The sequence below is a fragment of the Nocardia sp. NPDC057663 genome, from assembly GCF_042799895.1.
In the GTDB taxonomy this organism is placed as follows: Bacteria; Actinomycetota; Actinomycetes; order Mycobacteriales; family Mycobacteriaceae; genus Nocardia.
Window position 1 is genome coordinate 74050 of sequence record NZ_JBHVHX010000016.1, and the last position, 57671, is coordinate 131720.

At 69.6% G+C, this 57671-nt stretch carries 47 protein-coding genes (2 of these 47 only partly in view); 28 read left to right on the forward strand and 19 right to left on the reverse strand.

Going from position 1 to position 57671, the window contains the following annotated elements:
• The 6 genes from ACFVAV_RS26695 to ACFVAV_RS26720 form a co-directional block, all read left to right on the forward strand.
• Positions 1-574, forward strand: the final stretch of a protein-coding gene (locus ACFVAV_RS26695) for a nitrate/nitrite transporter (RefSeq protein ID WP_379038101.1). The gene continues 887 nt to the left of window position 1, outside the view; 574 of the gene's 1461 nt are visible here — the last part of the coding sequence; its start codon lies off the left edge, out of view; it ends in the stop codon at positions 572-574.
• Between the two features lie 31 nt (positions 575-605).
• Complete coding sequence (gene nirB / locus ACFVAV_RS26700) at positions 606-3155, forward strand: nitrite reductase large subunit NirB (RefSeq protein WP_379038103.1); 2550 nt, start codon at positions 606-608, stop codon at positions 3153-3155.
• Positions 3156-3221: 66 nt separating this feature from the next.
• Positions 3222-3623 carry a nitrite reductase small subunit NirD gene (gene nirD / locus ACFVAV_RS26705; RefSeq protein ID WP_379038105.1) on the forward strand — a complete coding sequence of 134 codons (402 nt, stop codon included), beginning with the start codon at positions 3222-3224 and terminating at the stop codon, positions 3621-3623.
• A gap of 4 nt (positions 3624-3627) precedes the next feature.
• Positions 3628-4869, forward strand: coding sequence for a uroporphyrinogen-III synthase (locus ACFVAV_RS26710; protein WP_379038107.1), 1242 nt, complete (start codon positions 3628-3630; stop codon positions 4867-4869).
• 71 nt (positions 4870-4940) lie between these two features.
• Positions 4941-5630, forward strand: a complete 690-nt coding sequence (locus ACFVAV_RS26715; protein WP_379038195.1) for a sirohydrochlorin chelatase — start codon at positions 4941-4943, stop codon at positions 5628-5630.
• Between the two features lie 393 nt (positions 5631-6023).
• Positions 6024-6701 (forward strand): DUF3824 domain-containing protein, encoded by a 678-nt coding sequence (locus ACFVAV_RS26720; protein WP_379038109.1) that lies wholly within the window; start codon positions 6024-6026, stop codon positions 6699-6701.
• On the opposite strand, the gene ACFVAV_RS26725 is transcribed toward ACFVAV_RS26720, so the two are convergent.
• Positions 6685-7632: a GlxA family transcriptional regulator gene (locus ACFVAV_RS26725; protein ID WP_379038111.1), complete on the reverse strand. Its 948-nt coding sequence runs from the start codon at positions 7630-7632 to the stop codon at positions 6685-6687. The two genes, ACFVAV_RS26720 and ACFVAV_RS26725, sit on opposite strands and share 17 nt — an antisense overlap.
• Before the next feature lie 129 nt (positions 7633-7761).
• Between ACFVAV_RS26725 and ACFVAV_RS26730 the strand changes: the two genes are divergently transcribed.
• Positions 7762-8673: an NAD-dependent epimerase gene (locus tag ACFVAV_RS26730; protein ID WP_379038112.1), complete on the forward strand. Its 912-nt coding sequence runs from the start codon at positions 7762-7764 to the stop codon at positions 8671-8673.
• A gap of 31 nt (positions 8674-8704) precedes the next feature.
• Positions 8705-9040, forward strand: coding sequence for a TfoX/Sxy family protein (locus ACFVAV_RS26735; protein ID WP_379038114.1), 336 nt, complete (start codon positions 8705-8707; stop codon positions 9038-9040).
• A gap of 64 nt (positions 9041-9104) precedes the next feature.
• Here the strand turns inward: ACFVAV_RS26735 and ACFVAV_RS26740 are convergent, their stop codons facing one another.
• Complete coding sequence (locus ACFVAV_RS26740) at positions 9105-9527, reverse strand: Ig-like domain repeat protein (RefSeq protein WP_379038115.1); 423 nt, start codon at positions 9525-9527, stop codon at positions 9105-9107.
• A gap of 191 nt (positions 9528-9718) precedes the next feature.
• Here ACFVAV_RS26740 and ACFVAV_RS26745 point away from each other — a divergent pair, with 191 nt between their 5' ends.
• The 4 genes from ACFVAV_RS26745 (at position 9719) to ACFVAV_RS26760 (ending at position 15404) form a co-directional block, all read left to right on the forward strand.
• On the forward strand, positions 9719-9940 hold the full coding sequence (locus tag ACFVAV_RS26745) for a hypothetical protein (protein WP_379038117.1): 222 nt from the start codon (positions 9719-9721) through the stop codon (positions 9938-9940).
• A gap of 175 nt (positions 9941-10115) precedes the next feature.
• The gene (locus ACFVAV_RS26750; RefSeq protein ID WP_379038118.1) at positions 10116-12719 is read left to right on the forward strand and encodes a LuxR C-terminal-related transcriptional regulator; all 2604 of its coding nucleotides are present in this window, start codon (positions 10116-10118) and stop codon (positions 12717-12719) included.
• A 104-nt stretch (positions 12720-12823) separates the two neighbouring features.
• The gene (locus ACFVAV_RS26755; protein ID WP_379038120.1) at positions 12824-14647 is read left to right on the forward strand and encodes an alkyl/aryl-sulfatase; all 1824 of its coding nucleotides are present in this window, start codon (positions 12824-12826) and stop codon (positions 14645-14647) included.
• Between the two features lie 130 nt (positions 14648-14777).
• Positions 14778-15404: a DUF4203 domain-containing protein gene (locus ACFVAV_RS26760; protein WP_379038121.1), complete on the forward strand. Its 627-nt coding sequence runs from the start codon at positions 14778-14780 to the stop codon at positions 15402-15404.
• Here the strand turns inward: ACFVAV_RS26760 and ACFVAV_RS26765 are convergent.
• A complete protein-coding gene (locus ACFVAV_RS26765) occupies positions 15401-16021 on the reverse strand; it encodes a TetR/AcrR family transcriptional regulator (protein WP_379038122.1) in 621 nt (206 codons plus the stop codon). The two genes, ACFVAV_RS26760 and ACFVAV_RS26765, sit on opposite strands and share 4 nt — an antisense overlap.
• A gap of 116 nt (positions 16022-16137) precedes the next feature.
• Between ACFVAV_RS26765 and ACFVAV_RS26770 the strand changes: the two genes are divergently transcribed.
• From ACFVAV_RS26770 to ACFVAV_RS26795, 6 genes are all read left to right on the forward strand, one after another.
• Complete coding sequence (locus ACFVAV_RS26770) at positions 16138-17508, forward strand: flavin-containing monooxygenase (RefSeq protein WP_379038124.1); 1371 nt, start codon at positions 16138-16140, stop codon at positions 17506-17508.
• A complete protein-coding gene (locus ACFVAV_RS26775; protein ID WP_379038126.1) occupies positions 17508-18653 on the forward strand; it encodes a serine hydrolase domain-containing protein in 1146 nt (381 codons plus the stop codon). Before ACFVAV_RS26770 ends, ACFVAV_RS26775 begins: the two co-directional genes overlap by 1 nt.
• Positions 18654-18655: 2 nt before the next feature.
• Complete coding sequence (locus tag ACFVAV_RS26780; RefSeq protein WP_379038197.1) at positions 18656-19696, forward strand: NAD(P)-dependent alcohol dehydrogenase; 1041 nt, start codon at positions 18656-18658, stop codon at positions 19694-19696.
• Between the two features lie 11 nt (positions 19697-19707).
• Entirely contained in the window at positions 19708-21360 is a 1653-nt protein-coding gene (locus tag ACFVAV_RS26785) for a class I adenylate-forming enzyme family protein (RefSeq protein ID WP_379038127.1), read from the forward strand.
• An 11-nt stretch (positions 21361-21371) separates the two neighbouring features.
• Complete coding sequence (locus tag ACFVAV_RS26790) at positions 21372-23111, forward strand: amidohydrolase family protein (RefSeq protein ID WP_379038128.1); 1740 nt, start codon at positions 21372-21374, stop codon at positions 23109-23111.
• Positions 23112-23217: 106 nt separating this feature from the next.
• A complete protein-coding gene (locus tag ACFVAV_RS26795; RefSeq protein WP_379038130.1) occupies positions 23218-23556 on the forward strand; it encodes a hypothetical protein in 339 nt (112 codons plus the stop codon).
• 78 nt (positions 23557-23634) lie between these two features.
• Here ACFVAV_RS26795 and ACFVAV_RS26800 read toward each other — a convergent pair whose 3' ends face one another.
• The 5 genes from ACFVAV_RS26800 to ACFVAV_RS26820 form a co-directional block, all read right to left on the reverse strand.
• Complete coding sequence (locus ACFVAV_RS26800) at positions 23635-24807, reverse strand: NADH:flavin oxidoreductase (protein ID WP_379038132.1); 1173 nt, start codon at positions 24805-24807, stop codon at positions 23635-23637.
• Between the two features lie 128 nt (positions 24808-24935).
• The gene (narI, locus tag ACFVAV_RS26805; protein WP_379038134.1) at positions 24936-25691 is read right to left on the reverse strand and encodes a respiratory nitrate reductase subunit gamma; all 756 of its coding nucleotides are present in this window, start codon (positions 25689-25691) and stop codon (positions 24936-24938) included.
• On the reverse strand, positions 25688-26368 hold the full coding sequence (gene narJ / locus ACFVAV_RS26810; protein ID WP_379038136.1) for a nitrate reductase molybdenum cofactor assembly chaperone: 681 nt from the start codon (positions 26366-26368) through the stop codon (positions 25688-25690). The genes narI and narJ overlap by 4 nt, the downstream gene beginning before the upstream one ends.
• On the reverse strand, positions 26365-28059 hold the full coding sequence (gene narH, locus ACFVAV_RS26815; protein ID WP_379038198.1) for a nitrate reductase subunit beta: 1695 nt from the start codon (positions 28057-28059) through the stop codon (positions 26365-26367). The genes narJ and narH overlap by 4 nt, the downstream gene beginning before the upstream one ends.
• 11 nt (positions 28060-28070) lie before the next feature.
• Positions 28071-31781 carry a nitrate reductase subunit alpha gene (locus tag ACFVAV_RS26820; RefSeq protein WP_379038137.1) on the reverse strand — a complete coding sequence of 1237 codons (3711 nt, stop codon included), beginning with the start codon at positions 31779-31781 and terminating at the stop codon, positions 28071-28073.
• 601 nt (positions 31782-32382) lie between these two features.
• Between ACFVAV_RS26820 and ACFVAV_RS26825 the strand changes: the two genes are divergently transcribed.
• Positions 32383-33126 (forward strand): helix-turn-helix transcriptional regulator, encoded by a 744-nt coding sequence (locus ACFVAV_RS26825; protein ID WP_379038138.1) that lies wholly within the window; start codon positions 32383-32385, stop codon positions 33124-33126.
• Here the strand turns inward: ACFVAV_RS26825 and ACFVAV_RS26830 are convergent.
• Positions 33123-33953 (reverse strand): alpha/beta fold hydrolase, encoded by an 831-nt coding sequence (locus ACFVAV_RS26830; protein WP_379038139.1) that lies wholly within the window; start codon positions 33951-33953, stop codon positions 33123-33125. The genes ACFVAV_RS26825 and ACFVAV_RS26830 overlap by 4 nt on opposite strands.
• Positions 33954-34172: 219 nt before the next feature.
• Between ACFVAV_RS26830 and ACFVAV_RS26835 the strand changes: the two genes are divergently transcribed.
• Positions 34173-35072 (forward strand): hypothetical protein, encoded by a 900-nt coding sequence (locus ACFVAV_RS26835; protein WP_379038142.1) that lies wholly within the window; start codon positions 34173-34175, stop codon positions 35070-35072.
• Positions 35073-35081: 9 nt separating this feature from the next.
• On the opposite strand, the gene ACFVAV_RS26840 is transcribed toward ACFVAV_RS26835, so the two are convergent.
• The 4 genes from ACFVAV_RS26840 to mtnA are packed head-to-tail and all read right to left on the reverse strand — an operon-like array spanning position 35082 to position 39358.
• Entirely contained in the window at positions 35082-36203 is a 1122-nt protein-coding gene (locus tag ACFVAV_RS26840) for a hypothetical protein (RefSeq protein WP_379038143.1), read from the reverse strand.
• Between the two features lie 46 nt (positions 36204-36249).
• Entirely contained in the window at positions 36250-36942 is a 693-nt protein-coding gene (mtnC, locus tag ACFVAV_RS26845) for an acireductone synthase (protein ID WP_379038144.1), read from the reverse strand.
• Positions 36939-37514: an acireductone dioxygenase gene (locus ACFVAV_RS26850; RefSeq protein WP_379038146.1), complete on the reverse strand. Its 576-nt coding sequence runs from the start codon at positions 37512-37514 to the stop codon at positions 36939-36941. Before ACFVAV_RS26850 ends, mtnC begins: the two co-directional genes overlap by 4 nt.
• Positions 37515-37516: 2 nt before the next feature.
• Positions 37517-39358, reverse strand: coding sequence for an S-methyl-5-thioribose-1-phosphate isomerase (mtnA, locus tag ACFVAV_RS26855; protein ID WP_379038147.1), 1842 nt, complete (start codon positions 39356-39358; stop codon positions 37517-37519).
• Between the two features lie 415 nt (positions 39359-39773).
• On the opposite strand from mtnA, the gene ACFVAV_RS26860 reads away from it, so the two are divergent.
• On the forward strand, positions 39774-39971 hold the full coding sequence (locus tag ACFVAV_RS26860; protein WP_379038149.1) for a hypothetical protein: 198 nt from the start codon (positions 39774-39776) through the stop codon (positions 39969-39971).
• 50 nt (positions 39972-40021) lie between these two features.
• Here ACFVAV_RS26860 and ACFVAV_RS26865 read toward each other — a convergent pair whose 3' ends face one another.
• The 5 genes from ACFVAV_RS26865 to ACFVAV_RS26885 form a co-directional block, all read right to left on the reverse strand.
• Complete coding sequence (locus ACFVAV_RS26865) at positions 40022-40336, reverse strand: hypothetical protein (RefSeq protein ID WP_379038150.1); 315 nt, start codon at positions 40334-40336, stop codon at positions 40022-40024.
• A 38-nt stretch (positions 40337-40374) separates the two neighbouring features.
• Entirely contained in the window at positions 40375-41814 is a 1440-nt protein-coding gene (locus tag ACFVAV_RS26870) for an ATP-binding protein (RefSeq protein ID WP_379038152.1), read from the reverse strand.
• Between the two features lie 55 nt (positions 41815-41869).
• Entirely contained in the window at positions 41870-43612 is a 1743-nt protein-coding gene (locus tag ACFVAV_RS26875; RefSeq protein WP_379038153.1) for an NTP transferase domain-containing protein, read from the reverse strand.
• A 141-nt stretch (positions 43613-43753) separates the two neighbouring features.
• Positions 43754-44044 carry an MGMT family protein gene (locus tag ACFVAV_RS26880; protein WP_379038154.1) on the reverse strand — a complete coding sequence of 97 codons (291 nt, stop codon included), beginning with the start codon at positions 44042-44044 and terminating at the stop codon, positions 43754-43756.
• Between the two features lie 6 nt (positions 44045-44050).
• Positions 44051-44842: an alpha/beta fold hydrolase gene (locus ACFVAV_RS26885; RefSeq protein WP_379038157.1), complete on the reverse strand. Its 792-nt coding sequence runs from the start codon at positions 44840-44842 to the stop codon at positions 44051-44053.
• Between the two features lie 88 nt (positions 44843-44930).
• Here ACFVAV_RS26885 and ACFVAV_RS26890 point away from each other — a divergent pair, with 88 nt between their 5' ends.
• From ACFVAV_RS26890 to nudC, 4 genes are all read left to right on the forward strand, one after another.
• Positions 44931-48692 (forward strand): ATP-dependent helicase, encoded by a 3762-nt coding sequence (locus ACFVAV_RS26890; RefSeq protein WP_379038200.1) that lies wholly within the window; start codon positions 44931-44933, stop codon positions 48690-48692.
• On the forward strand, positions 48689-52210 hold the full coding sequence (locus ACFVAV_RS26895) for an ATP-dependent helicase (protein ID WP_379038158.1): 3522 nt from the start codon (positions 48689-48691) through the stop codon (positions 52208-52210). Before ACFVAV_RS26890 ends, ACFVAV_RS26895 begins: the two co-directional genes overlap by 4 nt.
• A gap of 85 nt (positions 52211-52295) precedes the next feature.
• Positions 52296-53351: a potassium channel family protein gene (locus ACFVAV_RS26900; RefSeq protein WP_379038160.1), complete on the forward strand. Its 1056-nt coding sequence runs from the start codon at positions 52296-52298 to the stop codon at positions 53349-53351.
• Between the two features lie 29 nt (positions 53352-53380).
• Positions 53381-54274, forward strand: coding sequence for an NAD(+) diphosphatase (nudC, locus tag ACFVAV_RS26905; protein WP_379038201.1), 894 nt, complete (start codon positions 53381-53383; stop codon positions 54272-54274).
• Positions 54275-54433: 159 nt separating this feature from the next.
• On the opposite strand, the gene ACFVAV_RS26910 is transcribed toward nudC, so the two are convergent.
• The gene (locus ACFVAV_RS26910; RefSeq protein WP_189027531.1) at positions 54434-54664 is read right to left on the reverse strand and encodes a mycoredoxin; all 231 of its coding nucleotides are present in this window, start codon (positions 54662-54664) and stop codon (positions 54434-54436) included.
• A 141-nt stretch (positions 54665-54805) separates the two neighbouring features.
• On the opposite strand from ACFVAV_RS26910, the gene ACFVAV_RS26915 reads away from it, so the two are divergent.
• The 3 genes from ACFVAV_RS26915 to ACFVAV_RS26925 all read left to right on the forward strand — a co-directional run.
• Positions 54806-56962 (forward strand): ATP-dependent DNA helicase UvrD2, encoded by a 2157-nt coding sequence (locus ACFVAV_RS26915; RefSeq protein ID WP_379038161.1) that lies wholly within the window; start codon positions 54806-54808, stop codon positions 56960-56962.
• A gap of 109 nt (positions 56963-57071) precedes the next feature.
• Complete coding sequence (locus tag ACFVAV_RS26920; RefSeq protein ID WP_379038163.1) at positions 57072-57398, forward strand: hypothetical protein; 327 nt, start codon at positions 57072-57074, stop codon at positions 57396-57398.
• 176 nt (positions 57399-57574) lie between these two features.
• Positions 57575-57671, forward strand: partial view of a WhiB family transcriptional regulator gene (locus tag ACFVAV_RS26925; RefSeq protein WP_189027533.1) — the beginning only. It continues 158 nt past the right edge of the window; only the first 97 of its 255 coding nucleotides appear in the window; its start codon is at positions 57575-57577; the stop codon falls past the right edge of the window.

The window sequence follows — 57671 nt, forward strand, 5'->3', positions numbered from 1 at the left end:
CGGCGGCAAGATGGCCGACCGGATCGGCGGCAGCAGGGTCGCGCTCGGCACCTTCGGCGCCATGATGGCCGCCGCGCTGATCGTGATCGCCGCCTCGACGATGGCCGACCGCAACAACGGGGTCGCCTCCGGCGCCACCATGGCCTTGCTGGTCATCGGCTTCATCGCGCTGTTCATCCTGTCCGGGTTCGGCAACGGCGCGGTCACCAAGATCATTCCGTCGGTGTTCGAGGCCAAGTCCAAGAGCCTGCCGCTCCCGCGGGCCGAGCAGGCCGCCTGGTCGCAGAACACCGGTGGTGCGCTGATCGGTTTCGTCGGTGCGATCGGCTCCCTGGGTGGCGTCGGCATCAACATGGTGCTGCGCAGCTCCTACGCCAGCACCGCCTCCGCCACCACCGCGTTCTGGGTGTTCCTCGCCTTCTACGTGGTCTGCGCGGCCGTCACCTGGACGGTGTTCCTGCGCCGTCCCCGCCTGTCCACCGTGCCTGCCGACTCCGATGTCGTGGTCGAGGCCGAGTCCCTGGTCCTCGAGGCCGAAACCAACGCTTCGTCGGCCAATACGTCGGCTCGCTGACTACCCGACCACTACCAAGGAGGTCACTCTCATGAACAGCACTCGCAAGACAGTGGTCGTGGTCGGCCACGGCATGGTCGGTCACCGCTTCGTCGAGGCCCTGCGCTCGCGCGACGAGGCAGGCGAATGGCAGATCGTCATCCTCTCCGAGGAGAAGCTGCCCGCCTACGACCGCGTCGGCCTGTCCTACTACGTCGGCAGCTGGAAGGCCGAGGAGCTCGCGTTGCCCGGCAACACCTACGACGGCGACGACCTGGTCGACCTGCGGCTGGGCCAGCGCGGCGAGTCCATCGACACCGCGGCCAAGACCGTCACCAGCTCCACCGGTGACGTCATCGCCTACGACGCGCTCGTCATGGCCACCGGCTCGTACCCGTTCGTCCCGCCGGTGCCCGGCCACGATCTGCCCGAGTGCTTCGTCTACCGCACCATCGACGACCTCGACGGCATCCGTGCCGCCGCCGACGCGGCCGGTCCCGGCGCGCACGGCGTCGTCGTCGGTGGTGGTCTGCTCGGCCTGGAAGCCGCCAACGCGCTGCGGCTGCTGGGCATGACCCCGCACGTCATCGAGTACAACGACCGCCTGATGCCCGCCCAGGTCGACGCCGGTGGTGGCGCGATCCTGGAGAAGCTGGTCACCGACATCGGCCTCAACGTGCACACCGGCGTCGGCACCGCCAAGATCGTCTCGATCGAGGAGGAGGGGGCGAACAACGTCACCCTGCACCTGTCGGACGAGTCCGAGATCCACGCCTCGCTGGTGGTGTTCTCGGCCGGTATCCGCCCGCACGACGCGCTGGCCAAGGCGGCGGGCCTGGAGATCGGCGCCCGCGGCGGCATCCTGACCGATGTCACCCTGCAGACCTCGGACCCCAGCGTCTACGCGATCGGTGAGTGCGCCGCGATCGAGGGCGTCTGCTACGGCCTGGTCGCCCCCGGTTACACCACCGCCGAGATCGTCGCCGATCGCCTGCTCGGCGGCGCGGGCGAGTTCCCCGGCGCCGACATGTCCACCAAGCTGAAGCTGATGGGCGTCGACGTGGCGTCCTTCGGTGACGCGCACGGCACCACCGAGGGCGCGCTCGAGGTCGTGCTGCACGACGCGGCCAAGGGCACCTACGCCAAGCTGGTCGTCTCCGACGACGCGCAGACCCTGCTCGGCGGCATCCTGGTCGGTGACGCCAGCCAGTACGCGGCCCTGCGCCCGCTGGTCGGTCGCCCGCTGCCCGCCGACGCCGCCGCGCTGATCTCGCCGGCCGGCGCCGAGCTCGGCGCCGACGCGCTGCCCGACGATGCCCAGATCTGCTCCTGCAACAACGTCAGCAAGGGCGCGATCTGTGGCGCGATCGCCGAGGGCGCCTGCGACATCCCCGGCATCAAGAGCTGCACCAACGCCGGTACCTCCTGCGGTGGCTGTGTGCCGATGATCAAGAAGCTGCTCGAGCAGTCCGGCGTGGCGATGTCCAAGGCGCTCTGCGAGCACTTCGAGCAGTCGCGCGCCGAGCTGTTCGACGTCGTCGCCGTGACCGGCATCCGCACCTTCTCCGAGCTGATCGCCAAGCACGGCAAGGGCACCGGCTGCGATATCTGCAAGCCGACCGTCGCCTCGATCCTGGCCTCGACCTCGAGCGACCACATCCTCGACGGCGAGCAGGCGGCCCTGCAGGACACCAACGACCACTTCCTGGCCAACATGCAGAAGAACGGCACCTACTCGGTGGTGCCGCGGATGCCCGGTGGTGAGGTCACCGCCGAGCAGCTGATCGTCATCGGTGAGGTCGCCAAGGAATTCGACCTCTACGTCAAGGTCACCGGTGGCCAGCGCATCGACCTGTTCGGCGCGACCGTGGAGCAGCTGCCGCTGATCTGGAAGCGACTGGTCGACGCGGGCATGGAGTCGGGCCACGCGTACGGCAAGTCGCTGCGCACGGTCAAGAGCTGCGTCGGTTCCACCTGGTGCCGCTACGGCCAGCAGGACTCGGTCGGCATGGCCGTGCTGCTGGAGAAGCGCTACCGCGGCCTGCGCTCGCCGCACAAGCTGAAGCTGGCCGTCTCGGGCTGCGCCCGTGAGTGCGCCGAGGCCCGCGGCAAGGACGTCGGCGTGATCGCCACCGAGCACGGCTGGAACCTCTACGTCGGCGGCAACGGCGGTCTGACCCCGAAGCACGCGGTGCTGCTGGCCGGCGACCTCGACGACGAGACGCTGATCAAGTACATCGACCGCTACCTGATGTTCTACATCCGCACCGCCGACCGCCTGCAGCGCACCGCGCCGTGGCAGGAAGCGCTCGAGGGTGGCATGGACTACCTCAAGGCCGTCGTCTGCGACGACAGCCTCGGCATCGCCGACGACCTGGAAGCCGCGATGGCCAAGCACGTCGACGGTTACAAGGACGAGTGGGCCGCCGTGCTCGAAGACGAGAACAAGCTCTCGCGCTTCGTCTCCTTCGTCAATGCCCCTGACGAAGCCGACCCGACCATCTCGTTCGACGACAGCGGCGAGCGCAAGGTTCCAGTGCTTCTCGGCCTGCCTGGCATGCCAGTGGGTGTTGCTTCGGACACAGCAGCAGCCGGGAAATAAGCGCTTAACTCTGCGGAAACAGGGCGCCTGTACCAATAGGTAGGGCGTTCGGAGGAGGAACCGACGATGACCGTTATCGACACACCCACCATCACCACGGAGACGGCGACCTGGACCCAGGCGTGCCGGCTCGACTTCCTGATCCCGGGCCGCGGCGTTGCTGTCCTACTCAAGGGCGGCCGGCAGGCCGCGCTGTTCCTGCTCACGGACGGCACGCTCGCCGCCGTCGGCAATATCGATCCGTTCGGCCGGGCCGCGGTGATGTCGCGCGGCATCGTCGGTGATCGTGGCGGCGTCCCCGTCGTCGCGTCGCCGCTGCTCAAGCAGGCTTTCTCGCTGATCGACGGACGCTGTCTGGACGACGAGACGAAGTCCATCCCGGTCTACGCCGTGCAACTCGACGGTGGCGTCGTCGCAGTATCCAACGAGCCCGTGCAGGTCGCGGCCCTCGAATCCTCGGACGGCTGATTTCATGACTGCTCCCACCGACAGTGGCCCCTGCCTTGCCGGCTTCACCATCGGCGTCACCGCCGCCCGCCGCGCCGAGGAATTCGGCACCCTGCTCACCCGCAAGGGCGCGACCGTGGTGTCCGCCCCTGCCATCCGCATCATCCCGCTGGCCGACGACACCGAGCTCGAACGCGTCACCGAGCTGCTGATCGCCGATCCGCCGCAGATCACCGTGGCCACCACCGGCATCGGTTTCCGCGGCTGGATGGAAGCGGCCGAGGGCTGGGGTCTGGCCGAGGTACTGCGTGACACGCTGGCCTCGACCCGGATGCTGGCCCGTGGCCCCAAGGCCAAGGGCGCGATCCGCGCCGCCGAACTGCGCGAAGAATGGTCGCCCGCCTCGGAGTCCTCGGCCGAGGTGCTCGATCACCTGCTCGCCGAGGGCGTCGAAGGCGTGCGGATCGCGGTGCAGCTGCACGGCGCGACCACCGAGTGGGAGCCGGTTCCGGACTTCTGCGAGGTGCTGCGCTGCGCGGGCGCCGACGTGGTCCCGGTGCCGGTGTACCGGTGGGAGCCGCCCGCCGATCGCGGCCCGATGGACGCCATGATCGAGTCGATCATCTCCGGCAGCCTCGACTGCGTCACCTTCACCAGCGCCCCCGCGGTGGCCTCGCTGCTGATGCGCGCCAAGGAGACCGGCCTGCTCGAATCGGTGCTGCACGCGCTGCGCGGCCGGGTGCTCGCGGCCTGCGTCGGCCCGATCACCGCGGCCCCGCTGGAAGAACTCGGCGTGCCGACCACCATGCCCGGCCGCGCGCGCCTCGGTGCGCTGGCCCGCCATGTCGCGGAGGAACTGCCGCGCCGGGCGAGCCGGATCTACGCCGCCGGTCATCTGATCAGCGTGCGTGGTGGCTGTGTCGTCGTCGACGGCGAGGTGCGTCAGCTGGCGCCCGCGCCGATGGCGTTGATGCGGTCGCTGGCCCGTCAGCCCGGCCGGGTCGTCTCCCGCGAGGACCTGCTGTCGGCACTGCCCGGCGGCGGTGACGACACCCATGCCGTGGAGACCGCGATCGCGCGTCTGCGGGCGGGCCTCGGCACGCCCAAGGCGATCCAGACCGTGGTCAAGCGTGGCTACCGGCTCGCGCTCGACGCCGCCGACTGCGCCGACACCCCGGCCCGTCAGCCGGTGCAGCCGCCGCATCAGGCGGGCATCGGCACGCCCGCCCGGTCGCCGCGCCCCGCGCAACCGATCGGGGTGTGGTGAGTACCGCCCAGCCGGGTGATCCGGCTCTGGTGCTCGTCGCGCACGGCACCCGCAGCGCGCGTGGCGTGGAGATGATCGCCGCGCTCGCCGACGCGGTGGCCGCCGAGCTCGGTGCCACGGTGTCCGAGCCCGGCGCGGAATCGCAAGGGGCAGCGCCCAATACGGCCCTGCGCACCGCCTTCGTCGACGTGCTCGGGCCGTCGCCGTCGGAGGTGCTGCGCGATCTCGACGGACCGGCCGTGGTCGTGCCCGCGTTTCTCGCCTCGGGGTACCACGTCTACCAGGATGTGCCGCGTGAGGTCGCCGAGAGCGGCCATCCCTCGGTCGCGGTCACCGCGGCCATGGGCCCGGATCCGGCGCTGACCAGGATCATGGCGGTGCGGTTGCGCGCCGCCGGCTGGCGGCCCGGCGACGCGGTGGTCTTCGCCGCCGCGGGCTCCTCGGACGCGCGGGCCCGCCAGGATGTCCGCCGCGCGGCGGGCATGCTGGCCGAACAGCTCGGTGCGCCGGTGCGCATCGCCTATGTCGCGACCGGTACCCCGCGGGTTCCCGAAGTCGTCGCGTCCCTGCGGGAATCAGGTGCCCGGCGGGTCTTCATCGCCTCGTACCTGCTCGCGCACGGACTGTTCCACCAGCGTCTGCACGACGCGGGTGCCGACGGTGTCGCCGAGCCGATCGGTGTGCATCCCGCGGTGGTCCGGCTGATCGCCGACCGATACCGCACGGCCGCACAGGAACTGGTGCGCGCCCAGGTGCGCTGAGCTCGCCCGCCGCATCGCGCGGCTTTCCGGCGGGTGAACCCTCGGGTTGCCGTCCGGTCGGTTTCGGTCACGGCGACTAGAGTTGGCCCGACTTCACATGGAGGGGGCACCGTGCCAGATTCGTCCGCAGATCACGAGAATCCGCGGCAGCAGGATGATGAGCTGACGTCGTATCCCGACGCGGCTCCACAGGCACCGCCCAACCCGTACCCGAGTGCACCGACGCCGCAGCCGGCGTACCCGGGTGCGGCGGGGGCGCCGAACCCGAATCCAGCGCCGCCGCCGTATCCGAATGCCGCCGTGGGGCCTGCGCCGTATCCGAACGCGGCCGGAGTACCGGCGCCTTACCTGTATGCGGCGGTGCCGCAGCCGCCGCACCCGCAGGTGAGCGAAGTGCCGTATCCGAATGCGACCGGGGCGCCATATCCGGATGCGTCCGCGCCGCAGGCGATGCCGGGCCCGGTCGGCGCGGCGTCACCGTATACGCAGGTCGGCCCTTATCCGGGCGCCCAGCCGAACCCGCTCGGCAGCCCCTATCCGGCGGCGCCCGGAGTCGAGGCTGGTCCTCGGGTCGTGCCGCAGAACGTGCTGATGGCGTTCTATGTGATGCTGACCGGTGCGGTGGTCACGGTGCTCAGCGCCGCCTACATGCTGACCACGATCGATCAGATCCGCTCGGACGCGCTCGAGGCCTCGGGCGGGGTGTTCCGTGGCGACGACCTCGACATCCTCGTGTACGCGGGTCTCGCGGGCGGGATCCTCACGTCACTGGTGACGGCGGGCCTGTGGGTGTGGTTGGCCTTCGTCTGCCGTGCGGGCAAGAACTGGGCCCGCATCACCGGCACGGTGTTCTTCGGCATCAATGTGTTGTTCTCCGTCATCGCCGTGATCAGTACGCTCGCCGCTCCCGACGCCGACCTGCAGTCACTGAGCTTCACCGTGGTGGGCGTCGTCATCGGACTGGCCGCGGTGATCCTGCTGTGGAATCCGAAGTCCAAGGCCTACTTCGCCCCGGTCCTGCCGCCGGGCTACCAGCCGTATCCCGGACCGCGGGCTAACGGGCCGTGGTGAAGTTCGCCCGATAGGTGCTCGGGGGAACACCCAGCTGGCGGATCATGTGCTGGCGCAACGATTCCGCCGACCCGATGCCGCTGTGCCTGGCGACCTGGTCGATCGGCAGCGACGTCGATTCCAGCAGTTCCCTGGCCCGGTGGATGCGCTGATGCAGCAGCCATTTCTGCGGGCTGAGCCCGGTCTCCTCGTGGAACCGCCGGGTCAGCGTGCGCACGCTGGTGTTGGCGTGCCCGGCGAGTTCCCGCAGCGACAGGGGAGTGTCGAGCCGGGCCAGCGCCCAGCTGCGGGTGGCCGAGAGCGAGAGGTCGTCGTCGGGCGGTAGCGCGGTGTCGACGAACTGGGCCTGCCCGCCGGGGCGCACCGGGGTGACCACGGCGGCCCGCGCCGCCTCGTTGGCCACGGTGGCGCCGTAGTCCACGCGAATCAGGTGCAGGCACAGGTCGATTCCCGCGGCCGCGCCCGCCGAGGTGGTCACCGGGCCGTCCTCGACGAACAGCGCGTCGGTGCGCACGAGGACCGACGGGTGCGCGCGTGCCAGTTCGTCGGCCAGTCCCCAGTGCGTGGTCGCGGTCCGCCCGTCGAGCAGTCCGGCCTGGGCCAGGACGAACGCGCCGCTGCAGATCGAGGTGACCCGGGTGCCGCGCTCGACCGCCGCGCGCAGGGCGGCCAGGATCACCGGGTCGGCGCCGGTCCGGCTGCCGGTGCTGGGCACGATGACGGTGTCGGCGGATTCGAGCACGTCGAGCCCGTGCGGGATCACCACATCGAAGCCCCCCGAATTCGAGAGCACCACACCGGGTTCGGCGGTGCACACGAGCACCCGGTAGGCGGGTTCGCCGTCGACCAGCACCGACTCCATGAGCGATCCAGGCATCGCCAGATCGAACGATTTCACCGGGGGCACGGCGACGACGGCAACGGTCTTCATGGCCTGATCCTTGGGATTGCTGGCATTCCGGCCACTAGTCTAGCTCTCGCCTGCACGGCATCGTTGCTCATGTGCCCGGCGAGAACCGCCTGGAACGCACGAAATATGTTGCGGTGAAAGGGAATCAACATGACCAAGCATGTCGTGATCGGTCGCGGCGGTACGGCGTCCGCCACCGCGCTGACGCTGGCCGAGTCCGGTGACCGCGTGACGGTGATCAGCCGCAGCGGTCTCGGCCCCGACCATCCCGGCGTCGACCTGGTCGCGCTCGACGCGCTCGACACCGACGCCCTGATCGAGCACGCCACCGGCGCGGCGACCGTCTTCAACCTGGCCATGCCGCCGTACCACACCTGGCCGGAAACCGTTCCGCCACTGTTCGGTTCGATCCTGGCCGCCGCCGAAGCCGTCGGCGCGAATCTGGTGATGATGGGCAATCTCTACGGCTACGGACCCGCCGACGGCGTGGTCACCGAGACGACCCCGCTGGCGGCCACCGGCAGCAAGGGCGAGGTGAGAGCCAGGATGTGGACCGAGGCACTGGCCGCGCACGAGGCGGGCCGGTTGCGCGTCACCGAGGTGCGCGCCGGGCAGTTCCTCGGCGCGGGCGCGGTGTCGATCTTCTCGCTGCTGGTGCAGCCCGCGGTGCTGGCAGGCGGGCAGGCGAAGGTGCCGCAGGAACTGGACCTGGCGCATTCGTTCACCGCCATCGACGACGCGGCGGCCGCCCTGGTCGCCGTCGCCCGCGACGACCGCGCGTGGGGCCGCGCCTGGCACGCGCCGGTCATCACCACCACCGTGCGCGCGGTCGCGAGCAGGCTCGCGGCACTGGCCGATGCGCCCGAGCCCGACCTGGCCGTGCTGTCCGACGCCGAGATCACCGCCCTGGCCCAGGACGACCCGTTCTGGGCGGAACTGTTCGAGACCGAGCACATGTCGCACCGCGAGTTCATCGCCGACGACGCCGCGCTGCGCACCACCTTCGGCGTCACCGCGTCCGCACTCGACGACGTACTGCGCGCGGTACTCCCCGGCGCCTGAATCTGTCGGTCCCCCGGCGCACACTGTGCCCATGGCCTATGACGAGGAACTCGCCGAGCGCATCCGGGAGATCGTCTACCCCGGTCGCAATCTCGTCGAGCAGAAGATGTTCGGTGGGCTCGCCTTCCTGATCGGCGGCAATATGGCTGTCGCCGCCAGCGGCAAGGGCGGGCTGATGGTGCGGGTCGACCCGGCCGAGGGCGAGGCGCTGCTCGACGGGCAGTCGGTCACGCCGATGGTGATGCGCGGGCGCGAGATGTTCGGCTGGATCCGGGTCACCGCCGCCACGGTCTCCGACGACGCGGTACTGCGGGAGTGGGTGGAGCGCGGCGTGCGCTACGCGCAATCCCTGCCGCGCAAGAAGTAGGTCCGCCAGCCGGCGACGGCCGCCGCGGATCGGTAGTCCGCGGCGGCCGTCGAGGCGCGGTGAGCTAGCCCGCCGAGCCGGTCAGCAGGCCGCCCAGGTCGGCCGATCCGGTGCCGCCGCCGGGGGTGGTCGGCTTGGCGCTGACCTCGACGGTGACGGTCTTGGAGCTGATCAGTTCCTGGACGGCCTTGATCTCGTGCGAGCCGGGGGTCGACGGGGTCCAGGTGATCGTGGCCTTGCCGTCGGAGACCGAGACGGGCTCGCCGATCTGGGTGCCGTTGTCGGTGAAGGTCACCTTGAACAGGAACGATGTCGCGGTGACATCGGCGGTGACGGTGTAGGCGGTGCCCACGTAGTGGGTGGTGCCGCTGACCGTCACGCCCTGGACGAGCGCCGAGGCCTGCGGCGCCACCAGCACCGTGGCCGCGGCGACCGCGGTGAAAGCTGTGAGTCCGAAGCCGGCCCGCCGTGCCTGGTTGGTCTTCATGGTTGTTCTCCTGGTTCGCGCTGCCCCCACCGCTGTGGGTGTGCGCGACACTATCGAGCGGATCATCACGCTGTCCGGAAAACAGAAAAACGAATGTTTAAAACTTGGGCGGGCCGATTCGTTGCAGGTAGCGCCGGAATCATCCCGTGCGGATGAGGCGATCGCCGAGCTGGTCGTCGACACTGGGACACATGCCGACGTCAGGTGCGGTTCGCTATCAGTTCGTCGTCGAGGGCGAGCTCACGGACCGTGCTGTCGCGGCCTTCCCCGAACTCCGGCGCAGCGCGCATTCGGCCACCGGCACCACCACCCTCTACGGCGAGCTCGCCGACAACACCGCCATGCGCGGGGTGCTCGCCCGCATCGACGTCCTCGGGCTCACCCTGCTCGGCATGTCCCGGCTACCCGACTGAACGCGAGGATTGCCGATCGTTAGCCGATGTCGGCAGGCCGTCATGATGGCGTCGATCTGATAACGAGCACCCCGACGCCGCGCGACCCGCAAACGCGCAGGTCGGGTTTCGCCTACCGTCGAATCTGCTGGTGGATCAGCCCCGAAGGGTAGACGACGAGCTCAGGAGTGTGGTGGTGGCAACCTCGTACCGAGCGATAGCTGAAATCCCATCGGACGTCGATGCGAGCATCCCGGAACTGTCGTTCGCCTCCGTCCGGTCCGCCGAGATCAACGCCAGGCTCGACCGCGCGCACGCCGCCGCAGGGCACACTGTGCTGGTGTCCGGACCGGCGGGCAGCGGTAAGACCGTCGCCCTGGTCGACTGGGTGACGCGGTCGCGGCGCCTGCGCACGGCCGCGGTCGGCTGGCTGACTGTCACCGAGCGGCTGGCCGACAGCGGTGACCTGGTCCCGGCGATCGCGCAGATCCTCGCCCCGTCGGCCGATATCGGCGCCGACGGTGCGCTGCGCACTCCGGTCGACCAGGCGGCCGACCTGGTCGACGTCATGGCGATCACCGTCGATCACTCGGTCCTGGTGATCGACGACGCCCATCTGCTCACCGACCCGCTGCAGCTGGCCGGCCTGGAATACCTGCTCGCCCACCTGCCCGCGACGGTCACCGTGCTGATCGCGGGCCGGTTCGATCCGCCACTGCGCTGGCACGCGCTGGAATTGGCGGGCAAGCTCACCCGGATCGGCGTCGCCGAACTCACGCTGTCACCGGAGCGGATAGCCCAGCTGTTCATCCAGCACGGCTGCCGGCTCGACGACGCCGAACTGGCCATGGTGCACACGCTCACCCGCGGCTGGGCCGCGCTGGTGCGGATCGCGGCGATCTACCTGGCCGCCAACGCCGAGGACCGCGACACCGCGCTCACCACCCTGGCCAGGCCCTCGCACGCGGTCGCCGATTTCCTCGTCGCCGAGCTGATGCAGTCGCTGCCTGCCCGTACCCTCGAATTCCTGCTCGTCACCGCGATTCCCAGCCGCTTCTGCCTGCCGCTGGCCGAGGAGCTGGCGGGGGAGAACGCCGCGCGGATCGTCGACGAGTTGCTGCGCGCCAACTTCCCCATGCACACCGTCGCGCACGCGGGGGAGCTGTGGCACACCTACCACCCGCTGCTGCGCGCGTACCTGCTGGCCGAGGCCACGCACACCAGCGCCGACCGGCTGCCCGCCGTGCACCGCCGGGTCGCCGAGTGGTTCGGCGCCGCGGCGATGCCGGGCCCGGCGCTCGACCATGTGCTGGCCGAACCGGGTACGCCCGGCCTGGCGCCGTTCGTGCGGGATTGGGGGCTGCGGATGGTCCTCGACGGCACCGGGCACCTGCTGCTCGCCGCGATCGAGCATGTCCCCGAGCTGGCCGAGGACACCTTCGTGCGCCTGCTGCGCGCGGCGGTCGCGGTGGAGGCGGGCGAAATCGCCACCGCCGAGGTCTATCTCGAAGCCGCCCATGTCGGGCCGGAACAGGTCTCGCAGCTGGCGCCCGCCGGGTGGACGGACGCGCTCGACCGCGCTGTCAGCGCGGGAGTTGCTGTCCTGGTAGGTGATTCGGCCTCACTGAGCTGGCCGCTGCCCGCGGTGACGGGCCAGCCCGACCTCGACTGCTACGCGGCGCTGCACTGCGGCAGCGCGCAGATCTCCGGCGGTGAGATCGACAGCGGCACAGCGGCTTTGCGGCATGCGATTGTGCACGCCGAGGAAACGGGACTGGGTCGGGTCGCGGTGCGCGCGCGGACGGCATCGGCCATCGCCGCGGGGTACGCGGGCCGGGTCGGCGAGCTGCGCGCGCTGGCCGGCGTCGCGATCGAATGCGCCGATCGCTACGACCTCACCCATGCACCCGAGGCCGCGTTCGCCCGGGTGATCGCGGCCTACGGCGCCTACCAGCAGGGCGAGTCCGTCGAGCTGCCGCTGCCCGGCCTGCCCGGCGGCCCGCTGGTCGAGGCCACCGCGCCCGCGCCGGCGCGCCAGGCCGCGGTCATGACCGGCGTACTGATGTTCGACGCGGCGCCGGACCGCGCGGCCGCCGCGACCGCGCTGTGCAAGCAGGTGCACCGGCTGCTCGACGAGTCCCCGGCACTGTTCGGTATCGGCGCGCTGGTCACCGACGTGCTGTGGCTGCTGCTGCGCCTGCAAGCCAGGGCCGACGCCCAGCACCTGGTCGACCACGCGACCCGCGTGTTCGGCCCGACGCCGCAGATGGCCGTCGCCGATGCGGGATTGGCCGTCTACACCCATCGCCCGGCCGCGGCGCTGACGCTGCTCGAGCCGTCGCTGAGTGGCCCGCCGCAGTTGAACACCAGATCGCTGGTCGCGGCCTGGCTGCTGGTCGGCGTGGCCGCCGACCGCCTCGATCGTCCACGCAAGGTCGACGACGCGTTCGAGCGGGCACTCTCGCTCGCCTGCGGGGAACGGCTGATCCGCCCCTTCCTCGATGTGCCGGGCGCCGCCGAGGTCCTCGATCGGCTGGGCGGGCGGTTCGGCCGCTTCGACGCCTTCGTCGACCTGGTCCGCTCGCACCGTGCGCCCGCGGCCGACGCGCCCCAGCTCACCGACACCGAACTCGCGGTCCTGCGCCAGCTCCCGTCCGGCATGACTGCGGCCACCATCGCCGCGAACATGGGCGTCTCGGTGAACACCGTCAAGACCCACCTGCGCGGCATCTACCAGAAGCTCGGCGTCAACGCCCGCGCCGAGGCCATCACCAACGCCCGCCGCGTCGGCCTGATCTGACCGGCACCGGGAACTCACCCGCAACGGGTGATCCGGGGCGGCCACGCGCTGGCTAGCCTCGCCGGACAGGCAGCACCGAAACTCCCGACGAGACAGGGTGAATCATGAGCTCGCAGCTGGACTTCGAGGACACCACCGACTTCGACAATGCCACCAGGGGACTGATCGCGAAGCTCGAGCCACCCGTCGTCACCGCGGCCGACGGCCGGGTGGTCTGGGACATCGGCGCCTACGACTTCCTCGCGGGTCCGTGCCCGCCGACCGCCGACCCCAGCCTCTGGCGGCAGAGCCAGTTGTGCAATATCCAGGGGCTTTTCGAGGTCACCGAGGGCATCTACCAGGTCCGCAATTTCGACCTGTCGAACATGACGATCGTCGAGGGCGAGCGGGGTGTGCTCATCATCGATCCGCTCATCTCGGCCGAGACCGCCGCGGCCGGGCTCGACCTGTATCGCCGGCATCGGGGCGACCGTCCGGTGACCGGAATGATCTACACCCATTCGCACGCCGACCACTTCGGCGGCGCGCGCGGCGTCGTCCCCGAGGGGCATCCCGACGTGCCGATCCTCGCACCGGAGGGTTTCCTCGAGCACGCTGTCAGCGAGAACGTCTACGCGGGCAACGCGATGACCCGGCGCGCGATCTTCATGTACGGCACCGGCCTGGCCAAGGCGCCGGACGGCCAGATCGGGTGCGGCCTCGGCCAGACGACCTCGACCGGCACGATCACCCTCATCCCGCCGACCGTCGACATCACCCGCACCGGGCAGGAGGAGGTCGTCGACGGTGTCCGCATCGTCTTCCAGCTCACTCCCGGCACCGAAGCGCCCGCGGAGATGAACTTCCTGTTTCCCGACCGCAAGGCCCTGTGCATGGCCGAGAACGCCACCCACAACATGCACAATGTGCTGACCCTGCGCGGCGCGGTCGTGCGCGATTCCCGGATCTGGTCCAGCTATCTGGACGAGGCCATCGCCCTGTTCGCCGACAAGGCCGACGTCGCCTTCGCCTCGCACCACTGGCCCACCTGGGGCGCCGACAACTGGACCGCGTGGCTGGCAGGCCAGCGTGACATGTACGCCTACCTGCACGATCAGACGCTGCGGCTGCTCAACCAGGGACTGAACGGACCCGAGATCGCCGAGGTGCTCACCTTCCCGCCCGGGCTGGACGGTCTGTGGGCCAACCGTGGCTACTACGGATCGATGAGCCACAACGTCAAGGCGATCTACCAGCGCTACCTCGGCTGGTTCGACGGCAACCCGGCCCACCTCTGGGAGCGCACCGAGGTCGAGCAGGCCCAGCGCTACGCCGCCGACTACGGCGGGGGCGACGCGCTCGTCGCCAAGGGCCGCGAATACGCCGCGCGCGACGACTGGCGGTTCGCCGCGACGCTGCTCAACCACGCGGTCTTCGCCGACCCGTCGCACACCGGAGCCAAGGAAGCGCTCGCCGAGGTCTACGACAAACTGGGCCACGGCAGCGAGAACGGCACCTGGCGCAACTTCTTCCTGGTCGGCGCGACCGAGCTGCGCAACGGCCCGACCCGGGTCAGCCTCGACACCACCGATCCGCAGATGCTGGCCGCTTTGACGATCGACATGATCATCGACTCGATCGCGATCCGGATCGACGGCTTGCGCGCCGCCGAATCGAACTTCGTCCTCGACCTGAATCTGACCGACAGCGACTCGCTGACACGGCTGACGATGTCCAACGGCGCGCTCACCCACCGCACCCGATCCGAGCACGCCCCACTGCGCGGCACCGCCGATCTCACGCTGACGCTGACCAAGCCGCAGCTGGTCGGCGGGCTCACGGGTCAGGGTTTCGGCGACGTCACCATGGACGGCGACCAGAGCGTGCTGAAGACACTGGTCGACCTGATCGAGACGCCCGATCCCCGGTTCCCCATCGTCACCCCCTGAGCGGCGGCGCACCGGCCCGCACGCCTCACCCGAATCGGGTGAATCGGCGGCCCTGCCTGCGTTCTAGCCTGGAGTCGAGTGCTCCGCGGGCACGGGCATGGTCGTGCTCGACTGTCGAAAGGAATGCCTCATGAACGGCATCGTGGTGGCGGTGGTCGGCGCGCTGCTGTGCTTCTACGGAGTCAGGTCGGTGAACCTGGGCGTCCTGGCGATCGGGTTCGGGCTCGGCTGGTTGATCGCAGACCTGGCGCACGCCTCGTTCTGGTGGCTGGTGCTGATCGGGCTGATCGGCGCGATCTCGGCGTGGGTGGTGACCTCGCTGGTGTTCCGCTTCGCCTCGTACTTCATCGGCGGGCTCGCGGGCGCGATGATCGGCACGAAGCTGGCCACCGTCCTGCAGCCCGGCGACAAGAACGTCGCGCTGAGCATGATCGTCGCGCTGGCGATGGGTGTGGCAGGCGCGTTCCTCGCCGATAAGTTCCGTGCCCGCGCACTGCTGTGGCTGACCTCCATCGGCGGCGCCAGTATGCTGCTCAGCGGCCTGGGCCGGATGAGCGATTCGCTGGCGTTCCTGCGCGAACCGGAGACCGGCTGGCAGCAGCTCACCTCGACCGCGGCCTGGGTCGGCCTGTCGGTGCTCGGCTGGATCACCCAGCGTCATCTGTTCGCCGAGAAGCTCGGGATCCAGCACCTCGCCGGTGACGACGACAAGGCTGCCGAGCAGCGCAAACGCAACGGTGGCTGGCCGACGAGCTAGTCGGCGGGGGCTTGCAGCGCCGGAAACCAGACGTCGGTGAGGACCGTGGCGGCCTTGTCGGTGGTGACGTCGATGGTGCCCTGCATGGCCCACCGGGTGAAGAACCGCTCGAGCTGAGCGACCAGCAGTTCGATCCGCAGCCGCGCCTCGTCGCGGCGGTGTTCGGGCCAGCGGGCGAGGTAGGCGGGCATGCTGTCGGCCAGTGTCATGATGCCCTCGCGTGCTACCGCGCGGAACTCCGGTTCGACCGCGGTGGCCTCGTCCCACGCCGGGAGCATGTCCTTGTTCACCAGAAACCAGTAGATCGCCCGGGTCATCCACTCCTCGAACGCCGCCCGGGAACCGGTGGTGAGCACCCGGTCGAGGTCGGCGTAGAACTCCCGGACGCTGGTCAGCGTGCCCTCGTTGGCGATCGCCCGCAGCACCTCGCCCTTGCTGGTGAAGTGCAGGTAGAACGTCGCCCGGCTGCATCCGACGGCGGCGGCGATGTCGTCGACGCGGACAGCGGAATAGCCCTGGGTCTCGAACAGGGTGCGCGCGGTCTCGACGATCCTGGCCTTGGTGAGGCGCTTCTGCTCCTCACGCAACGATCCACGGCGGGTGGGTTCGGTCGTCATGCGCCCATCCTAGACGATCCGCTCATTCACTAGACATGATGTCCAGCGAAGCGCTATCGTGTGTTCCACGTCACGCGGCATGGTCATCGGCGACCGCGGCCGCTCAGGAGTTGTGCATGGATACACGCGAATTGCCCAGGGTGTGCGTCATCGGCGCCGGACCTTCGGGTATCACCGTCGCCAAAAGGCTTGCCGAGTACGGCATTCCGTTCGATTGTTATGAAGCCTCCGACGAGGTGGGCGGCAATTGGTACTACCGGAACCCCAACGGGATGTCGGCCTGCTATCAGAGCCTGCACATCGACACCTCGAAGTACCGCCTGCAATTCGAGGACTTCCCCGCACCCGCGGACTGGCCGCACTTTCCGCACCATTCCCAGCTGCTGCAGTACTTCAAGGACTACGTCGACCATTTCGGCCTGCGCGACCGGATCAAGTTCGACAGCCTGGTGACTGCCGCCGAACGCGACGCCGCGGGGCTGTGGCGGGTGACGACCGCGGCGGGCGAGACCGAGGTCTACGACGCGCTGATCGTCTGCAACGGGCATCACTGGAACCCCCGATTCCCCGACTACCCGGGCGAATTCGACGGCGTGCTGATGCACAGCCACGCCTACAACGATCCGTTCGATCCGATCGATATGCGCGGCAAGCGGATCGTGGTGGTCGGCATGGGCAACTCGGGCCTCGACATCGCCTCCGAACTGTCCCAGCGCTTCCTCGCGTCGAAACTGTTCGTCTCGGCCCGCCGCGGTGTCTGGGTGCTGCCCAAATACGTGAACGGTAAAGTGGGCGACCGCGCGTCGATTCCCGCGTGGATTCCGGCCAAGATCGCGCTGAAGCTCAAGCAGCGATTCGTCCGCAAGAATCGCGGCGAGATGCAGAATTACGGCCTGCCCGCCCCCGATCACGAGCCGTTCGAGGCGCATCCCTCGGCGAGCGAGGAATTCCTGCACCGCGCCGGCTGCGGCGACGTGGAGTGCAAGCCCGCGATCACCCGGTTGGACGGTGACACAGTGCATTTCGCCGACGGCAGCAGCGAGCAGGTCGACGTGATCGTGTGCGCCACCGGCTACCACATCAGCTTCCCGTTCTTTACCGACCCTGAGCTGGTGCCCGACGCGGCCAACCGGTTCCCGCTGTTCCAGATGATGGTCAAGCCCGGCGTGGACAACCTGTTCTATCTCGGCCTGGCCCAGCCGATGCCGACGCTGGTCAATTTCGCCGAGCAGCAGAGCAAGCTGGTCGCCGCCTATCTGACCGGCCGCTATCACCTGCCCCCGCGCGCGCAGATCGATCAGGTGCTCGGCGAGCAGGAGGCTAAACGTGCCGGGCGCTACTACGATTCGCCACGCCACACCATCCAGACCGAGTTCGAGCCGTATGTGCGCTCGATGACGAAGGAGATGGAGCGGGGCGCGAAACGGGCCGCCGCCGCGGGCAACAGCCTGCCGGTGCCCGCGCGCGCGACGGCGGGGGTGGCCTGATGAGCGGCACCTCCTCGGGCTTCTGTCTGGACGAATTCGCCGGTGTGCGTGAGGCATTCGACGAACAACTCGCCTCCGGCGCCGAACTCGGTGCGGCACTGTGCGTCACCGTGGACGGCGATCCGGTGCTCGATCTGTGGGGCGGCTACGCCGATCCGGCGAAGACCACGCCGTGGGGCGCCGACACCCTGGTCAACGTCTTCTCGGTGACCAAGACGATGACGGCGCTGTGCGCCTTGCTGCTGGTCGACCGCGGCGACCTCGACGTCGACGAGCGCGTGGCCCACTACTGGCCCGAGTTCGCGGCCAACGGCAAGGCCGGCATCCTGGTCAGGCAGCTGCTCGCGCACACCTCGGGCGTCTCCGGCTGGGACAAGCCGATCGCGCTGCCCGACATCTACGACCACGACACCGCCGCGGCCCGGCTGGCGACCCAGGCGCCCTGGTGGGAGCCGGGCACCGCCTCGGGCTATCACGCCATCAACTACGGCCACCTGATCGGTGAACTGGTGCGCCGCATCACCGGTCGCTCGCTCGGCCGGTTCTTCGCCGAGGAACTGGCGGGCCCGCTCGGCGCCGATTTCCACATCGGCACCGGACCCGAGCACGCCGACCGGATCGCCACCCTGATCCCGCCGGAACTGCCCGAGTTCGACCTGTCGACCCTCGATCAGGACAGCGTGCTCATCAAGACGCTCACCAGTCCCTGGCTCGAGGTCGCCGAGACCGCGACGCCGGCCTGGCGCCAGGCCGAGATCGGCGGGACCAACGGCCACGGCAACGCGCGCTCGGTGGCCCGGATCCAGTCGCTGATCGCCAACGGCGGCGAGCTCGGCGGCAGGCGATTCCTCTCACCCGCAACGATCGAGCTGATCTTCCGTGAGCAGGCCGACGGCGTCGACCTGGCGCTGCTGACCCCGCTGCGGTTCGGCATCGGCTACGGACTGCCCCGGCCGCAGACCTTCCCGCACATCCCCGACGGCCGGGTCTGCTGGTGGGCGGGCTACGGCGGCTCGATGGTCGTCAACGACCTGGATCGCCGGATCACCTTCGCCTACACCATGAATCGGATGGCGACCGGCCTGATCGGCTCCGACCGCTGCGACCGGTACCTGAAGGCCACCTTCGACGGAGCGGCCCGATGACCATGCGTGCGATGCAGCTGACCGCGCCGGGCACCCTGGAACTGCGGACGGTGCCCGTGCCCGACCTCGGCCCGGAGGATCTGCTGTTGCGGGTCGGCGCCGCCGGGATCTGCCACTCGGACTCGTTCGTGCTGAGCCTGCCGTTCCCGATGAGCGAGAAGCCACTCACCCTGGGCCACGAGATCGCGGGCACGATCGAGGCGGTCGGCGCGCAGGTGGCCGGGCGCACCGTCGGCGAGCGCGGGATCGTGTACCTGTGCTGGTCCTGCGGCGAATGCCGGGAGTGCCTGCGCGGCAACGAGAATGTCTGTCTGGCGGCGGGGCGTACAGCTATGCCGCCGTGTCCCGGTCTCGGCCCCGACGGTGGCATGGCCGACTACGTCCGGATCCCCGCGCGCTCCTTCGTGCCCATCGGCGACCTGGACTTCGCGCACGCCGCGCCGCTGGCCGATGCCGCGCTCACCCCGATGCATGCCATCCGCGGCGCGCTGGATCAGCTGTGGCCGGGCGCCACCGCGGTCGCCATCGGTATCGGCGGCCTGGGACACGTCGCGGTGCAACTGCTGAAGGCGATGACGGAGACCAGGGTCGTCGCGGTCGACGTGGATGCCGACAAGCTCGCCCTGGCCACCGTCTGCGGCGCCGACATCGCGCTCCAGGCCGGTGACGACACCGCGGCCGCCATCCTCGAACTCACCGGCGGCCGCGGCGCCGAGGCGGTGTTCGACTTCGTCGGCGCCGACGCCACCGCGAAACTCGCCGTCGAGACCGTCGCGCCCAACGGCGCCTACCGGATGGTCGGGCTGGCGGGCGGCCTGCCCGGCATCGACTCCGGTCCGGCGGGCGGACCGGGCCTGCCGTGGGGCGCCACGGTACGGAAGTCCTACGGCGGCACCAGAACCGATCTACTCGACGCGGTGGCGCTGGCCACCGCGGGCAAGGTCCGCGCCGAGGTCGAGTGCTTCGACCTCGCCGACGCACGCACCGCCTTCGACCGACTCGACTCCGGCGCGATCCGTGGCCGCGCCGTCCTGATTCCCTGATGGAGAAGAACATGTCCGAAGCCGTAGACCCGCAGGAATTCGTGGCCAAGGTCGCCGCGGGCCTCACCGCGCCCGGCGCGCCGTTCGAACTGACCGTCGAACCCGTTCTCGGCGTGCCGATCCCGGTGCTGGCGCAACGCCGCCGCAGCCTGCGTGAACTCCTCGAGCACTCGCTGACCTGGGGTGAGCGCGACTACCTCGTCACCGAGGACCGCCGGATCTCCTTCGCCGAGCATGCCGCGGCCGCCGGTGCGCTGGCCACCGCGCTGGCCCGCCGCCACGGCGTCGGCAAGGGCGACCGCGTCGGCATCCTGGCCGCCAACGGCCCGGACTGGGTGATCGCGTTCTGGGCCGCGCAGTGCCTCGGCGCGATCCCGGTCGGCTACAACGCCTGGTGGGCGCCGCCGGAGATCGCCTACGGACTCGACCACACCACGCCCACCGTGGTGATCGCGGACGCGAAAAGGGCCGCGCTGCTCGCCGGCACCGGCACGGAGATCCCGGTGCTGACGATGGAACAGGACCTGCCCGCCCTGATCGCCGAGTACGGCGGCGGCGAGATCCCCGGCACGCCGGTCTCCGAAGACGATCCGGCCGTGATCCTCTACACCAGCGGGACCAGCGGCAGGCCCAAGGGCGTGGTGCATTCGCAGCGGAACATGGTGGCGATCAGCGACTATCACCGTTTCACCGATGCCATGCTCGCCGCGTTCGCCGGTCAGCCGCCCAGCGACGCACCGAGCGACCGCCGGTACCTGGTCACCGCGCCGCTGTTCCACATCGCCAGCCTGCACAACCTCGTCGTCCCGCGGCTGCTGACCGGCGCCGCTGCGGTGTTCCCGCACGGCGCGTTCGAGGTCGGCCGGGTGCTGAGCCTGGTCGAGCGTGAGCGGGTCACCAACTGGGCCGCGGTGCCGACCATGGCCGCCCGGCTGCTGGAACACGATGTCGCCCAGCATGATCTGTCCTCGCTGGCCGCGCTCTCGCTCAACTCGGCGCCGTCCTCGCCCGCGCTGCTGGCCAGTCTGCGCGCGAAGATCCCGTCCCTGCAGTTCGCCCTGACCACCAGCTACGGACTCACCGAGAGCGGCACCGCGGCGACGGTCGCCACGCCGCTGGACCTGGTGGCCGACGACGCCTCGGTCGGCAGGCCGATCTTCGGTGTGGCAGTGCAGATCCGCAACGCCGACGGCATGGCGGTCCCCGACGGCGAGGAAGGCGAGATCTGCATCCGCAGCCCCTACGTCATGCTCGGCTACTGGAACGACGAGGCGGCGACCAAGTCCGCCATCGACGACGAACGCTGGTTGCGCTCGGGCGATTTCGGCACGCTGCGCGACGGCAGGCTCACCGTGTCGGGCCGGCGCACCGACCTGATCCTGCGCGGTGGGGAGAACGTGTACCCCACCGAGATCGAGAACGTGCTGTGCGAGCACCCGGCGGTCGCCGAATGCGCGGTGTTCGGGGTCGCGCATCCCGACCTCGGCCAGGAAGTGGCGGCCGTGGTGGTCGCCGAGCCGGGCGCGGTGGACCCGGAGGAACTGCGGGCCTTCGTCGCCGCCCGGCTCGCGTACTTCAAGGTGCCCGCGCGCTGGCGGATCACTGCAGACGCCTTGCCGCGCAACGCCACCGGCAAAGTCACTCGTCGCGAGCTCGCGCTGTAAAAGGGGTTGGAATGTTCGACAGCATCATCAAAGGCGGCCGGTGGTTCGACGGCACCGGCGCGCCCTCCGCGATTCGTCATCTCGGCATCAAGAACGGCAAGGTCGCCGAGATCTCGGCGACACCGCTCGACGAGACCGGCTGCGCCCGGGTCGTCGATGCCACGGGCAAGTGGGTCGTGCCGGGCATGGTCGACATCCACACCCACTACGACGTCGAGGTGCTGCTCGATCCGTCGCTGTCGGAATCGGTGCGCCACGGCGTCACGACCGTGCTGCTCGGTTCCTGTTCGCTGTCGACCGTGCATGTCGACGGGGAGATCGCCGGTGACCTGTTCGGTCGCGTCGAGGCGATTCCGCGCGCCCACGTCGTCCGCGCGGTCGAGGAGAGCAAGAGCTGGCACTCCGCGGCCGAGTACGCCGCCGCGCTGGACGCGCTGCCGCTCGGTCCCAACGTGGCCGGCTTCATCGGGCACTCCGACATCAGATCCGCGGTGATGGGCCTGGATCGGGCCACCCGCAAGGACGTCGCGCCGACGGCGGCCGAACTCGCCGCGATGGCGGGCAAACTCACCGAGGCGCTCGACGCCGGGTTCGTCGGCATGTCCTCGCAGCGGCTGCTGTTCGACAAGCTCGACGGTGAGCTGTGCCGGTCCCGCACCCTGCCGTCGACGTATTCGACCAGGGCCGAACGCCGCATGCTCACCACGATCCTGCGCACGCGCGGTCGCGCGCTCCAGGGCGGACCCGATGTCAACCGGGCCGACACGATGATCGCGATGGCGGCGAGCAGCATCGGCCTGTGGCGCAAGCCGCTCAAGGTGAGTCTGCTCTCCGCGGCCGACATCAAGGCGATTCCCGGTGTGGCCAAGGTGTTTCCGCTGCTGGCCCGCGCGGTCAACGCCTTGCGGGGCGACTTCCGCTGGCAGCATCTGCCGGTGCCGTTCGAGGTCTACTCCGACGGCATCGACCTGCCGATCTTCGAGGAATTCGGTTCCGGCGCAGCGGCTCTGCACCTGGCGAACCACATCGACGAGCAGCGTCACCTCATGCAGGACGAGCAGTACCGGCGCGCGTTCCGCAAGGACTACGACCAGAAGTACGGTCCGCGCGTGTGGCACCGCGACTTCTTCGACGCCGACATCGTCGCATGCCCCGACCCCACCGTGATCGGCAAGACCTTCGGCCAGGTCGGCCTCGACCGGGGTGGTCTGCACCCGGTCGACGCCTTCCTCGACCTGGTCGTCGAGCACGGCGCGAAACTGCGCTGGCGCACCACCATCTCCAATCATCGGCCCGAGGTGCTCAACGTCCTCGCCGCCGATCCCGGCGTCCAGCTCGGCTTCTCCGATGCCGGTGCGCACCTGCGCAATATGGCCTTCTACAACTTCGGCCTGCGCCTGCTGCGACGGGTGGCCGATGCCGAACGCGCCGGTATCCCGTTCATGACGATCGAGCACGCGGTGCACCGGATCACCGGCGAACTCGCCGATTGGTACGGCATCGACGCCGGTCACCTGCGCGTCGGTGACCGTGCCGACGCCGTCGTCATCGACCCGGCCCACCTCGACGACACCCTCGACGCCTACGCGGAGAACCCGATTCCGGAGTTCGACAACCTCCCGCGCATGGTCAACCGCAACGACGAGACCGTCACAGCGGTATTCGTCGGCGGCCGGTACGTGTTCGGCGCGGGCATCAAGGATCCCGTCCTCGGCGCCGAGCGCACCGGCCGGTTCCTGCGCGCCGGGTAGCCGCCGCCCGTCGAATCGCCTCCTCGGGCGGGGCGGTGGGCGGTGCTCGCACCGCGATCTGGGACAGTCGAGGCAAGTCCAGGTCACGTCAGCGAGAGGATTCGACATGTCGGACGCGAAACGGATCACCTGGGGCAAGCCGCGCCAGCCGAGTGACGCCGACCGTGACGCCCTGCGCGACACCCTGCTCGCACAGGCCAGGGCGGTGCGCAGCGACGGCTGGGCCGACCACCGCACACAGTGGCCCGCAGGCCAGGTCGCGGTGGTCGCCTACGTCCTGGGCGACGCCGAGGTGCTCGTCGACCTCGAGGAAACCGAGGGGACCGTCCTGAGTCGCTACGCCGCCGACTTGTTCGGCTTCGTCGGCGGCCGCAAGGACAACGAATCCGGCCTGGTCAAGACCCAGGCCTGGTTCGACGCTGTCCGAAAGGCATTGGACCATTGATCACCAGGCTGTGACGGCGTTTGCCTTCTCGGCCGATGGCGCCGTGAAGGCCTGGTGATCAACGGTCCAACTCGGTATCTAGGTGGGAGCGTCGGTGCGTAGGACGCACCGGGTAGTCGAGTAGATGGTCGGCATGCACTCGTTGCAGTGGGTGCACAGGGACGTGGTGGCCGGGTCGGTCTGCCAGCGCCGGATCAGGTCGGGTTCGCGCAGGAGCGCGCGGCCCATGGCGACGAAGTCGAAACCGTCGTCGATGGCCTGCTGGGCGGTGGGGCGGTCGGTGATCCCGCCGAGCAGGATCAGCGGCAGGGTCAGTTCCTGCCGGAATCGCTGGGCCTTGTCCGCGAGATAGGCAGGGCGATAGGGGTATTCGCGCAGGAACTGCTTGCCGACCACCTGGAAACCCCAGCGCACCGGTATCGGCAGGGTCTTCGCGAAGTTCTTGCGCGGCGCGTCGCCACGGAAGATCGCCATCGGATTGAGCAGCGAACTGCCTGCGGTGAGCTCGAGCGCGTCGATCGCACCGTCGTCCTGCAGCCAGGTCGCGACCTGGAGCGACTCCTCGATCGAGAACCCGCCCCGCACACCGTCTTCCATGGTGAGCTTGGCCGTCACCGCCATGGTGTCACCGGCCGCGTCGCGCACGGCCTGCACCAATTCCCTGGCCATCCGCGCCCGATTGGCCAGCGAGCCACCGTAGTCGTCCTTGCGCCGATTGAGGATCGGACTCAGGAACGAGCTCGCCAGGTAGTTGTGCCCGAGATGCACCTCGACCGCGTCGAACCCGGACTCGCGTGCGAATCGCGCCGCCCGGGCGTGCGCCGCGACGACCTCGGCGATCCCCAGTGCGTCGGGCACCTTCGTTAACCGCATCCCGAGCGGATTGAACATCCGGCTCGGCGCGAGCGCGGGCGCCCGATTGGACTTCGCGTTCGCGACCGGCCCCGCGTGTCCCAGCTGCGCGCTGACCGCCGCGCCCTCCGCGTGCACGGCATCGGTGAGCCGGCGCAACCCCGGTACCGCCTCCTCGCGCATCCAGATCTGATGCCGATCGGTGCGCCCACCGGGGGCCACCGCGCAGTACGCGACGGTCGTCATGCCGACCCCGCCCGCGGCCACCTCGCGATGGAACTCGATCAACTCGTCGGTTACCAGCGCATCCGGCGTCCGACCTTCGAACGTGGCCGCCTTGATCACCCGATTCCGCAGGGTGAGCGGACCGAGGGCAGCGGGCGCGAGAACATCGCTCATACGCAAAAGTGAAACACGTTGCAGTTAGCTCGGCAATGGGGAAGGTCCACTCAGCGGGCAACCGAAACGACGACGGCGCCCGCCGAGTCGGATCGGAGGGCGCCGTCGAGGGCGAGATCGCGCGCGAACTACCAGCGGTCGGGCGTCACCGGTGCGTCCCACGCCTTGGCGAAGCGGGTCTTGTCCTTGGTGTCGACTTCCTTGCGCCGGTAGACGATGTACGGGCGGGTCAGGTAGCCGATCGGGGCGCTGAACATATGCACCAGGCGGGTGTACGGCCAGGCGAAGACCAGGGCCAGCACGACCAGGCCGTGCAGCTGGAAGGTCCACGGGACGCCGACCATGAGGCCGGGCTCCGGGTTGATCGAGAACAGGCTGCGGAACCAGGGGGAGACGGTGGTGCGGTAGTTGTAGGTGCCCCACAGCAGGTTGGAGCCCCAGGTGTTGAGCAGGCCGGTGACCAGGGCCAGCGTGAGCAGCGTGTACATCATGACGTCGTTGCGGCTGGTGTTCTTGCGCACGGCGGGGATGACGAGGCGGCGGTAGCACAGGATGGCGACACCGGCCACGACCATCAGGCCCGCGACGGAACCCGCGCCGACCGCGAGGATGTGATACGCGTGCTCGGAGATGCCGATCGCGGAGGTCCACGACTCGGGGATCAGCAGACCCATCACGTGGCCGCCGAACACCCCGAGCATGCCGAAGTGGAACAGCGGGCTGCCCAGCTGCAGCAGCTTGGACTCGTAGATCTGCGAGGAGCGGGTGGTCCAGCCGAACTGGTCGAACCGGTAGCGCCAGACATGGCCGAGTACGAAGGACGTGGCGGCGATGTAGGGCAGGATCAGCCACAGGCCTTCGGGGAGCGGGATAGTGGCGTTCATCGGCGGCCTTCCGTGGCGTCGAACAACGAGGGGTCCATGGCGAAGGGTTCCAGCCCGACTTCCTCCTCGGGCGGGCCCTGCGCGGCGAGTTCGGCGATGCGGCGCCGATCGGCGGTGGTCACCGGCGGCAGCGTGGTCAGCACTGCGGCGAGCACACCACTGTAGGGAGAGTTGTTGTCGCCCAGCGACAGTCGCAGCAGCTCCATGACCGGAACGTGCTCGCCGAGCAGGCGTTCGCCGCCGATCGGGTCGACGGTGGCGGCGAATTCCAGCAGCACCGGCAGGTGGTCGGGCAGCTCCTCGTCACCGAGCTCGACACCGGCCTGGCGATAGGCGTGCTTGAACCGCAGCAGCGCCATGCCGCGCTTTCGGGTGTCGCCGTAGGCGTAGAAGGTCAGGTGCAGGCTGGCGCGCCTGCGCATGTCGAAGGTCTCGACATAGCTCTGGGCCACCTCGATCGACGGGGTGTCGCGCAGATAGGCGAGCACCGCGTCGAAGTGCGCGCGCACCTCGGCGGGCAATTCCGCTGCGGCGGCGGACATCTGGTCCAGCAGGGCCAGGGTCTTCTCGCCGGGATAGTCGAGCAGCAGCGCGGCCAGCCGCCAGACCACGCGCCGGTCGCGCTCGGCCATGGCGGTGACCGGCTGCGGTCGCTTGCGGATCGAGAGCAGACTCATGGCGCCACACCGCTGACCGTGGAGTCGGCGACGGCAGCGCCGTTGCTGCCGTTGCCGTTGCTCCCTGCGGCGGCGCCGTTGCCGTTCGCTGCGGGTGCAAGCTTGTCGGTGCTCGGCACGAGCCCGGAGGTGCTGCGACCGTCCCAGTTGAGCAGGTTGATCCGGCCCGACTTCTCCTCGGGCGCGGCCTGATTGGTGTCGGCCAGCGAGAACTTCTCCACGACCTGGTCGAACGCGGTCATGCCCGGTCCGCCGTCGGTGTCGAGGCTGCACCCGGTGGCGAGTGAATCCAGTTCGTGCGCACGGGACGTCGCGCCGGAGGGGATCACGTAGCGGTGCTCGTACTTGGCGATCGCGAGCAGCCGGTACATGGCCTCGATCTCCTCGGGCTCGAGCCCGATCGACGGCGCGATACCGGGTTCGGGCTCCTCACCGAGGTTGACCGACCGCATGAACGCGCGCATCCCGGCCAGCCGCTGCAGCGAGGCACGCACGGGTCCGATCTCACCGGCGGTGAACAGCTCGGCCAGGTATTCGATCGGGATGCGCAGCGCGTCGATCGCGCCGAACAGGTTGCCCGCGTCCTCGCCGTCGTGGCCGGTCTCGCTGAGCACGTCCACCACCGGCGACAGCGGCGGCACGTACCAGACCATCGGCATGGTGCGGTACTCCGGGTGCAGCGGCAGCGCCAGCTGGTAGTCCACGATCAGCTTGTAGACCGGCGAATCCTGGGCGGCCTGAATCCATTCCGGCGAGATGCCTGCCGCCTCGGCCTCGGCGATCACCCGCGGGTCGTGCGGGTTGAGGAACACGCCAAGCTGCGAGGGGTAGAGGTCCTTGTCATCGGTGACCGACGCCGCCTCGAGCACCGCGTCGGCGTCGTAGAGCATCACGCCGATGTAGCGCAGCCGGCCGACGCAGGTCTCCGAGCACACGGTCGGGATGCCGACCTCCACGCGCGGGTAGCAGAAGGTGCACTTCTCCGCCTTGCCCGTCTTGTGGTTGAAGTAGATCTTCTTGTACGGGCAGCCGGTGATGCACTGCCGCCAGCCACGGCACTTGTCCTGGTCGACCAGGACGATGCCGTCCTCCTCGCGCTTGTAGATCGCGCCCGACGGGCACGACGCGGCGCACGACGGGTTGAGGCAGTGCTCGCAGATACGCGGCAGGTAGAACATGAAGGTCTCTTCGAACTCCAGTTTCACCTTGTCCTCGAGCTTGCCGAGCAAGGGGTCCTTGCCGACCGCTTCGGGACCGGAGCCGAGGTCGTCGTCCCAGTTGGCGCCCCAGGTGACCTTCGTGTCCTCACCGGTGATCAGCGACTTGGGCCGCGCGACCGGGGTGGTGTCGGTGGGCGGGGAGGCCAGCAGGTTGTCGTAGTCGTAGCTCCACGGCTCGTAGTAGTCGTCGACCGTGGGCAGGTCCGGGTTGGCGAAGATGTTCATCAGGCGCTTGAACCGCGAGCCCGACTTCAGCGACAGCTTGCCACGCTTGTTGAGCGTCCAGCCGCCCTTCCACTTCTCCTGATCCTGGTACTGGCGCGGATAACCCTGACCTGGCCGGGTTTCCACATTGTTGAACCAGACGTACTCGGTGCCACCGCGGTTGGTCCACGCCTGCTTGCAGGTGACGCTGCAGGTGTGGCAGCCGATGCACTTGTCCAGGTTCATGACCATGGCGAGCTGAGCCATTACGCGCATGATTAGTACTCCACGTTCTGGTTACGGCGACGGATCGTGGTCACTTCGTCACGCTGGTTTCCGGTGGGGCCGTGGTAGTTCAGGGCGAAGGACTGCTGGGCGTAGCCGCCGATCAGGTGCGACGGCTTGATCAGCACCCGGGTCAGCGCGTTGTGGATACCGCCGCGCTTGCCCTTGGACTCCTTGGTGGTCTGCTCGGTGCCCTCGATGCGCGGCACGTCCACGGCGCGGTCCTGCGCGTGGTACATGAAGACCGTGCCTTCCGGCATGCGGTGCGAGACGATCGCGCGGGCGACGACGATGCCGTTGCGGTTGACCGCCTCGATCCAATCGTTGTCGGCGACACCGATCTTGGCCGCGTCGCGGTCCGACATCCAGATCGTCTGACCGCCGCGCGAGAGCGTCAGCATGTGCAGGTTGTCCTGGTAGGCGGAGTGGATGGACCACTTCGAGTGCGGGGTCAGGTAGCGCACGGTGACGCCGCTGCCGCTCACCTTGCCGATGCTCGGCTCGGCGAACAGCGCGGTCATGTCCAGCGGTGGCCGGAAGATCGGCAGCTGCTCGCCGAGTTCGATCATCCAGTCGTGGTCGAGGTAGAAGTGCTGGCGCCCGGTGAGGGTGTGCCACGGCTTGAGCCGCTCGACATTGATGGTGAACGGCGAGTACCGGCGGCCGCCGCTCTCACTGCCCGACCATTCCGGCGAGGTGATCACCGGGACCGGACGGGCTTGGGTGTCGGCGAAGGTGATCTGCTTGCCCTCCGCCTCGGCGGCGAGGTCGGCCAGCTTGGTGCCGGTGCGGCGCTCGAGCTCGTGGAAGCCCTCGACCGCGAGGCGGCCGTTGGTGGTGCCCGACAGCGCCAGGATGGTCTCGGCGGCGAAGGTGTCCTTGGCCAGTGAGGGACGTCCGGCCGCGACGCCGGAGACGACGGTGCCGTTCTTGCCCGCGAGGTATTCCACCTCTTTGTCCGGGTAGGTCGTGATGCCCTTGGTGGTCACGCCGAGGGTGTTCACCAGCGGGCCCAGCGCCGCGAGCTTCTCCGCGATCTTGGTGTAGTCGCGCTCGATCTCGACGATCTTGGGCATGGTCTTGCCCGGAATCGGCTCGCACTCACCGGCTTTCCAGTCCAGCACCTTGCCGCCTGCCTGCGCGAGCGCGTCGGGCGAGTCGTGCTGCAACGGCACCGCGACGATGTCCTTGCGGGTGCCCAGGTGCTTCTCGGCCAGCCAGGAGAAACCGCGCGCGATCCGGTGGAACGCGTCGAAGTCGGTCTTGGCCTCCCACGGCGGGGAGATGGCGGGGGAGAAGGCGTGCACGAAGGGGTGCATGTCGGTGGAGGACAGGTCGTGCTTCTCGTACCAGGTGGCGGCGGGCAGCACGATATCGGCGAACAGGGTGGTGCTGGTCATGCGGAAGTCCAGTGCCAGCAGCAGATCCAGCTTGCCCTCGGCGCCTTCCTCACGCCATTCCAGTTCCTGCGGGCGCACGCCGGTGGCGTCGGTGGTCTGCAGGTTGGAGCCGCAGCCGAGCAGGTGCTTCTGGAAGTACTCGTTGCCCTTACCGGAGGAACCGAGCAGGTTGGCCCGCCACACGGTGAGCACGCGCGGGAAGTTCTCCGGTGCGTCGGGGTCCTCGCAGGCGAAGCGCAGATCGCCGGACTTGAGCTGGGAGACGACGTGTTCGGCCGGGGTAGCGCCCGCCGCCGCGGCCTCGTCGCTCAGGTCGAGGGGGTTGCGGTTGAACGTCGGGTAGCTCGGCATCCAGCCGAGCCGGCTGGCCAGGGCGATATTGTCGGCGGCGGTGCGCCCGGCGAACTTACCCTTGCCCAGCGGCGAGGCGAAGGACTCGGAGGTGAACGGGTCGTAGCGCCACTGGTCGTTGGTCAGGTACCAGAACACGGTGCCCTGCATCTGGCGCGGCGGGCGCTGCCAGTCCGAGGCGGAAGCCAAAGTGGCCCAGCCGGTGACGGGACGGCACTTCTCCTGGCCGACGTAGTGGGCCCAGCCACCGCCGTTCTTGCCCTGGCAGCCGGTGAGCAGCGTCAGGGTGAAGAAGGCGCGGTAGATCTGATCGGAGTGGAACCAGTGGTTGGTGCCCGCGCCCATCAGGATCATCGAGCGGCCGCCGGAACGCTCGGCGTTGTCGGCGAATTCGCGGCCGATGCGCGCGGCCTGCACGGCGGGCACACCGGTGATGCGTTCCTGCCAGGCCGGGGTGTAGGGCGAGTCGGCGTCGTCGTAGCCCTTGGCCCACTCGCCGGGCAGGCCGTCGCGACCCAGGCCGTACTGCGCGAGCAGCAGGTCGAAGACGGTCGTGACCCGCTTGCCCGCAACGATTTTCGTCGGGACGCCACGCAGGATCGTCTCGGCGGTGTCGGTGTCGAAGCGCGGCAGGGCGATCGTGGCCGGTGCGTCGTCGGAATGGCCGAGCAGGGTGAGCAGCGGGTCGACGCCCTCGAGGTCGAGGTTCCACTTGCCCGCGTCGCCCTCGCCGAAACGGTGGCCCAGCGAACCGTTGGGCACCACCGGGTTTCCGGCCTGATCCAGCAGCACCGGCTTGTGCTCGACACTCTCACCGGTCTGACCCAGATCGGCGGCGGTGAGGAACTTCCCGGGCAGGGCGCCGTTGTGATCCGCCGCCTCGTCGAGACAGATCAGGTACGGCAGGTCGGTGTAGGACTTGATGTAGTCGAGGAACATCGGAGTCTGCTTCTCGAGGAAGAACTCCTTGAGCACGACATGGCCCATGGCCATCGCCAGCGCGGCGTCGGTGCCGGGTCGCGCGGCCACCCACTCGTCGGCGAACTTGGTGTTGTCCGCGTAGTCGGGGGAGACCACGACGACCTTCTGGCCGCGGTAGCGCGCCTCGGTCATGTAGTGCGCGTCGGGCGTGCGGGTCACCGGGACGTTGGAGCCCCACATGATCAGATAGCCCGCGTCGAACCAGTCGGCCGACTCCGGCACGTCGGTCTGGTCGCCGAAGACCTGCGGCGATGCCACCGGCAGGTCGGCGTACCAGTCGTAGAAGGAGAGCATGTAGCCGCCGAGCAGCGACACGAAGCGCGCGCCGGTGGCATGGCTGACCATCGACATCGCCGGGATCGGCGAGAAGCCGGCCACGCGGTCGGGACCGTACTGCTTGATCGTGTAGACGTGCGCGGCCGCGGCGATCTCGGCGGCCTCCCACCACTCGGCGCGGACGAAGCCGCCCTTGCCGCGCGCGGTCTTGTAAGCCTTGGCCTTGACCGGGTCCTCGACGATCGACTCCCAGGCCAGCACCGGGTCCTTGAGCTCGGCCTTGGCCTTGCGGTACAGGTCCAGCAGGGTGCCGCGCACGTACGGGTAGCGCACCCGGGCGGGGGAGTAGGTGTACCAGGAGAACGACGCGCCACGGGGGCAGCCGCGCGGTTCGTACTCCGGCTTGTCCGAACCCACCGACGGGTAGTCGGTCTGCTGGGACTCCCAGGTGATCACGCCGTCCTTGACGTAGATCTTCCAGGAGCACGAGCCGGTGCAGTTCACGCCGTGCGTGGAGCGCACCACCTTGTCGTGCGACCAGCGGTCCCGGTAGAACGCGTCGGCATCGCGCCCGCCGACCTTGTAGACCGACCGGCTGTCCGGCGATACTTCACCACGCTGAAAGTATTTACCGAGGTTCAGCAACGTGTCGCCGATATCGGTGGGCGACGGACCATGAGTGCGCGAATTAACCACGACGCCCCCTTCGAGCTGTGCATTCGGGCTGTTAGAGGCCAACTGTAAAGAGGCGCCCTGCTCCGGCAAAACGAACTTTTCACATCCTCGCTCGGCCCTCGGTGAGCTGTGAGGTCGGCGCAATCTCGTGGTCATGGGCCCGGCACGCGGCCGCGACCCCGAATCGGGTCCGACCAGGGTGAACAGGCTCCGAGCAGCCGCGACGGTGTCGGCGGGGAGCATGTCGCGGGGTATGCGGTGATGCTTCCGAAACCGTCGCTTCTCGGGCGGTTTACATTTGTTTACACACTCGGGAGCCCCGCTGAACAGGGCTGATGTGACGGCCCGCACAGTATGGAGCGCGCGATCATGCCGGAATTCGCCGCGGTCATCGGGTCGGCGCCGGGGAGCGGCGCCTGCCTGGCGAATGCGGTTGCCGAGCGGTAACTATCCAACGGGCAACGCGGCAAGATAAAGAAACAGCAACTTTTCCGTTCGGCGATTGGTTCGAGGTTGAAACGTCATCCAGGATGATGCGGTGCAGACAGGGAGGGTTGCGGTGCTACCGAAGTCATCGTCCGACGGTCCGGCTGGTCCGCCGAGGCCGCCGACACTCGGCGGGTTGCTGCGGCGCCTGCGCGACGATCGGCGGATTTCCCGGGAAAAGCTGGCCTTCGCTGCCGGTGTCAGCTCGAGTTACATCACCCACCTCGAGAGCGGCGACCGGGCCCGGCCGACGCAGGCCGTCGTCGAGGCGCTGGTGCGCTATCTCGACCGCATCGAGCCGGTGACCGATATCGAGCGCAGGCATCTGCTGGACCTGGCGGGTTTGCCCGCCGTCGGCAATCCGTCGGTCGACGACCTGCGGGCCGAGATCAATGCCGAGATGCGCCGCACACTGGCCCTGCAGGAGCCGAACCTGGCAGCCTACGTCGATACGCGCTGGAATGTGCTGGCGGGCAACGAGTCCTACCATCGCGCCTTTCCCGGGCTGATCGAGGATGTGAACATCCTGCGCTGGTTCTTCGGCAATCCGCTCTCGCGCAAGGTCATGGTGGAGTGGGAGAAGGAATCGTCGCTGACCGTGCACTGGCTGCGCGGTCTGATCGGACAGCAGGGCGGCGGTGACTGGGCCGCGGAACTGCTCGACGAACTGGCGCAGTACCAGGACTTCCGGCGGATCTGGGACGACGGCGACACCGTCTACGGCCGCGAGCACACCGCCATGCGGCTGTGCGAGCTGGGCACCGGCGAGTACTACACCATCGACGTCCAGCTGTTCCGGCTCGATTCCGTCGCCTACCCGGGCCGCATCCAGTACTACCTGGGCGTTCGCGGCTCCGACGGGTCGCCCGTCGCCGGCTAGATCCCGGCGACGACCGGCGCGGCGAGGCGGGGCGTGCACGCGGTGACCAGTTCGATCAGTGCGGCGGCAACCTGTTCGGGATGGGTGACGGCGCAGCCGTGACCCGCGCCGGGCACCGTGCGCACACCGCGGGCTCCCGGCAATCCGGTCGCCAGGCGCGCGCACTTCTCGGCGGTGCTGCTGTGGTCGTGCTCGCCGCGGAGCACGAGCGCGGGTGCGCTGATCTCGCCGAGGCGTTCGAGTACCGAATCGCGGTCGATCAGGCAGCGCGCCGCCGGCTGGATCGCCGCGCGGTCGTAGGTGAGCCAGCGGGTGATCCACCACCGCCAGATATCCGGGCGGTCGCCGCCGATCAACTGGGGGGCGAGTTTCTCGGCCAGCGGAACCAATTCGCCGGTGCCGCACCATTCGTCGAAGAATTCCTCGTAATAGGTTTCGTCGGCCCTGGTGCACGCGCCCGCCTCGGTATCGAGCAGGGCAAGTCCGCTGACCCGTTCCGGCGCGAGCAGCGCCATGCGCAGGGCGGCGTATCCGCCCTGGCTCATGCCGCCGACGACGGCCCGCTCGACACCGACCGCGTCGAGCACCCGCACACCGTCCTCGGCCAGATCCCAATAATCGAAGCGCGGGTCACGGCCGTAGCCGGTGCGGCCGTGACCACGGGCATCCCAGGCGATGACATTGATATCGTTGTGCGCCAATATCGTTCGAATCGGATCGAACATCGATTCGTCCATCAGGAAACCGTGGGCGAGTAGTACGGTGGGACCGCGGACGGCGCTGGTGCGGAAATGGATGTTCACCGAATCGGAGTGCACGTAGGGCATGCTCGAAAGATACAAGCGTGAACGACTATTTCGTGTGGTTGCCGGGCATTGTTGCTACCGCCCGTTCGTGTACTGCCCGTCCTGTGAATTCACTGGCGAGTGTATGTACCTCACCGGGGCGTTCCTATTCCACCGTGGCTATGGACACGTGTGTTCATGAGCGATTGGATTGTAGGCGAACGACGTACGGCTCGATCAGAACATTTCGGGGAGAAACTGATGAGGGTGACGGAGTACGGAAACGACGCACATATATGGCTCGCCGCCGCCGGCGACGGCCTCTCGGACACCTTCGCGGTGTGTGGCGCGGAGGGCAGGGCGATCTGGTACGGCCCCTTTCTCGACGCCGATGCCGACCATCCACACGGTGACCGCGCCGCCGCGGCCATGAGCGCGGCAGGGCGCGCGATCTGGCTGGCCGGGCGCGCCCGCGAAGACGCGGGCGCCGACAAGGCGACCCTGCATCTGTCGGTCAGCGATGACGAGCTCGACGCCGTCACGCTGGCCTGCACCGCATCGATGGCCGGTCTGGCCCTCGATCTCGTTGTCACCGAAGACAATCCGGCACTGGACTGGTGCCACGCCTTCGGCAGGCTCGACTGGACCTCGGGCCCGCTCGGCGATCTCGTCGATCCCACCGAACCGCACGGTGCGCCGGCTCTCCGGTCGATCATCGGTGGCCTCGACCCGCAGACCGACCCACAGGAAAGGCCCGTCATGCAGGACAACGCTCTAGACCCTTGGACGGAACTGCGCTCGGCACTGGAGGGCCTGCTGCTGCACGACGCGGTCGGCATGGACGCCAAGATGCGGCACGCCGTCGCCGCCGTCGTCCACCTGACCGTCGATACACCGCACGGCCCGCCCGAGGACGCCGAGGAGTTCCTCGGCCGCTTCGACGCCTCCTGGCTGATCGCGTCCTGGCTCGGCCACGACACCGAACTGTCCCTGATCGCCACCCTCGTCGCAGGCGAGATCCCGGCCCTGTCCTGGTGCGAACTGATGTTCACCACCACCCTCGCCCCCTGGTCGACCAGCCCGGTCGCCGCCCACGCCCGCCGGGTGTTCGCCACCGTGCAGCGGGGGAAGCTGGGTGCGGTGCGAGCCCAGGTCGGCTGAGTTCGCCGGTCACCGTTCGACGACGGTCAGCCCGCGCTCACGCAATCCCGCGGTGATCGGCGGCGGAAAGAGTGCGCTCGGTAGTGCGATCGGCACCAGACCGTATGTGAGGGCTGCGATGTCGGCTCGGAACGTGATCTTGCCGATCATGGCGTACGGCATCCGCATGACCCAGGCCGGTGTGGCGAGAAGAACGGCGTCGGTGCCGAAGTGTGCCGACAGGGTGGCGCCCGGATATGCCGCGCACTCGTGGTGGCGGACGACCTTCGCGGGCGGCCTGTTCGCGAGGTGCCAGCACGATGCCAGGGCCAGGGCTCCGAAGGCCAGCGGGAAGGTCACCCCGAGTGGGCCGTAGAGCAGCCCGCCGAGGAACGCGAACCCGACGGCGAGCACCGCGATAATGGCGACCGCGATCAGCACAATGCGACTGAGCCAGGGTTCGCGGCGCTGTGCCACGGCGAGCCGGACAGCGGTATCGGGCCCGGCGACGACGGTGGTGTGTGGTTCCGCCGGTCTCGGCAACGGGGGTTGCGGCGGCGGATCGCTCGGCGCGGGCGTACGCCGCGGGTCGATGAGGTCACGCAGTCGCGCGACCACGGGGTCGGGCCACAATTCCCGAGGCATCGCCAGCCCCATTCCGTCGAAGCGCAACGTCACGACCTCGCGATTGACGGTGATCGAGGTGATCCGGTCGTGGTCGATCCGCGAGTGGCTGGTGCGGTCGGCGAGATCGAGGGCGTCGGAGCCCAATCGAAGCGACTGGGTCGGTGCGGGCATCGCGTCGTCGATCGCGCTGCGCAGCACCTTGCGGAGTTTGAGGTACGCGCTGACGGAGAGCCAGGCGGTGAGCGCGACCGCGACCAGCGCGATGACCACGGCCGGGACGCGTATCAGGACCAACGGGGCCACATAGACCGGCAGCAGGATGGCCAGCCAGAACAACGCGGGCAGGACGGCCGTCCGGAGAGCGCCGTGGTGAACCAGCTGATCGTTGGTGCCCGGCATCGTGGTGTAGGTGCTGTCCGGGTTCGTGATCGCCGGTAGCGCGGGCGCCGGGTGTGTGAACGGCTCGGTGGTCGGTCCGTCGGCGGGTACTCCGCGCTGGTCGAGGCTATCCCCCGGGGTTGTCATTCCCGGAAGACTAATCAGTCGGCGGGCGTCCTGCAGAGCGTGGCTGTCAGGCTTCCGTGCCGACCTCGACCTCGGCGAACGAGCCGACCCAGCTGTGCGGTGCCCGCGGCGGATTGGGCTCGCCCTCGCGGTGCATGCCGACGACCTGCCACCCCGCCGCCACGGCGGCGTCGAGTTCATCGGGGTGGTCGGACAGGAACAGGATCTCCTGCGCGGGGATGCCGATACGGTCGGCGATGACGTCGTAGGACTTGGGTTCCCGCTTCGGGCCCGCGCTGACGAGGTCGAAGTGGTCGGTGATCAGCCCGGACAGGTCGCCTGCCTCGGCGAAGGCGAACCAATCTCGTTGGTTGCGTTCGGAACCCGAGGAGTACACGTAGAGCGGGAGCCCGGCTTCGTGCCAAGCCGAGAGCGCGGGCACCACGTCGTCGAAGAACCGTCCGTGCAGCGCGCCCGCGCGGAAACCCTGGGCGCAGATCGCGCCCTGGGCCGCCTTGAGCGGCTCGGCCTTGACGTCGGAATGCAGCCAGCCGGTGAGGATTTCGGCGATCCGGTCGGTGTCGGCGGTGGGCTCAGCGGCTAGTTCACGGGTCTGCGCGATCACGGATTCGGCAGCGCCCGAGGCATTCTCGGCCAGCCAGGCAGGCAAGCGCTGCTCGGTGTAACCGTAGAGGTCGTTGCGGACCGAGTCGGTGGGGCTGGTCGTGCCCTCGATGTCGAGGACGATGGCGCGGGTCACGGGGCGGTGAGCAGTTCGTCCAGCGTGGGGAAGCCCGCGCTGATCTTGTCGCCGGTGAAGTCGCCGATCCAGCCGTCGGCCTCCTCGAAGAAGCGGATGGCGATGAAGTCGGGCCGGGTGCCCATGTCGAACCAGTGCAGGGTGCCCGCGGGCACCGAGAGCAGGTCGCCCGCTTCGCAGACCGTCGCCAGCACGGCGTCGCCGATGTGCAGGTAGAAGCAGCCGCGACCGGCGGCGAAGAAGCGGACCTCGTCCTCGGCGTGGCGGTGCTCGTCGAGGAATTTGGCGCGCGCGCCCGCCGCGGTGGCGGGCCACTCCGGGTTGTCGTCGTCGGGGTGGATGCGGGCGACGTCGATGTGCTCGTAGCGGCCCGACGCGTTGAGTTCGCCGATCCGCGGGCCGTAGTGGGCGAGCAGGATGTCGGAGTCGGTGGTGGCGGCGTCGGCGAGAACATCCCAGCGGGAGAACGCGATGCCGTGCTTCGCCAGCTCGGCGCCGATCTCGGCGGTGTCGGTGGTGCGCACGCGGACGTCGGCGGCGTTGTCGGCGGCCATCACTTGCAGCAGGGTCATGATTATCCGATCTCGAGTGGCGTGGCGTCGGTGCGTCCGGTGCGGGCGATCAACTCGCACAGGGCTTCCAGGCATTCGGCGCGGTCACGCGCCTGGGCAAGAGTGTCGCCCCAGGTGGTGATGCCGTGCCCGGTGATGAACAGAATCGGTGGGGCGGTGGGGTTGTCGCGCAGGTAGGTCTCGATGTCGGCGCCGATGCGCGGGACATCCGGCCAGTTCGGGAACACCGGTACGTCCACCGTGGCCGGGTCGTCGAGGCCGAAGCCCTTGAGCAGCTCGTATCCGCTGATCCGCAGCGTGGTCACCGCGTCACCGGGCCGCGCCGCAGTGGTCGCCAGGGCCGTCGCGAACGGCGAGTGCACGTGGACGACCGCTCCCGCCGTCCGGGTGCGGTACACGGCGGTGTGAATGCTGGTCTCGGCGGACGGTTTACGGCTCTGCCCCGGCCTGGCGACCGTATCGGACACTCCGACGAGCACCGTATCCTGTTCGGTCAGTTCGCCTTTGGACAGCCCGCTGGCGGTGACGAGGGCGTCGTCGCCTGCCCGCACCGAGATATTGCCCGCGGTGCCCGGCATCCAGCCACGGTCGTAGAGCTGCCGCGCCGTGGCCGCGATCGCGCGTCCCTGCTCGGCCGACGGCAGTTGATGGTCCGCTGTGTCGGCGGTGTGGCTACGGCTGTCGAGCGGTGTGGTGTCGGCCGTCCTGGTGGGCGCGGTCGCCTGGCCCTGCTCGGCCGACGGCTGTCGATGGTCCGCTGTGTCGGCGGTGTGGCTACGGCTGTCGAGCGGGGTGGTGTCGGCGGTGCCGGTCGGCGCGGTCGCCCGGCCCTGTGCGTCGAAGATGTCCGAATTACGGTAGACCACACCGTTTTCCGTGACCACCGCGGTCACGAGGTCGGTGGGCGTCACGTCGAAGGCGGGGTTGAAGACGGGGGTCCCGGCGGGCGCGCTCGCCACTCCGCCGAACCCGGTGACCTCGTCGGCGGCGCGCTGTTCGACCACGATCTGCGCGCCGGTCGCCATCGCGGTATCGCGGGTGGACTCCGGGGCGACCACGATGAACGGGATGCCGTGGTGCCGGGCCGCCAGCGCGAGGGTGAAGGTGCCGATCTTGTTGGCGACGTCGCCGTTGGCGGTGATCCGGTCGGCACCGACCAGCACGGCATCGACCTGACCGGTGGCCATCGCCCACGCGGCGGCGGAGTCGATGGTCAGCCGGTGCGGGATGCCCGCCTCGGCCAGCTCCCACGCGGTGAGCCGGGCGCCCTGCAGCAGCGGACGGGTCTCGTCGACGATCACGTCCGCGACCGCACCGCGTTCGTGCAGCACCCGCAGCGCGCCGATCGCGGTGCCGACCGCGCTGGTGGCCAGGCGGCCGGTGTTGCAATGGGTGAGCAGTTGTAGTGGCCCTTCACCGCACAGGCGTTGCACCAGGTCGGCGGCGTGGGTGGCGGCGGCGAGATTGACGCGACCGTCCTCGGCCAGCATGTCGAGGGTCTCGGCCAGTACCGCATCGGCGCCGTCGGCGATCCGGGCACGCACCCGATCGACCGCCCAGGCCAGGTTGACCGCGGTCGGTCGGGCCGCGGCGATCCGGTCGGCCTCGGCCTGCACGGCGGCCACATCGACCACGCCGGCGATCGTGTGCGCTCGGGTCGCGATGACCACTCCGAACGCGCCCGCGATACCGATCGCCGGTGCACCACGGATGGCGAGGGTGGCGATCGCGTCGATGATCTTGTCGACGGTACTCAGCCGCAGCTCGCGCACCTCGTGCGGCAGTCCGCGCTGGTCGATGGTGACGAGCGCACCGTCGTCCCAGATCAGGGAACTGTCGTCCATTCGGTTGTCCTCACTGCGTGGCATTTTCCGGCTCGTAAACGGTATCCGACCTGGTCGGGGCGCAGTCTCCTGGGCCTGTACTGAGCGGACACGCTTCGCCCGACGGTCGCGTGCGCTGCGGCACCTGGCGGCGCGCACGGTGATTCCGCGGGTGTTGACCGGGAGCTGTGGGCCAAGGTCGGCGAGCAGCTCGAATCTGGCTGACTGCCAGGGAATTACGCGCAGCAACGGCCGGGGAGAGCTGTCCGGTGGACGGCATGGGCGCGCACTGGCGCTGGCACCCCGACTACTGGTGGCCGATGGGCCGGCCAGTGCGCTGGATGTATCGGCGCAGGCGCGGGTGCTCGATCTGTCAGCCGACCTGCGTGCCTAATGCGGCTTCGCCGGCCTGTTCATCAGTCACGATCGGGCCGTTGTGCACCAGGTCGCAGACCGGGTTGTGGTGCGGCAGGGCCGGATCGTCGAAACCGGCGAGGTAGGTGCCGTGTTCGCCGCACCGGCCCAGGAGTACACCCGCCGCCTGCTCGATGCGGTGCCCGCTCCCGATCCTTCGACGGCTCGCCGTCAGCGGGACGGATCCGCGGCGACCGCGCTACAGCGCGTCGGGGCCTGACGTGGACGAGCCGCCGGAAAGGGGACCGGCGGCTCGTCGACACACGTAGATCAGTGATGGCCGGGGCGGCGCTGTTCACGCCGATCGTCCTGGCCTGCTCGCGTCATGCCTTGCGAGTCCTCGCCCATCTGGTCCTGCCGCTGTTGCTGCTGCTGCCGCGGCATCTGCTTGGGTTTCTTAGGCGCTTTCTTAGACTTGTCAGCCATCTCCACACGGTCCTTTCCGAGGGATAGTGTTTCGCCTAACGCGCCTACGATAACCAGCACAATTGCACTCCGGTAGAGGTGCGCGAAAAATGGCATTCCGACCAGGGAATTCGCGGCGTGTCGATATCCGCCGATGAATTCTCGAACATTATTTGCCAACGCATGAATTGCGAGAATTCAGTGATCTGACCGCGAATTCAGGTCGTCCGCCAGGCCGCGACCAGTTCGTCTGGGCCCCACCAGTTCGCGACGGGGGCGTTGTCGGTGATTCCGGAACGGGATACCGCGACGAGCGGTGTGTCGGGAGTTGTGCCGGGGATGGCGAGGACGGCGCGGGTGAGGGCGTCGTAGTCGTGGTGGTCGAACGGGTGGTTCTCGAGCCATTTGATCGAGCCGACGAAGTGTACGGCTTTCGCGACGGGGGCGCGGTCGGTGCCGACGAGGTCGATCTCGGGGTTGTTGGCGCGGTTCCACCAGCCGCCGATTTCTTCGGTATCCGGCCAGTTCTGGTCGGGCATCAGGCGGAGCAGGGATGCGCGGATCAAGGGTTCGACGGCTCGGCCGCGCCACGATGTCCAGGATCGTTCGATCCGGGACAGCGCGAGGTCGCCGCGGCCGCGTTCGACCAGGGGGATGCCGCGTTCCAGGAAGGCCAGCCAGAAGCGCAGGTAGGAGTCGGTGATTCGGTAGCGTTTGTTCTTGGTGTCGGCGATGGTCGACAGGGGGAGGTCGGCGGCCACTATTCGCTTGTCCTGCAAGGTTTTCAGCAGCGGGTTGAGGGTGCCCGCCGGCAGTGTCCCGGTGGAGCCCGCCTGGGCGGCGATGGCGCCGAACGTGCGTTCGCCGCTACCGATTGCCTGCAGGACGGCGCGGGAGCGAGTGCCCTCCGGGAATTCGCCGAGTAAGGACAGCTCGCCGGCGACAAGGAGCGGCGACAGCGGGTCCGCCGTGGCTTCGCGGAGGAAGTCGAGCCGATCCATGCCTGGGCGCCACGAGGTCAGAATCTGCGGGAAGCCGCCGGTGATGAGGCGGGCGTCGACCGCGGCGGCCGCGTCGAGGCCGGTCATTGTCTGCACGTCCGCCACGTCGAGCGGGTCGACGGTCATTTTGGTGGCACGGCCGAAGAACGGGCGGTCGCGGGCGCCCAGCGCTTCCATAACCGAGATATCGCTGCCGACCAGGATCAGCAGGACGGGTTTGCGGGACAAGTCGCGGTCCCACACGGTCTGCAGCGCGCCTTCGAACTCGTGATCTTGTTCGACGAGCCACGGGACTTCGTCGATGACAGCGATCGAAGGGCGATCGCCAGGCGCCGCGATCGCGAGGGTTCGCAACGCCTGGTTCCAGTCGACAGCGGGCATCCCACGGACCATTGCCGCGTCGGGGGAGTCGATGCGGCTCGCGGTCTCGACGAAGTCGGCGCGCTCGGCTACGGGGTTTCGACCGCGCGTTGCCTGGAACACGCTGTAGGGGGTGCCCGATCGGTCGCAGAATTCCTGCACGAGGCGTGATTTGCCGACCCGGCGACATCCGGTGACTATCACCGCGCGACCGGGCGTACCCGCTTCGCCACCGGTGACTGAGGCGAGTTGACCGGTGAGAAGGTTGAGGTCATGGGCTCGGCCGATGAACTCCATGGCTGCACCTAACTAAGATGTCATCTTACTAAGATTAGATCTTAGTTTAGGGCACTCAGTGCGACAGCGGTAGGAACTCGACGATGGTGCTGTCGGTGGCTTCCGGGGGAACGATGACCAGGCCGTCTCGGTCGATCAGGCCGGCGAGGTGGGCGGTGCGGACGGAGGCGTCGCCGGTGTAGCCGCCTTCGGGGGCGTAGCGGGCGGGGGTGATTCGCTGGATGGGGCCTGCGATTTCGGCGGCGTTGTGCAGGGGGCCGCGGATGGAGCGGGGTGGGGGAGCCGCGGTGCGGCCCGCGACGATCGAGGGGGTGAGGGCCAGGAGGACGGCGATGGCGGCGAAGGGGTTGCCGGGGAGGCCGAGAATGGTTGGGCCGGTAGGGAGTTCGGCTACGACTGTCGAACCGCCCGGGCGCATGGCCAATCTCGGGACCACGATGCGGGCTTCGGCGCGGGCGATCGCGGTGCGCAGTTGGTCGGCTGCGCCGCCGCCGGTCGCGCCGACGACGACCAGGAGGTCGAAACCGGCTGTGGCGGTGAGCATCTCGTCGAAACCATGGGCGGTGTCACGGAGGTGGACGCGGTCGACGACGTGGACGCCGAGGCCGGCGAGGATGTCGGGGAGTACCGGGCCGATCGAGTCGCGGGTCTGGCCGGTTTGCAGGGGGCCGGTGCTGCGGATCTCGTCGCCGGTCATCACGATGCGGGCGCGGACGGGGCCGCGGACCAGGCCCGAGGTGACCTCTACCGAGGCGGCCGCCGAGCGGAGCGCGGTGGTGACGCGGGTGCCCGCGGGAGCGAGGAGGTCGCCGACCATCTGGTCCTCGCCGCGTCGGCGGACATCGCTGCGGAGCGGGGTGTCGGGGAGGCGGGTGAGGTCGTCGCCGGTGATCGCGGCGAACTCGTCGCGCAGGACCGAGGTGGTGCCGTCGGGGACGTGGGCGCCGGTGGCGATCCGGACGGCCTCGCCGGGCAGCAGGCCGACCGGTCTGGCCCCGCCGGCGAAGCCGATGTCGCGGCGCAGCTGCCAGGGGCCGTCGCCGCACACGGCGTAGCCGTCCATCGCGGACACGTCGAAGCGGGGGAGGGCGCCCGCGGCGATGATCGGTGCGGCGAGCGTGGCGCCGGCGACCTCGCCCAGTTGGGCCTCGTAGGTGACCAATGGGGTCAGGTCGGTGACGAGGCGCGCCCTGGCTTCGGTGAGGTCGAGCCGGGTCGCCGGGCGGGCGGCCATCGTCTCGCGGGCGCGGCGGACCTCTTCCTCGGTGTCGCAGTCACCGGTGCCGGGCAGCTCGACCGAGGTCGTCTCGGTGGGCACGATCGCCTTCATCGGCTGGTTCACCAGGGAATCGAGCCCGGCCAGCGCGGCCGCGAGGGCGGAGCGCCGCCAGACGCCGACGAGATACTGGGGACGCCCGGAGCTATCGATCGCGAAGACCGCGTCGGTGGTGGATTCGGCTGCCCGGCGCAGCAATTCGTGCACGGTGCCTGCGGTGAGGAACGGCATGTCCGCGGCGAGCACCACGATCCAGGGCGCCGAACCGGGACCGAGCGCGCTCAGACCGGTGCCGATCGCCGCGACCGGACCCGAACCGGGCGGCACCTCACGGACCTGCTGAATCCGGGCAGCCAACTCCGGCCGATGCGGCCCGACCACCACGATCTCGCCACAGTCACGGACCGAGTCCAGCGCTGTGTCGAGCATCGACCTGCCGCCGATCACGATCGCGGGCTTGTCGACGCCGCCCATCCGGCTGGCTCGCCCACCCGCGAGCACGATCGCGTCGGCGGCGGTCATCGGCTGGTTCGGCGTTGGGTGATCGGCACAAATGTCATGCTAGCGGGGCGTGACGTCGATGCTCGAGCGCCGGGTTCGGCGCGCGAGGCTGATCGTGGAGCGGTCGGGTGGTCGTCACGGCCGTCGTGCCGGGGCCGAGGATTACAGCCGCGCCGTGCGGAGGTCTACCCGGCCGTCGGCGATCGGGACGCCCTCTTCGGCGAGAAGGCGCAGTTGGCGGTTGGCGAGGTGGGGCGACGGACGGCCGGACGCGCCGATGACCCGGTGCCAGGGGAGGTCGGCGGAATCGGTGCGCATGATCCAGCCGACGGTGCGGGCGGAGGACAGGCCCGCGGCGTGGGCGATGTCGCCGTAGGTGGCGACGCGGCCGGGCGGGATCGCGGCGACCAGCGCGCGGACCCGTTCGACCTGTTCCTCCGTGGTGGCCGCCATCGCCGGCTACAGGGCCGCGGCGATCAGGGCGGCGGCTTCGGCGGGCCGCGCCTGGGCGACCATGTGATCGCAGTCCCAGACTTCGACGGTGAGCCGGTCGCCGAGGTGGGCGGACAGCGCGGCCAGGAAGTCACCGGTGACGTACGGCGGCTGTACCTTCGCCGCTCGCACGAGCACGGTCGGCAGATCGGCGGGCGGCAGCACGAACGGCCGCGCCAGCTGACCCCAGTAGGAGGTGATCGCCGGCTGGAAGATCCGCCAGCCGACCCGGCCGCCTTCGGTGGGCACCAGGTGCTCGGCCAGCTCGCGCTCGAGGGCCGCCGGGTCCACCTCGTCGGGACCCCAGGCGCTGTGCTGCTTGTCCGACCTGGCCTCGGCGATGTCGGTGTAGTCGGGGGAGGACAGGTTGGCGAGCGCGACCTGCTCGATCAGCTTGGGATCGATGCCGATCGCGGGGTCGAGCAGGACCAGCGCCCGCACCAGGTCGGGATGCCGCCGGGCCAGGTGGATGCCCGCCGCGCCGCCGAAGGAGTGCCCGGCCACGACGACCGGGCCGTCGGTCTCGGCGCGCAGCAGCGTAGCGAGGTCGTCGACGATCGTCTCGAAATCCCAGGGCGGGAGCGAGCTGGATCGGCCGTGTCCGCGCAGGTCGGGGGCGATTACCCGGGCCTGGGGGAGGTGCTCGGTGGCGAGGGTTTCCCAACGGTTGCCGTGGCCGGTGAGACCGTGCAGGGCGAGGACGACGGGGCCGTCGGCGGGGCCGAAACGGTGCACATGAAGCGAGGACACGACAGCCATTCTGGCCGGTCGCGCGCGGTCGCGCAGCGTGTCTCCCCGGCAGGGGAGTGCTGGCGTGTCGTACTGGTCTGTTGCAATAGCCGACGTGGTGCGATCGGATAGCTCGGTGCGACTCGTGCGCCGGACGACGCGGGCGCCCCGGCCGCGGGCCTGGGGCGCCCCTGTTCGCGCGCTGTTCGCCGAGCAGGCCCAGCCCGCGCCACCACGGCCGGGCTGGCTGCCGTGGCAGGTTCTCGGCGGGCCGGGCACCGGGAAGACCGCCCTGCTCGTCGACCTGGTGACCGCGCGGATCACCGACGGCGCCGACCCCGCATCGATCCTGGTCCTGACCCACACCAAACAGGCCGCAGTGGCACTGCGCGACGCGATCACCACTCAGCTCGGCCCGCACGCCGGCGGCATTCCCGGCGCCAGCAGGGAACCGATGGTGCGGACGCTGCACTCCTACGCGTTCTCGGTGCTGCGCCGCCACGCCGACCTGCACGGCAACCCGCCGCCCCGGCTGCTCACCGGCGCGGAACAGGACGCGGTGCTGCGCGAGATGCTGCGCGGCGACCTCGCCGACATCGAGGCGGGCGCGCGCGGTCTGTGGCCGCCACGGCTGCAACCCGCGCTGGCGCTGGGCGGGTTCGCCGAACAACTCCGCGACCTGATGTTGCGGGCCACCGAACGCGGGCTCGGCCCCGAAGACCTGATGGCGCTGGGCCGCGAACACGACAACGACGCCTGGGTGGCGGCGGGCCGGTTCTTCCAGCGCTACGAAGAGGCGTCGATGCTGCGCTGGTCGGTCGGCGTCGCGGCGCCGGAGGCGACAGCGCCCGCCCTCGACGCGGCCGAGCTGGTCGGCGCCGCCCTCGACGCGCTGGCCGGCGACCGGAACCTGCTGGCCGGCGAACGCGACCGGATTCGCTCTCTGCTCGTCGACGACGCCCAGCATCTCGACCCGCAGGCCGCGACCCTGGTGCGGGCCATCGGCAGCGGCAGCGCGAGCACGGTGATCACGGGGGACCCGGATCAGAGCGTCTTCACCTTCCGTGGCGCCGATTCGCGCTTCCTGGCCGACATCGACACGGTGCCGCAGCGGCGCATCATCTTGCGGCACAACCATCGCAGTGGTGCGCCGATCCGTCTCGCCACCGCCCGGATCGCGGCGCGGTTGCCGGGCAGCGCGCGTCATCGGGTGCTGCCCGGGCAGGAGACACAGCCGCCGGAATCTCCTGACTCTCTAGGCGCGGAGGATGATTCGGCGATCAGTGGTGATATGCCGGAGCTGTTCGCGCACAGCGGTCCGGATCTCGAGGCGCGCGGCGAGCCGGACCAGACCGATGCGACCGAGGTCGACGAGTCGAGCGTGCGGGTTCGCGTGCTGTCGACGGCGGCCAAGGAGGCGGCGCTCATCGCCGACCATCTGCGCCGGGCGCACCTGACCGACGGGATTCCGTGGTCGTCGATGGCGGTGATCGTGCGGTCGGTGCCGCTCTCGCTCGCACCGCTACGGCGGGCACTGCTGGCGGCCGGTGTGCCGGTGCGCAGGCCCGCGGTGGCCGAGCCGCTCGCGCGCAGGCGGGGCGCGGCGTGGATGGTGCTGGCCCTGCGGGTGCTGCTGGCGGGTGATCCGTCGCGGCCGGGATCGCGCCGGGCGATCGATGCCATGTTCTCGCCGGAAGACGCGATGGATCTGCTGGCCGGGCCGCTCGGCGGCGCCGACCAGATCGCGCTGCGCCGGCTGCGTCGCGGTGTCCGGCGCACGGTCCTCGACCTGGAACGTACCGGTGCGCTGGCCGCCGCCGACCCGTACGCCGACGCTTCCGACCAATTCCTGCTGTGGGACGCGGCGGCGCCGCCACCGGAAATGCCGGAAATGCCGGAGCCGGAACCGAACCCGATCGATGACGAATGGCTGCCGCCGGAACCCGACCCCGACGACCCGCTGCGCCCCGACCCCGAACCCGACTGGGACATCGCCGAACGCCTGCCCGACGACATCGACATCCTCGACGCCGAAACCCTGCCTGCCGCACCGCCGGTCGACAGGGGGCCGCCACGGCCGGAACCGGAACCGCCCGCGGTGCCGCTGATCGACCAGTCCTCGGCGGAGGTGCTGCGCGACCTGATCGTCGGCATCGGCGAGGAACGTCTGCTCGACGGACTCACCGAAGTGGAGGCCGCGCCGCTGCAGCGCGTGCTCCGCGCCGTGCGCAAGGCCAGACAGACCCAGGCCAGGGGGCAGGGTCTCGAAGACGTGCTGTGGACGCTGTGGACCAGCTCGCGGCTGGAGCGGCGCTGGTTCCGCCAGTCCCGCCGGGGTGGTGCCGCCGGTATGCAGGCCGACCGTGACCTCGACGCGGCCGTCGAATTGTTCGACGCCGCAGCGGCGTACGTCGACCGGCTGCCAAGGGCCAGCATCGAGGGTTTCGTCGAATACCTGCTGCACCAGCAGATTCCGCAGCAGGGCAGGCCGCTGACCGCCGAGGGCGAAGCGGTGTCGCTGCTCAGCGCGCACGCGGCGGCCGGGCGGGAATGGGATGTGGTGGCGGTGGCCGCTGTGCAGGAGGGCATCTGGCCCAACCCGCGCGCCAGGGGCACCCTGTTGCACACCGAGGACCTCGTCGACCTGGTCGCCGGTGTCGATCCCGGCGCGACGACGAGCCGGGCCGCACCGATCCTCGCCGAGGAACGCAGACTGCTGCTGGTGGCGTGCAGCAGGGCGCGGCGCTCGCTGCTGGTCACCGCGGTCGAATCCGCGGCCGGGGATCAGGATCTCGTGCCGTCGCGGTTCCTCACCGAACTGCTCGGCGACGACGATGCAGGCGAACCCGGCGCGCTGCCCGTCGCCGATCCCGGCCGGGCGCTGGTGATGCACGCGCTCGTCGCCGAATTACGCGGTGTGGTCTGCGATCCCACCACCGCACCCGACCGGCGCGACCGGGCCGCCCATCAACTGGCCCGGCTCGCCGACGCCGGTGTCCCCGGCACCGACCCCGGCGACTGGTACGGCACCGCGGAGCTCAGTTCCGACCGGGAACTGTGGGACGACGACGATTCCCCGATCGGGCTGTCCCCGTCGACGGTCGAGCTGCTGCGCACCTGCCCGCTGCGCTGGGCACTGGAACGTCACGGCGGCACCGACGGCGACAACCCGCATGCCGTCAAGGGCAACCTCGTGCACACGCTGGTGCAGGCGCTGGCCGGTGAGGTGCCGGAGGCGCAGGTCCGCGCCGCGCTCGACCAAGCGTGGACGACGGTCGACCCGGCCACCGGCTGGCATTCCCGGCAGGAACTGCGCCGCACCGAGGCGATGCTGGAGACCTTCCTCGCCTGGGTGCGCACCACCCGCGGCGAACTCACCCAGGCCGGTGTCGAGGTACCGGTGGACTGCGTGCTCCCCGCGCGAGCGGACGACGAACGCGCCGTGCGGATCCGCGGCCGCATCGACCGGCTGGAACGCGATGCGCAGGGCCGGTTCGTGATCGTCGACGTGAAGACCGGCAAGACACCGGTCAGCGCGAAGGCTGTCGCCGATCATGCCCAGCTGGCCACCTACCAGGTGGCGGCCGCCCACGGCGCGCTCGACGAGGAGGAGCCCGCCGGGCCGTCGTCCGTCGGAGATCCCGGTGGCGCGCGGCTGGTTTATGTCGCCAAGCCGCACAACAAGACCGGCGCCACCGAACGCGCCCAGACGGCCCTGGACGCGGAGGGTCTCGAGACCTGGCGCACCACGATCCACGATGCCGCCGCCGCCACGCGCGGGCCCGGATACCTCGCTGTGCGCAACGACGGGTGCAGGCACTGTCCCGTTGCGGGCAGTTGCCCGGTGCAGGACACCGGACGGCAGGTGACCGACGAGTGAGCGGCGTGCGCGTCACCCCGGAACGGCTGGCCGACGCGCTCGGTCTGCCGCCACCGACCGCCGAACAGGCCGCGGTCATCGCCGCGCCGCCGGGACCGACGCTGGTGGTGGCGGGCGCGGGTGCGGGCAAGACCGAGACGATGGCCGCGCGGGTGGTGTGGATGGTGGCCAATCAGCTGGTGGCACCCGATGAAGTACTCGGTCTCACCTTCACCCGAAAAGCTGCCCAGCAGTTGACTTCCCGCATCCGTACGCGCCTGGCCCGATTAGCCGGTGCGCCGCTGGTGCGCGAGGTCGACCCGACCGGTGCGCTGCGCACGCTGATCTCCGGCGCCGAACCCGAGATCAGCACCTATCACTCGTACGCGGGCAGACTGCTCACCGCGCACGGTCTGCTGCTGCCCGTCGAGCCGTCGGCCGCGCTGCTGACCCAGACCCAGCTGTGGCAGCTCGCGCACGAGGTGGTGCGGTCCTGGGACGGCGACCTCGACACCGACCGCACGCCGGTATCGGTGACCGAGGCGGTCCTCGCGCTGTCCGGGCAGCTCGCCGAGCACCTGGTGGAACCGGAACAGCTGGCCGAGGCGCACGCGGAGCTGGAGAAGCTCGTCTACACCCTGCCCGCCGGTCCGCGGCAGCGTGGCGGGCCGAGTAGAACGCTGACTGCGGTGGTGGACGCGCAACGTGAGCGAGTGGCGCTGCTGCCGCTGGTCCGTCAGCTCGCCGAAGCGCTGAACCGGCGCGGTGCACTGGATTTCGGCTCGCAGATGTCCCTGGCAGCGCAGCTGGCGGTCGACCATCCGGAGGTCGCCGCCGCCGAACGCGCCCGGTTCAAGTTGGTCCTGCTGGATGAATACCAGGACACCGGCCATGCCCAGCGAGTGCTGCTGTCCGCGCTGTTCGGCAACGCCGACGCCGTCCGACAGGATCGGCCCCGCCCGGTGCGCGTGCGTGGCCGTGCGCCGACCGCCCCGGCGGCGGAGGCCGACATGTTGTGGGGCCCGGCGGATCACCTCGGCTCGGCGGCACGATCCGACCCGCTCACCAGCGAGCGTGGCGGCGATACCCTCGCCGTGACAGCGGTTGGTGACCCGATGCAATCGATCTACGGATGGCGTGGCGCCTCGGCCGCCAACCTCCCGCGCTTCGCGACTGATTTCCCCACTGCGCCAGGTGTTCCCGCGCCGATCCTGCCGCTGCTGACCAGCTGGCGGAACCCACCGGAAGCACTCGCTCTGGCGAATTTGGTCGCCGATCCGCTGCGACTGCGAGCCAAGGCGGCTGGCGGCGCGACGGTGGACGCGCTGCGGGCCAAACCCGAAGCGCATCCAGGAACAGTGGAGCTGGCACTCACCGAAACCGTTGCCCAGGAACGTGACTGGATCGCCGAGCGGATCGCGCGGGAATGGGCGACGGCGCGGGAGGCCGAGCAGCCGCCGCCGACATCGGCGGTGCTGATCCGGCGTAATGCGGACGCGGCACCGATCGCGGAGGCCTTGCGTGAACAAGGGCTCCCGGTCGAAATCGTCGGTCTCGGTGGGCTGCTGGCGACACCGGAGGTCGCCGATATCGTCGCCACCCTGCGGTTGATCGCCGAACCCGGCACCGGCAGCGCCGCGATCCGCATCCTCACCGGCGCGCGCTGGCGGCTCGGCGTGGCCGATCTGGCCGCCCTGGCCCGGCGCGCGCGAATGCTGTCGATCGGCAGCCTGTCCGGTGACGCGTCCAACGCCATCACCGACGCGGCCGGGCTGGCGACGGCATTGCGTGAGGTCGCGCCGGAACCCACCGAGCAGGCAGGTCTGGCCGACGCCATCGCCGATCCGGGTGCGCCCGACCAGTATTCGGAGGCGGGGTTCACCCGCATCGTCGCACTCGGCGAGGAGCTGGCCGCGCTGCGCGAACGCAGCGGGCAGCCGCTGGTCGAGCTCGTCGCCGATGTCGAACGCAGCATCGGCGTCGGCGTGGAGACCCAGGCCAGACGCGCCATCGCCGGCGGCGGCGCCGGCCGCGAGCACCTCGACGCCTTCGCCGAGGTGGTGGCCGGATACGCGGCCGACTCGCGGGCGTCGCTGAGTGGCCTGCTGGCCTTCTTCACGGCCGCCGAATCGGTCGAAAACGGTTTGGAGCCGGGCGAAGTGGAGGTCGCGCGCGATCGCGTGCAGGTGCTCACCGTGCACGCGGCCAAGGGGCTGGAATGGGAGGTCGTCGCGGTACCGCACGTGAGCGCGTCGGTGTTTCCGTCGACGACCGCACTGAGCACCTGGCTCGGCGCGCTCACCGAACTGCCCACCGCCCTGCGCGGCGACCGCGCCCAGCCCGACGCGTCCGAGGGCGTGCCCGTCCTCGACCTGAGCCGGGTGGGTGATCGTGCCGAACTCGAGCACGCCATCGCCGATCACAAGGACGCGCTCAAGAGCCGCCGGCTCGACGAGGAACGCAGGCTGTTCTACGTGGCCCTCACCAGAACCGAACGGGTGCTGCTGGTTTCGGCCTACTACTGGCCCGAGACCGGCACCGCGCAGAAGGGGCCGTCGGAGTTCCTGCTCGAACTGAAACAGGCCAACGAGGACCCCGGCAGCGCGGCCTTCGGTGTCGCCACCATCGCCCGCTGGGACGACCAGCCGCCGCCCGACGCCGTCAACCCGTTCGCCGACAACCCGCCCACCGCGCAGTGGCCGCGCGACCCGCTCGGCGGTCGCCGCGACCCGATCGAACAGGGCGCCGCGCTCGTCCGCGAGGCGCTCGAACAGTTGCGCTCCCGGCCGGCCGATCCCGAGGCGGACGACGAAGACGACCCGGAGGGCTGGGCCACCGACGTCGACGCCCTGCTCGCCGAATTCACCGCGGCCGAACTGGCCGAACAACAGGTGGAGCTGCCCGGCCAGCTGCCCGCCACCGCGCTCGTCGAACTACGTGCCGACCCCACCCGCCTGGCGGCCCGCCTGCGTCGCCCACTGCCGTACCCGCCGAACCCGATGGCCCGGCGCGGCACGGCCTTTCACGCCTGGGTGCAGTCCTGGTTCGGCACCGAACAGCTGCTCGGCCTCGACGAATTGCCCGGCGCCGCCGACAGCACGGCCGAAATGGGCCGCGCCGACCAGGAACTCGCCGCCATGCAGGCCGCGTTCCGGCGGTCGCCGTGGGCGCACCGCAACCCCATCGACGTCGAGGTGCCGTTCGAGACCAGCATCGCGGGCACCGTCATCCGCGGCCGGATGGACGCCGTCTTCGCCGAATCCGGCGGCCGCTGGGTGGTGGTCGACTGGAAGACCGGCGCCGAACCCGGCCCCGCCGACGAAGCCGCCGTCGCCGTGCAGCTGGCCGTCTACCGCCTCGCCTGGGCCCGGCTGATGGCCGCCCGCACCGGCGCCACCGAGGACCAGATGCTCCAACAGGTCGGCGCGGCATTCCATTACGTCCGTTCCGGCCGCACCATCGCGCCCACCGACCTCGCGGGGCCGCAGGAACTCGAACAGCTCATCCGCGACGCTGCTCCGGCCCCGGATGTCGAATGAGCCCGCGGCGCGCGAACGCAGTAGGCTCCCGGATTGTGCCGGAGCCTGACGAAATCGGTGACGGGCCGAGCGAAAGGAGGGGGCGATGTTAGGGGATAAAGTCGGCCCGATCGGGCTCAGCAGCAGCCCTGACTACGCGCTGGTCGGTTTGTTGCGGATCCCCGCGACGCAGGCCAGTCCGTGGGTGTCGCTCACCCGCCGCGTCCTGTTCGCGATCGCCCTGCTGTTCGCCGCGGCGACCGTGGTGTACGTCGGCCGTGACGGCTACAACGACAACGCCGGCGGCGAGCTGTCGTTCCTCGACGCGATGTACTACGCCACCGTCTCGCTGTCGACCACCGGTTACGGCGACATCTCCCCGTACTCCCCGTCGGCGCGACTGATCAATACGATCGTCATCACCCCCCTGCGCATCCTGTTCCTGATCGTACTGGTCGGCACCACCCTCAGCGTGCTCACCGAACGGTCACGGCAGGCGTTCAAGATTCAGCGATGGAGGCACACCGTGCGCAATCACACCGTCGTCGTCGGCTACGGCACCAAGGGACGTACCGCGATCGACGCCATGCTCGGCGACGGGGTGCAGAAGTCCGAGATCGTGGTCGTCGACACCGACGCCGTGGCACTCGAGCATGCCGCGAACGCGGGCCTGGTCACCGTGCACGGCTCGGCCACCAAGTCCGATGTGCTGCGGCTGACCGGCGTGCAGCGGGCCGCCGCGGTCATCGTCGCCACCAATCGCGACGACACGGCCACACTGGTGACGCTCACCGCCCGCGAACTGAACAAGACGGCCAAGATCGTCGTCGCCATCCGTGAGGCCGAGAACACCCACCTGGTACGCCAGTCCGGCGCCGACTCGGTGGTCGTGTCCTCGGAGACCGCGGGCAGGCTGCTCGGCATCGCCACCACGACACCGTCCGTCGTGGAGGTCATGGAGGATCTGCTGACGCCCGAACAGGGGTTCGCGGTTGCCGAACGCGAGGTCGAACCGGGCGAGATCGGGGGATCGCCGCGGCATCTCAGCGACATCGTGCTCGGCGTGGTGCGCGGCGGCAACCTGATCCGGGTGGGTGAACCCGAGGTCGACGCGCTCGACGCGGGCGACAAACTGCTCTACATCCGGCGCAGCGCGAAGTAAGCCGGGACCGGGATAACGACTAGGCTCGCATTGTGTCGTTCCGACTGAAAGACGTTCCGCTGCTGTCGCGTTCCGCCATCGATCGAGCCGAGCACGTCCGGCTCGATCCCGAGGCCCTGCGTGAAGGCTGGGGTAAAGCGAAGGTCCTGCGTGTCGACGCGCGCGGGCGGGTTCGGGTCGAGAGCGCCGGTGTCGTCCTCGACGCTGCCGTCACGATCGCCGAACAGCCGGGTCCCGGCGCGGTCTTCCTCGGCGTCGCCGACGGCAGCCACCTGTGGGCCGTGCGCGAGCCCGAACTCGACGGAACGCTGAAGGACCTGCGGGCGCTCGGTGCTGTCGACGACTTCACCGCCGACCTGCTGGCCACGGCCTACGCGCTGCTGAACTGGCACGATCGTGCCGGTTACCACGGCGGCGACGGCACCTCGACCACCTCGGCGCGGGCGGGCTGGTCCCGGCTCACCACGGGCGGCGAGGAAGAGTTCCCGCGGATCGACCCCGCCATCATCTGCCTGGTGCACGACGGCGCCGACCGCGTGCTGCTTGCGCGTCAGCACAGCTGGCCCGCCACGATGTTCTCGCTGCTGGCGGGGTTCGTGGAGGCCGGTGAGTCGCTCGAGCATTGCGTCGAGCGCGAGATCCGCGAGGAAGTGGGCGTCGACGTGCGCGAGATCCACTACCTGGGCAGCCAGCCGTGGCCGTTCCCGCGCTCGCTGATGGTCGGCTTCGCTGCGGTCGGCGATCCGGCGCAGGAGCTGGTGTTCTCCGACGGCGAGATCGCCGAGGCGCACTGGTTCACCCGCGACGAGGTCAGGGCAGCGTTGGGGGCCGGAGACTGGTCGGCGCGGGAATCCGGTGCGCGGCTGCTGGTGCCAGGTTCGATCTCGATCGCGCGCACGATCATCGAATCCTGGGCTGAGTAATTGGAGCGCTGGCGCGCTCGAGTCGCGGCCCTTCCTGTCCCGCCGATCAGGCACCGTTGCTTGCTCCTTCGTCGCCTACGCAACGGCGCCTGATCGGCGGGACGGCCGCGACCGCCGCTGCGCGGCGGACTTCCTCGAGGTCGGGGCGTGGTGGGCGGGTCAGGCCAGGGCGGCGAGTGCCTGCTTGACCTGGGACAGCGACGGGTTGGTCGCGGTGGAACCGTCACGAAACTTGATCGTCGGGACGACGTGGTTGCCGTTGTTGACGCTGCCGACGAATTCGGCCGAAGCGGGGTCGTCCTCGATGTCGATCACCGTGTAGGTGATGCCCGCCTCGTCGAGCTGGGTCTTGAGGCGACGGCAATAGCCGCACCAGGTGGTCGAGTACATCGTCAGATCAGTGGTTGCTTCAGTCACGGGATGTGCAACGTCGGGGGAGCGCGTCGTGTTCCGGGCCGGCCTCTGCCCGCATCGGCGCGCCGTAATCCGAGGTACGGCGGCCATCGGGTCCGGTTGTCGGCGGGCGCTGTCATGATGGTGCCCGTGCCAGCACTCGATCTCACCGCCCTCGACCCGGAACAGGCCGCCGCGGTGCGGGCACCACGAGGACCGGTGTGCGTGCTAGCGGGCGCGGGTACCGGCAAGACCAGGACCATCACCCACCGGATCGCGCATCTGATCGCGGGCGGACACGTGAAGGCCGACCAGGTGCTGGCCGTGACGTTCACCGCCAGGGCGGCGGGGGAGATGCGCAACCGGCTGCGCACGATGGGACTCGGCGGCGAGGCCGGGCAGGTCCAGGCCCGCACCTTCCACGCCGCGGCGCTGCGGCAGCTGCGGTACTTCTGGCCGCAGGTCGTCGGTGACGTGCCGTGGCGGTTGCTCGACAGCAAGTTCCCCGTGGTCTCGCAGGCCGCGCACCGGGTGGGGCTCGGCACCTCCACCGAACTGATCCGCGATCTGCTCAGCGAGATCGAATGGGCCAAGGCGTCGCTGATCGCGCCCGAGGACTATCCGGCCGCCGCGGCGCGGCACCACCGCGACGCGCCGGTCGAGGTCACCAGGGTCGCCCAGGTCTACGCGGGCTACGAGTCGATGAAGACCTCCGCCGACGGCCTGCTGCTCGACTTCGACGATCTGCTGCTGCACACCGCGGCCGCGCTCGAGGACTATCCGGCCGTCGCCGACGAATTCCGTGGCCGCTACCGCAGCTTCGTCGTCGACGAGTACCAGGACGTCACCCCGTTGCAGCAGCGGGTGCTCGACGCGTGGCTGGGTGAACGCGACGATCTCACCGTCGTCGGCGATGCCAACCAGACCATCTACTCCTTCACCGGCGCCACCCCGAACTATCTGCTCGACTTCTCCCGCCGCTTCCCCGACGCCACCGTCATCCGGCTCGAACGCGACTACCGGTCGACACCGCAGGTGGTGTCGCTGGCCAACCGGGTGATCGGCGCCGCCCGCGGCCGCATCGCCGGGACCCGGCTCGCGCTGATCGGGCAGCGCCCCGACGGGCCGGAACCCGAATTCGCCGAATACCCCGACGTGCCCGCGGAAGCCGCGGCCGTCGCGGGCCGGATCAAGAAGCTGATCGCCGCGGGCACCCCCGCCGCCGAGATCGCCGTGCTCTACCGGATCAACGCCCAGTCCGAACCGTTCGAGCAGGCGCTCAACGCCCGCGATATCCCGTTCCAGGTGCGCGGTGGGGAAGGGTTCTTCCAGCGGCAGGAGGTGCGCCAGGCGATTCAGGCGCTGCGCCAGACCGATGCCCGCGACGACCTGCCCGACGAGGCGCGCAGCGGCGCCGAACTGATCACGCTGGTCCGAGCCGCGCTCGCCCCGGTGGGGCTCACCGCCGAGGAGCCGGCGGGCGCGCAGGCCAAGGAACGCTGGTCCTCGCTGCTGGCGCTGGTGCAGCTCACCGAGGAATTGGTCGGCCACGACGACGAGATCGACCTCACCGGGCTGCTGCGCGAACTCGCGACCCGCGCCGAGGCCAAGCATCCGCCGACCGTCGACGGCGTCACCCTGGCCTCGCTGCACGCGGCGAAAGGCCTGGAATGGGATGCCGTGTTCCTGGTCGGCGTCGCCGACGGCACCTTGCCGATCCAGCATGTCCTCGGCGACGACGGCAGCCCGTCCGATCAGGCGGCGCTGGAAGAGGAACGCAGGCTGCTCTATGTCGGCGTCACCCGGGCACGCGAGCATCTCGCCGTGTCCTGGGCGCTGGCCCGCGCCGAGGGCGGCAGGCGGGTGCGCAGGCGATCGCGGTTCCTCAACGGGCTGGTGCCCGACGACTCGCCCGCGTCGCGAATCGCCGCGACCGCGACCGGCCCGAAGGACACCGACGGCAAGCGCCCGCTGTGCCGGGTCTGCGCGAAGCCGCTGATCGGCACCTACGCCACCATGCTCGGCCGGTGCCGTCGCTGCCCGGCCGAGCTCGACCCTCAGCTACTCGAGGCGCTGCAGGCGTGGCGGGCGGAGAAGGCCGAGGTTCTGCGGGTGCGCGACTTCGTCGTCTTCACCGACACCACGCTCACCGCTATCGCCGAGCAGCTCCCCGCCGACGACGCGGCACTGGCGTCGATCGCCGGGATCGGCGCGAAGAAGATCGAACAGTACGGCGCCGACGTGCTCGCCATCGTCGCGTCACGGATGCGGGCTACGACACAAAACCGCAGGTAGAAAATAGGTTGTTCGGTTCTCGATCATTGCCTATGGTGGAGAACACGCACCGAGGGTCACTTCGGCGCGAGTTTCTATCAGCACACGAGTTCAGGAGGGAGGCAGTCAGATGAACAGCAACACCACGTTCGACGCGATGGGCAATCGCGTCCTGGTGAACGCATCCATGGTGTCCGCCTCCCGGGGGGTCCTCGCTCTGCAGGGGACCGGTCTGTCCGGCGTCGATACCAAAGCTGTGCCGATGACTGTCGTCCATCAGCACACCCCGATTCGTCTCCAGGACAAGCCCAGCGTGGGTTGGCAGCCGACGGCCATCGAGGCCCCGGCAGCACCGGCCGTCGATTTCGGATACGCACCCGAATTCGCCGGCGCAATCCGCCTCCGTGTCCACCCAGCGACCGTGATCAGGTCTCGACAGAGATGTCGAACTAGGTAGGGAACTCCTCCCAGACCTCCTGGCCACGGATCGCGAGAAGCGAAATCCGTGGCCATTTTCATTCGGCTCCTCAGCCGTTGGCACCGGGTTCGCACACCGAACGAACAACCGCTGCAAACGAGCTGAAGGAGAACGACGTGTTCACCGCCCAGGACTGGCCGTCGGCCACTACTGACGTGACATGCCGAACCGTGGCGTCCCTGCCCTGCCGGGCCGGAAACCCTGATCTGTGGTTCGCCGAGAGCCCGAACGACCTCGAGCAGGCCAAGCAAC

Excerpts from the sequence above, each read along its gene's own strand:
- ACFVAV_RS26745 (WP_379038117.1), top strand. The coding sequence starts at position 9,719 with ATGCCGACGTCAGGTGCGGTTCGCTATCAGTTCGTCGTCGAGGGCGAG.
- ACFVAV_RS26755 (WP_379038120.1), top strand. The coding sequence starts at position 12,824 with ATGAGCTCGCAGCTGGACTTCGAGGACACCACCGACTTCGACAATGCC.
- ACFVAV_RS26885 (WP_379038157.1), bottom strand. The coding sequence starts at position 44,842 with ATGGCTGTCGTGTCCTCGCTTCATGTGCACCGTTTCGGCCCCGCCGAC.
- ACFVAV_RS26710 (WP_379038107.1), top strand. The coding sequence starts at position 3,628 with ATGACTGCTCCCACCGACAGTGGCCCCTGCCTTGCCGGCTTCACCATC.
- ACFVAV_RS26770 (WP_379038124.1), top strand. The coding sequence starts at position 16,138 with ATGGATACACGCGAATTGCCCAGGGTGTGCGTCATCGGCGCCGGACCT.
- narJ (WP_379038136.1), bottom strand. The coding sequence starts at position 26,368 with ATGAGTCTGCTCTCGATCCGCAAGCGACCGCAGCCGGTCACCGCCATG.
- nirD (WP_379038105.1), top strand. The coding sequence starts at position 3,222 with ATGACCGTTATCGACACACCCACCATCACCACGGAGACGGCGACCTGG.
- ACFVAV_RS26850 (WP_379038146.1), bottom strand. The coding sequence starts at position 37,514 with ATGACCCTGCTGCAAGTGATGGCCGCCGACAACGCCGCCGACGTCCGC.
- ACFVAV_RS26760 (WP_379038121.1), top strand. The coding sequence starts at position 14,778 with ATGAACGGCATCGTGGTGGCGGTGGTCGGCGCGCTGCTGTGCTTCTAC.
- ACFVAV_RS26735 (WP_379038114.1), top strand. The coding sequence starts at position 8,705 with ATGGCCTATGACGAGGAACTCGCCGAGCGCATCCGGGAGATCGTCTAC.
- ACFVAV_RS26730 (WP_379038112.1), top strand. The coding sequence starts at position 7,762 with ATGACCAAGCATGTCGTGATCGGTCGCGGCGGTACGGCGTCCGCCACC.
- ACFVAV_RS26780 (WP_379038197.1), top strand. The coding sequence starts at position 18,656 with ATGCGTGCGATGCAGCTGACCGCGCCGGGCACCCTGGAACTGCGGACG.
- ACFVAV_RS26875 (WP_379038153.1), bottom strand. The coding sequence starts at position 43,612 with ATGACCGCCGCCGACGCGATCGTGCTCGCGGGTGGGCGAGCCAGCCGG.
- ACFVAV_RS26900 (WP_379038160.1), top strand. The coding sequence starts at position 52,296 with ATGTTAGGGGATAAAGTCGGCCCGATCGGGCTCAGCAGCAGCCCTGAC.
- mtnA (WP_379038147.1), bottom strand. The coding sequence starts at position 39,358 with ATGGACGACAGTTCCCTGATCTGGGACGACGGTGCGCTCGTCACCATC.
- ACFVAV_RS26775 (WP_379038126.1), top strand. The coding sequence starts at position 17,508 with ATGAGCGGCACCTCCTCGGGCTTCTGTCTGGACGAATTCGCCGGTGTG.
- ACFVAV_RS26795 (WP_379038130.1), top strand. The coding sequence starts at position 23,218 with ATGTCGGACGCGAAACGGATCACCTGGGGCAAGCCGCGCCAGCCGAGT.
- ACFVAV_RS26765 (WP_379038122.1), bottom strand. The coding sequence starts at position 16,021 with ATGACGACCGAACCCACCCGCCGTGGATCGTTGCGTGAGGAGCAGAAG.
- ACFVAV_RS26840 (WP_379038143.1), bottom strand. The coding sequence starts at position 36,203 with ATGACAACCCCGGGGGATAGCCTCGACCAGCGCGGAGTACCCGCCGAC.
- ACFVAV_RS26740 (WP_379038115.1), bottom strand. The coding sequence starts at position 9,527 with ATGAAGACCAACCAGGCACGGCGGGCCGGCTTCGGACTCACAGCTTTC.
- ACFVAV_RS26790 (WP_379038128.1), top strand. The coding sequence starts at position 21,372 with ATGTTCGACAGCATCATCAAAGGCGGCCGGTGGTTCGACGGCACCGGC.
- ACFVAV_RS26800 (WP_379038132.1), bottom strand. The coding sequence starts at position 24,807 with ATGAGCGATGTTCTCGCGCCCGCTGCCCTCGGTCCGCTCACCCTGCGG.
- ACFVAV_RS26830 (WP_379038139.1), bottom strand. The coding sequence starts at position 33,953 with ATGCCCTACGTGCACTCCGATTCGGTGAACATCCATTTCCGCACCAGC.
- ACFVAV_RS26870 (WP_379038152.1), bottom strand. The coding sequence starts at position 41,814 with ATGGAGTTCATCGGCCGAGCCCATGACCTCAACCTTCTCACCGGTCAA.
- ACFVAV_RS26880 (WP_379038154.1), bottom strand. The coding sequence starts at position 44,044 with ATGGCGGCCACCACGGAGGAACAGGTCGAACGGGTCCGCGCGCTGGTC.
- ACFVAV_RS26785 (WP_379038127.1), top strand. The coding sequence starts at position 19,708 with ATGTCCGAAGCCGTAGACCCGCAGGAATTCGTGGCCAAGGTCGCCGCG.
- nirB (WP_379038103.1), top strand. The coding sequence starts at position 606 with ATGAACAGCACTCGCAAGACAGTGGTCGTGGTCGGCCACGGCATGGTC.
- ACFVAV_RS26920 (WP_379038163.1), top strand. The coding sequence starts at position 57,072 with ATGAACAGCAACACCACGTTCGACGCGATGGGCAATCGCGTCCTGGTG.
- ACFVAV_RS26910 (WP_189027531.1), bottom strand. The coding sequence starts at position 54,664 with ATGTACTCGACCACCTGGTGCGGCTATTGCCGTCGCCTCAAGACCCAG.
- ACFVAV_RS26915 (WP_379038161.1), top strand. The coding sequence starts at position 54,806 with ATGATGGTGCCCGTGCCAGCACTCGATCTCACCGCCCTCGACCCGGAA.
- ACFVAV_RS26715 (WP_379038195.1), top strand. The coding sequence starts at position 4,941 with ATGATCGCCGCGCTCGCCGACGCGGTGGCCGCCGAGCTCGGTGCCACG.
- narI (WP_379038134.1), bottom strand. The coding sequence starts at position 25,691 with ATGAACGCCACTATCCCGCTCCCCGAAGGCCTGTGGCTGATCCTGCCC.
- ACFVAV_RS26725 (WP_379038111.1), bottom strand. The coding sequence starts at position 7,632 with ATGAAGACCGTTGCCGTCGTCGCCGTGCCCCCGGTGAAATCGTTCGAT.
- narH (WP_379038198.1), bottom strand. The coding sequence starts at position 28,059 with ATGGCTCAGCTCGCCATGGTCATGAACCTGGACAAGTGCATCGGCTGC.
- ACFVAV_RS26835 (WP_379038142.1), top strand. The coding sequence starts at position 34,173 with ATGAGGGTGACGGAGTACGGAAACGACGCACATATATGGCTCGCCGCC.